General features: G+C 66.1%; 49 protein-coding genes and 1 other RNA gene (2 of these 50 running past the window's edge). 27 read left to right on the forward strand and 23 right to left on the reverse strand.

The window, feature by feature from the left end:
• Window positions 1–979: the 5' portion of a pilus assembly protein PilM gene (locus ACVOMC_RS14125; protein WP_054657067.1), read on the reverse strand. 80 nt of this gene lie to the left of the window's left edge; only the first 979 of its 1059 coding nucleotides appear in the window; the start codon lies at window positions 977–979; the stop codon falls past the left edge of the window.
• Window positions 980–1196: 217 nt separating this feature from the next.
• Here ACVOMC_RS14125 and ACVOMC_RS14130 point away from each other — a divergent pair, with 217 nt between their 5' ends.
• Both ACVOMC_RS14130 and ACVOMC_RS14135 read left to right on the forward strand, forming a co-directional pair.
• Window positions 1197–3623: a penicillin-binding protein 1A gene (locus ACVOMC_RS14130; RefSeq protein WP_481524455.1), complete on the forward strand. Its 2427-nt coding sequence runs from the start codon at window positions 1197–1199 to the stop codon at window positions 3621–3623.
• Window positions 3624–3704: 81 nt separating this feature from the next.
• Entirely contained in the window at window positions 3705–4325 is a 621-nt protein-coding gene (locus tag ACVOMC_RS14135) for a hypothetical protein (RefSeq protein ID WP_481524456.1), read from the forward strand.
• A gap of 238 nt (window positions 4326–4563) precedes the next feature.
• On the opposite strand, the gene ACVOMC_RS14140 is transcribed toward ACVOMC_RS14135, so the two are convergent.
• The 9 genes from ACVOMC_RS14140 to ACVOMC_RS14180 all read right to left on the reverse strand — a co-directional run bounded on the left by ACVOMC_RS14140 (window position 4564) and on the right by ACVOMC_RS14180 (window position 14890).
• Window positions 4564–5838, reverse strand: coding sequence for a citrate synthase (locus ACVOMC_RS14140; protein WP_054657061.1), 1275 nt, complete (start codon window positions 5836–5838; stop codon window positions 4564–4566).
• Between the two features lie 274 nt (window positions 5839–6112).
• Window positions 6113–6355 (reverse strand): type B 50S ribosomal protein L31, encoded by a 243-nt coding sequence (locus ACVOMC_RS14145; RefSeq protein ID WP_054657059.1) that lies wholly within the window; start codon window positions 6353–6355, stop codon window positions 6113–6115.
• Window positions 6356–6443: 88 nt separating this feature from the next.
• Window positions 6444–7379: a nucleoside hydrolase gene (locus ACVOMC_RS14150; RefSeq protein ID WP_054657076.1), complete on the reverse strand. Its 936-nt coding sequence runs from the start codon at window positions 7377–7379 to the stop codon at window positions 6444–6446.
• Between the two features lie 65 nt (window positions 7380–7444).
• Window positions 7445–9577: an ATP-dependent DNA helicase RecG gene (recG, locus tag ACVOMC_RS14155; protein ID WP_481524457.1), complete on the reverse strand. Its 2133-nt coding sequence runs from the start codon at window positions 9575–9577 to the stop codon at window positions 7445–7447.
• Between the two features lie 435 nt (window positions 9578–10012).
• Window positions 10013–10396, reverse strand: a complete 384-nt coding sequence (locus ACVOMC_RS14160; protein WP_054657055.1) for a RidA family protein — start codon at window positions 10394–10396, stop codon at window positions 10013–10015.
• A 196-nt stretch (window positions 10397–10592) separates the two neighbouring features.
• The gene (locus ACVOMC_RS14165) at window positions 10593–12752 is read right to left on the reverse strand and encodes a RelA/SpoT family protein (RefSeq protein ID WP_054657053.1); all 2160 of its coding nucleotides are present in this window, start codon (window positions 12750–12752) and stop codon (window positions 10593–10595) included.
• Window positions 12753–12859: 107 nt separating this feature from the next.
• Complete coding sequence (gene rpoZ, locus ACVOMC_RS14170; RefSeq protein ID WP_054657051.1) at window positions 12860–13159, reverse strand: DNA-directed RNA polymerase subunit omega; 300 nt, start codon at window positions 13157–13159, stop codon at window positions 12860–12862.
• A 129-nt stretch (window positions 13160–13288) separates the two neighbouring features.
• Window positions 13289–13915, reverse strand: a complete 627-nt coding sequence (gmk, locus tag ACVOMC_RS14175; protein WP_054657049.1) for a guanylate kinase — start codon at window positions 13913–13915, stop codon at window positions 13289–13291.
• 114 nt (window positions 13916–14029) lie between these two features.
• On the reverse strand, window positions 14030–14890 hold the full coding sequence (locus tag ACVOMC_RS14180; RefSeq protein ID WP_054657047.1) for a YicC/YloC family endoribonuclease: 861 nt from the start codon (window positions 14888–14890) through the stop codon (window positions 14030–14032).
• Between the two features lie 108 nt (window positions 14891–14998).
• Between ACVOMC_RS14180 and rph the strand changes: the two genes are divergently transcribed.
• The 7 genes from rph (at window position 14999) to pepQ (ending at window position 22229) form a co-directional block, all read left to right on the forward strand.
• Window positions 14999–15727: a ribonuclease PH gene (gene rph / locus ACVOMC_RS14185; protein ID WP_057505615.1), complete on the forward strand. Its 729-nt coding sequence runs from the start codon at window positions 14999–15001 to the stop codon at window positions 15725–15727.
• Window positions 15724–16110, forward strand: a complete 387-nt coding sequence (locus tag ACVOMC_RS14190; RefSeq protein ID WP_054657045.1) for a VOC family protein — start codon at window positions 15724–15726, stop codon at window positions 16108–16110. The genes rph and ACVOMC_RS14190 overlap by 4 nt, the downstream gene beginning before the upstream one ends.
• Window positions 16107–16709 carry an RdgB/HAM1 family non-canonical purine NTP pyrophosphatase gene (gene rdgB, locus ACVOMC_RS14195; protein ID WP_481524458.1) on the forward strand — a complete coding sequence of 201 codons (603 nt, stop codon included), beginning with the start codon at window positions 16107–16109 and terminating at the stop codon, window positions 16707–16709. The genes ACVOMC_RS14190 and rdgB overlap by 4 nt, the downstream gene beginning before the upstream one ends.
• Before the next feature lie 13 nt (window positions 16710–16722).
• Window positions 16723–17928, forward strand: coding sequence for a radical SAM family heme chaperone HemW (gene hemW, locus ACVOMC_RS14200; protein WP_481524490.1), 1206 nt, complete (start codon window positions 16723–16725; stop codon window positions 17926–17928).
• A 79-nt stretch (window positions 17929–18007) separates the two neighbouring features.
• Window positions 18008–20467, forward strand: coding sequence for a DUF1631 domain-containing protein (locus ACVOMC_RS14205; RefSeq protein WP_481524459.1), 2460 nt, complete (start codon window positions 18008–18010; stop codon window positions 20465–20467).
• A complete protein-coding gene (locus tag ACVOMC_RS14210) occupies window positions 20464–20811 on the forward strand; it encodes a PilZ domain-containing protein (protein ID WP_481524460.1) in 348 nt (115 codons plus the stop codon). Before ACVOMC_RS14205 ends, ACVOMC_RS14210 begins: the two co-directional genes overlap by 4 nt.
• Before the next feature lie 83 nt (window positions 20812–20894).
• Complete coding sequence (pepQ, locus tag ACVOMC_RS14215) at window positions 20895–22229, forward strand: Xaa-Pro dipeptidase (protein ID WP_481524461.1); 1335 nt, start codon at window positions 20895–20897, stop codon at window positions 22227–22229.
• A gap of 67 nt (window positions 22230–22296) precedes the next feature.
• Here pepQ and ACVOMC_RS14220 read toward each other — a convergent pair whose 3' ends face one another.
• On the reverse strand, window positions 22297–23622 hold the full coding sequence (locus ACVOMC_RS14220; protein ID WP_481524462.1) for an aminopeptidase P N-terminal domain-containing protein: 1326 nt from the start codon (window positions 23620–23622) through the stop codon (window positions 22297–22299).
• 8 nt (window positions 23623–23630) lie between these two features.
• Window positions 23631–24176 (reverse strand): YecA/YgfB family protein, encoded by a 546-nt coding sequence (locus tag ACVOMC_RS14225; protein WP_481524463.1) that lies wholly within the window; start codon window positions 24174–24176, stop codon window positions 23631–23633.
• 124 nt (window positions 24177–24300) lie between these two features.
• On the opposite strand from ACVOMC_RS14225, the gene ACVOMC_RS14230 reads away from it, so the two are divergent.
• The 8 genes from ACVOMC_RS14230 (at window position 24301) to ACVOMC_RS14265 (ending at window position 28451) form a co-directional block, all read left to right on the forward strand.
• Complete coding sequence (locus ACVOMC_RS14230; RefSeq protein ID WP_054658238.1) at window positions 24301–24522, forward strand: TIGR02449 family protein; 222 nt, start codon at window positions 24301–24303, stop codon at window positions 24520–24522.
• Window positions 24519–24818 carry a cell division protein ZapA gene (locus ACVOMC_RS14235; RefSeq protein ID WP_054658236.1) on the forward strand — a complete coding sequence of 100 codons (300 nt, stop codon included), beginning with the start codon at window positions 24519–24521 and terminating at the stop codon, window positions 24816–24818. Before ACVOMC_RS14230 ends, ACVOMC_RS14235 begins: the two co-directional genes overlap by 4 nt.
• Window positions 24819–24902: 84 nt before the next feature.
• Window positions 24903–25087: non-coding RNA, 6S RNA (gene ssrS / locus ACVOMC_RS14240), on the forward strand.
• 94 nt (window positions 25088–25181) lie between these two features.
• Entirely contained in the window at window positions 25182–25769 is a 588-nt protein-coding gene (locus ACVOMC_RS14245) for a 5-formyltetrahydrofolate cyclo-ligase (RefSeq protein ID WP_481524464.1), read from the forward strand.
• On the forward strand, window positions 25766–26248 hold the full coding sequence (locus ACVOMC_RS14250) for an EVE domain-containing protein (protein ID WP_481524465.1): 483 nt from the start codon (window positions 25766–25768) through the stop codon (window positions 26246–26248). The genes ACVOMC_RS14245 and ACVOMC_RS14250 overlap by 4 nt, the downstream gene beginning before the upstream one ends.
• A 111-nt stretch (window positions 26249–26359) precedes the next feature.
• Window positions 26360–27007 (forward strand): ribose-5-phosphate isomerase RpiA, encoded by a 648-nt coding sequence (rpiA, locus tag ACVOMC_RS14255; RefSeq protein WP_054658230.1) that lies wholly within the window; start codon window positions 26360–26362, stop codon window positions 27005–27007.
• Between the two features lie 76 nt (window positions 27008–27083).
• Window positions 27084–27536, forward strand: coding sequence for a DUF192 domain-containing protein (locus ACVOMC_RS14260; RefSeq protein WP_481524466.1), 453 nt, complete (start codon window positions 27084–27086; stop codon window positions 27534–27536).
• Between the two features lie 66 nt (window positions 27537–27602).
• Window positions 27603–28451 (forward strand): SirB1 family protein, encoded by an 849-nt coding sequence (locus ACVOMC_RS14265; RefSeq protein WP_481524467.1) that lies wholly within the window; start codon window positions 27603–27605, stop codon window positions 28449–28451.
• Window positions 28452–28553: 102 nt separating this feature from the next.
• Here the strand turns inward: ACVOMC_RS14265 and ACVOMC_RS14270 are convergent, their stop codons facing one another.
• The gene (locus ACVOMC_RS14270; RefSeq protein ID WP_054658224.1) at window positions 28554–28745 is read right to left on the reverse strand and encodes a rubredoxin; all 192 of its coding nucleotides are present in this window, start codon (window positions 28743–28745) and stop codon (window positions 28554–28556) included.
• 69 nt (window positions 28746–28814) lie between these two features.
• Between ACVOMC_RS14270 and thiE the strand changes: the two genes are divergently transcribed.
• Window positions 28815–29435, forward strand: a complete 621-nt coding sequence (thiE, locus tag ACVOMC_RS14275) for a thiamine phosphate synthase (protein WP_481524468.1) — start codon at window positions 28815–28817, stop codon at window positions 29433–29435.
• A 35-nt stretch (window positions 29436–29470) separates the two neighbouring features.
• A complete protein-coding gene (hemL, locus tag ACVOMC_RS14280) occupies window positions 29471–30763 on the forward strand; it encodes a glutamate-1-semialdehyde 2,1-aminomutase (protein ID WP_481524469.1) in 1293 nt (430 codons plus the stop codon).
• 107 nt (window positions 30764–30870) lie between these two features.
• On the opposite strand, the gene azu is transcribed toward hemL, so the two are convergent.
• Window positions 30871–31320 (reverse strand): azurin, encoded by a 450-nt coding sequence (gene azu / locus ACVOMC_RS14285; RefSeq protein ID WP_481524470.1) that lies wholly within the window; start codon window positions 31318–31320, stop codon window positions 30871–30873.
• A gap of 149 nt (window positions 31321–31469) precedes the next feature.
• Between azu and ACVOMC_RS14290 the strand changes: the two genes are divergently transcribed.
• Window positions 31470–32063: an HAD-IA family hydrolase gene (locus ACVOMC_RS14290; RefSeq protein WP_481524471.1), complete on the forward strand. Its 594-nt coding sequence runs from the start codon at window positions 31470–31472 to the stop codon at window positions 32061–32063.
• Between the two features lie 76 nt (window positions 32064–32139).
• Here the strand turns inward: ACVOMC_RS14290 and ACVOMC_RS14295 are convergent, their stop codons facing one another.
• Both ACVOMC_RS14295 and ACVOMC_RS14300 read right to left on the reverse strand, forming a co-directional pair.
• Window positions 32140–37848, reverse strand: a complete 5709-nt coding sequence (locus tag ACVOMC_RS14295; protein ID WP_481524472.1) for an autotransporter domain-containing protein — start codon at window positions 37846–37848, stop codon at window positions 32140–32142.
• 756 nt (window positions 37849–38604) lie between these two features.
• Entirely contained in the window at window positions 38605–39834 is a 1230-nt protein-coding gene (locus ACVOMC_RS14300; RefSeq protein ID WP_481524473.1) for an acetylornithine transaminase, read from the reverse strand.
• A gap of 75 nt (window positions 39835–39909) precedes the next feature.
• On the opposite strand from ACVOMC_RS14300, the gene ACVOMC_RS14305 reads away from it, so the two are divergent.
• Window positions 39910–40782, forward strand: a complete 873-nt coding sequence (locus ACVOMC_RS14305) for an ion transporter (RefSeq protein ID WP_057505639.1) — start codon at window positions 39910–39912, stop codon at window positions 40780–40782.
• Window positions 40783–40913: 131 nt separating this feature from the next.
• Here ACVOMC_RS14305 and ACVOMC_RS14310 read toward each other — a convergent pair whose 3' ends face one another.
• Together ACVOMC_RS14310 and ACVOMC_RS14315 are read right to left on the reverse strand one after the other, a co-directional pair.
• Complete coding sequence (locus ACVOMC_RS14310; protein WP_481524474.1) at window positions 40914–41732, reverse strand: SDR family oxidoreductase; 819 nt, start codon at window positions 41730–41732, stop codon at window positions 40914–40916.
• Between the two features lie 87 nt (window positions 41733–41819).
• Complete coding sequence (locus tag ACVOMC_RS14315) at window positions 41820–42482, reverse strand: protein kinase family protein (protein WP_481524475.1); 663 nt, start codon at window positions 42480–42482, stop codon at window positions 41820–41822.
• 121 nt (window positions 42483–42603) lie between these two features.
• Between ACVOMC_RS14315 and ACVOMC_RS14320 the strand changes: the two genes are divergently transcribed.
• Window positions 42604–44607: a bifunctional DedA family/phosphatase PAP2 family protein gene (locus ACVOMC_RS14320; RefSeq protein WP_481524476.1), complete on the forward strand. Its 2004-nt coding sequence runs from the start codon at window positions 42604–42606 to the stop codon at window positions 44605–44607.
• Window positions 44608–44685: 78 nt separating this feature from the next.
• On the opposite strand, the gene ACVOMC_RS14325 is transcribed toward ACVOMC_RS14320, so the two are convergent.
• The 3 genes from ACVOMC_RS14325 to ACVOMC_RS14335 all read right to left on the reverse strand — a co-directional run bounded on the left by ACVOMC_RS14325 (window position 44686) and on the right by ACVOMC_RS14335 (window position 47596).
• Window positions 44686–45291: an LON peptidase substrate-binding domain-containing protein gene (locus ACVOMC_RS14325; RefSeq protein WP_481524477.1), complete on the reverse strand. Its 606-nt coding sequence runs from the start codon at window positions 45289–45291 to the stop codon at window positions 44686–44688.
• A 79-nt stretch (window positions 45292–45370) separates the two neighbouring features.
• Entirely contained in the window at window positions 45371–46744 is a 1374-nt protein-coding gene (gene mpl / locus ACVOMC_RS14330; RefSeq protein WP_481524491.1) for a UDP-N-acetylmuramate:L-alanyl-gamma-D-glutamyl-meso-diaminopimelate ligase, read from the reverse strand.
• Window positions 46745–47032: 288 nt separating this feature from the next.
• Window positions 47033–47596, reverse strand: coding sequence for an adenylate kinase (locus ACVOMC_RS14335; RefSeq protein WP_054659115.1), 564 nt, complete (start codon window positions 47594–47596; stop codon window positions 47033–47035).
• Between the two features lie 149 nt (window positions 47597–47745).
• Between ACVOMC_RS14335 and ACVOMC_RS14340 the strand changes: the two genes are divergently transcribed.
• Both ACVOMC_RS14340 and ACVOMC_RS14345 read left to right on the forward strand, forming a co-directional pair.
• Entirely contained in the window at window positions 47746–49002 is a 1257-nt protein-coding gene (locus ACVOMC_RS14340; RefSeq protein ID WP_481524478.1) for a 6-phosphofructokinase, read from the forward strand.
• A gap of 5 nt (window positions 49003–49007) precedes the next feature.
• On the forward strand, window positions 49008–49613 hold the full coding sequence (locus ACVOMC_RS14345) for a YiiX family permuted papain-like enzyme (protein WP_481524479.1): 606 nt from the start codon (window positions 49008–49010) through the stop codon (window positions 49611–49613).
• Window positions 49614–49660: 47 nt separating this feature from the next.
• Here the strand turns inward: ACVOMC_RS14345 and ACVOMC_RS14350 are convergent, their stop codons facing one another.
• Window positions 49661–50170, reverse strand: coding sequence for a hypothetical protein (locus tag ACVOMC_RS14350; protein ID WP_481524480.1), 510 nt, complete (start codon window positions 50168–50170; stop codon window positions 49661–49663).
• Between the two features lie 249 nt (window positions 50171–50419).
• Here ACVOMC_RS14350 and ACVOMC_RS14355 point away from each other — a divergent pair, with 249 nt between their 5' ends.
• From ACVOMC_RS14355 to ACVOMC_RS14365, 3 genes are all read left to right on the forward strand, one after another.
• Complete coding sequence (locus ACVOMC_RS14355; protein ID WP_481524481.1) at window positions 50420–52447, forward strand: sodium-translocating pyrophosphatase; 2028 nt, start codon at window positions 50420–50422, stop codon at window positions 52445–52447.
• Between the two features lie 145 nt (window positions 52448–52592).
• Window positions 52593–53138 (forward strand): inorganic diphosphatase, encoded by a 546-nt coding sequence (ppa, locus tag ACVOMC_RS14360; protein ID WP_054660091.1) that lies wholly within the window; start codon window positions 52593–52595, stop codon window positions 53136–53138.
• A gap of 142 nt (window positions 53139–53280) precedes the next feature.
• Entirely contained in the window at window positions 53281–54399 is a 1119-nt protein-coding gene (locus ACVOMC_RS14365) for an HDOD domain-containing protein (protein WP_481524482.1), read from the forward strand.
• A 203-nt stretch (window positions 54400–54602) separates the two neighbouring features.
• On the opposite strand, the gene ACVOMC_RS14370 is transcribed toward ACVOMC_RS14365, so the two are convergent.
• Window positions 54603–57318: the 3' portion of a TonB-dependent receptor plug domain-containing protein gene (locus ACVOMC_RS14370; protein ID WP_481524483.1), read on the reverse strand. It continues 125 nt past the right edge of the window; 2716 of the gene's 2841 nt are visible here — the last part of the coding sequence; its start codon lies beyond the right edge, outside the window — the gene reads right to left on this strand; the stop codon is at window positions 54603–54605.

Consider the following 57318-nt stretch of genomic DNA (forward strand, 5'->3'; position numbering starts at 1 on the left):
TCGGCCCCAGCGTCATCTGCGACAACGGATTGGCAACCGAGGTGGCCACGCCCAGCTGCTCTTCCACCAGCGCCGGCAACCCGGCAAGCGCGGCGCAGCCGCCTGCAAGCACGATGTGATCGACGCGGTTGAATTCGCTGCCGGCGTAGAAGAACTGCAACAGACGACTGATCTGCTGCACTGTCGCTTCCTTGAACGGCTCCAGCACTTCAATTTCGTAGCTGTCCGGGAGCCCCCCCTGACGCTTGGCCAGGCCCGCTTCTTCATAGCTGAGACCATAGCGGCGCATGACTTCGTCGGTGAGCTGTTTGCCGCCGAACACCTGCTCGCGGCTGTAGAGGCTGCGACCGCCGCGAAGCACGTTCAGGGTCGTCATCGTGGCACCGATATCCACCAGCGCCACAACCCCGTCACTGGCCACCGGCAACTCGCTGGCGACAAGCGCGAAGGCGTTCTCGATGGCGAATGCTTCCACGTCCATGACCTTGGCCGTCAATCCGCCCAGCTCCAGCGCGGACTGACGCAGCTCCACGTTCTCGGATCGGGAAGCGGCCAGCAGCACCTGGACCATTTCGGGGTTGTTCGGCACGGGACCCAGCACTTCGAAATCGAGGTTCACTTCCTCGATCGGGTACGGAATATAGTTGACCGCTTCCAGCTCCACCTGGGCTTCCATATCCGACTCGTCCAGATCGGACGGCATCGGGATCACCTTGGTGATCACGGCGGAGCCGGCAACCGCTGCGGCCGCGTTCTTCGCCTTGCTTCCGGAGCGGGCTACAGCGCGCCGGATGGCTTCGCCCACCGCCTCGACCTCGACGATGTTCTTTTCCACGACCGCGTTCGGCGGAAGTGGTTCCACGGCGTAATGTTCCACACGAAAACGGTTACCGCTGCGGACAAGCTGAAGCAGCTTTACCGCAGTCGAACTGATGTCAACGCCGATAAGCGGCGGCTGACTTTTTGGGATAAGCCCCACGGTTTCTCCCCTGCCGACGGGCACTTGGACGCAAGTGTTGCGCCCGCGCATTAATAATGAATTTTTCGCAATTGGCAACCGCAGTGATCCGAAAGGCGACGTGCCCCACAGATCGGCCAACAGATCCCCAACCACTTCTCCCCGGAGGCGGCCCCAGCCGTCCCCCTGCATAATCTATACTCTGCGGCCACGAAATCCGCAATCGGGACTCCCCTAGATGCCACGTTTTCGCCGCTGGCTACGCTGGCTGCTGGCCCTTTTTGTCGCCCTCGCCCTGGTGGGAGCGATTGCCGCAGGCGCCTTGTATTACGTCGTTTCCTCGAAATTGCCCGATGTACAGGCACTGCGCGATGTCGAGCTGCAGGAGCCGATGTACGTATACGCCAGCGATGGTCGTTTGATGGCGGTCTTTGGCGAAACGCGCCGCTATCCCGTACAGATGAAGGACGTGCCCGAGCGCCTGAAGCAGGCCTTTCTGGCCACTGAGGATGCGCGTTTCTACCAGCACGACGGCGTGGACTACAAAGGCGTGGGCCGTGCGGTGTGGCTGCTGGCCACGACCGACGCCAAACGCGTCCCGGGCGGCTCCACGATCACCCAGCAGGTGGCGCGGCAGTTCTTCCTGAGCTCCGAGTACAGCTATACGCGCAAGCTGGCCGAGATTCTGCTGGCACGGAAGATCGAGAACGAGCTGAGCAAGGACGAGATCTTCGAGCTGTATCTGAACAAGAGCTTCTTCGGCAACCGCGCCTACGGCATTGGCGCGGCCGCCGAGTATTACTACGGCAAGAAGCTCGACCAGCTGAGCCTGGACGAGATGGCCTCGCTGGCCGGCATTCCGAAATTCCCCTCAAGCGGCAATCCGATCAGCAATCCCGAACGGGCCCGCCAGCGCCGCGACAACTACGTGCTGCAGCGCATGGCCGAACTGGGCTTCATCACCCAGGCCGAGGCCGATGCCGCCAAGGCCGTGCCGATGCATGCCGCGCCGCACGAGCCGCCAGTGCAGGTCTACGCGCCCTATGTGGCCGAGCTCGTCCGTCAGGAGATGATCGCCCGATACGGCGGCGACGTGCTCAACAAGGGCTACCACGTCACCACCACCATCAATGGCGAGTTGCAGGAAGCCGCCAACCAGGCGGTGGCCACTGGCCTTCGCGTCTACGACCATCGCCATGGCTGGCACGGCGTGGAACAGCATTTCGATGTCGCCGCCAGCGACGATGCCGCTGCGCTGGCCCGCCATATCAGTGCGATTCCGGCGCAATCGGGCTTGCTGCCGGCTATCGTCTCGGCCACCCATGCAGATGGCGGGGTGAGCGTAGTGCTGGCCGACCGTACCGAGCTGACGCTCCCGGCCTCGGCCACGCGCTGGGCCAACAAGACACCCGCCAAACTGACCACCCGCGGCGACCTGATCCGCGTGCGTGCAGGCGAGAAGGAAGGCGAATGGGTGATCGACCAGATTCCGCGCGGCCAGGCGGCGCTGGTTTCACTGGATGCCGACTCCGGGGCGCTACGCGCGCTTGTCGGCGGTTTCAGCTTCGCCGGCAACAAGTTCAATCGCGCCACCCAGGCCCGCCGCCAGCCGGGCTCCAGCTTCAAGCCGTTCATCTATGCGGCCGCGTTCGACAAGGGCTTCAACCCGGCCTCGATCGTGCTCGATGCGCCCGTGGTGTTCCGTGATCGCCGCGGCAAAACGTGGCAGCCCCAGAACGATGGCGGCGGTTTCCGCGGCCCGATGCGCCTGCGCGAAGCACTCGTGCAGTCGCGCAACCTGGTTTCGGTGCGCCTGCTGGACAGCATCGGCGTGGACTTCGCGCGCAAGTACATCAGCGAATTCGGCTTCCAGGAAGCCGAACTGCCGCCGAACCTGTCGATGTCACTGGGTACCGCGTCATTGACGCCATTGTCGGTGGCGCGCGGCTATGCGGCATTCGCCAATGGCGGCTCGCGCATCGACACCTGGATCATCGACGAGGTGAAAGATCGCGACGGCACGGTGATCTTCAAGGAAAATCCCGCATTGGCCTGTCGCGGCTGCGGCGGCGCGGGCCCCAGCACGACACCTGCAAGCCAAGTGGTCGATGGCTTCAACTTCGGTGCTGAAGCCGCGCCAGTCGCTGCCACGTCCGATCCGGCCAAGCAGGAATCGACCACGCCTGCCGCGCCGGCCAACCCCGATGCCCGCATCGCACCGCGCGCCATTGATGAGCGCACCGCCTATCAACTCAACTCGATGATGCGCGATGTGGTCCAGCGCGGCACCGGTACCGCGGCCAAGGTCCTGGGTCGCGAGGACGTCGGCGGCAAGACCGGCTCCACCAACGACCATCGCGACGCGTGGTTCTCCGGTTTTGGCGGGCCGCTGGCCACTACCGTGTGGGTGGGCCGTGACGACTTCCGCTCACTGGGCTATCGCGAGTACGGCGGTCGCGCGGCCTTGCCGATCTGGATCGACTACATGCGCGTGGCACTGAAAGACGCCCCGATCGCAAAGAACGACCCGCCATCGGGCATGGTCGAAGCCACGCTCAATGGCGCCACCGAATGGATCAAGGTCGAGGATCTGGATCGCATGCAGGAATTCGACTTTGACCAGCAGGAACAGCAGGCCGACGACGCCGCGTTCGACATCTTCTGATCCCTGTCCGGGGCGGTAGAGCTCTCCGCCGTCCCGAGCGCCTACAATCAGGCAGTCCGTCGCCCATGGGACTGTCCGTTGATGAAGAACCGGCCGCAGCGCAGGCCCCTGCACACCGTCCGCAACCGTGTGCGGATCGCCCAGGAGGCCGCTCGCCTGATCACTGAAAGCGGCATCCATGACTTCGAGCAGGCCCGGCGCAAGGCCGCCGAGCGGCTTGGCATCCACGACGAGACGCTGCTGCCACGTCTGGCCGATGTCGAGCAGGCAGTACGCGAGCATCAGCGGCTGTTTGGCAGCACCACGCAGCCCGGCGCGTTACGCCAGCGCAGGGAATCGGCATTGCAGGCGATGCAGTTTCTCCACGCCTTCCGGCCACGCCTGAGCGGCGCGGTGCTGACCGGCGTGGCCGGCGACAACAGCCCCGTCATCCTGCACCTGCACAGCGACGACACCGAAGCCGTCCAGCATTTCCTGCACGATCAACACATTCCCGCCGAGGCCAGAACCTGGTCACTGCAGCTGGCCGGACAGACTGGACGACGACACTATCCCGGCTGGGAATTCACCGCCGATGGCATCGCCTTCGAGCTGGTGGTGCTGCCCGAGGAAGCGCTGCGCCACCCCCCGGCCTCCGCCGACGATGGCAAACCATTGCCACGGGCCACGCTGGCCCAGCTGCGGCAGCTGCTCGCGGAATAGGCCGGATCACCGCAACGCCTCCAGGCAGGCTCCTCGTGCGGGTAACCGGCAGATCCGGCACTGGTCAAATTTTCATCGCGCCTGGCAGAACCTTGCACCACACGGCCTGCGCAGCCTTATCCACAACTTGCACAATCACCCTCGCACAGCCTGTGTGGATATCCCGGGCAACGAAAAAGCCCCGCCGGAGCGGGGCTTTTCGCGATGATGATGGCGGCGCATCGCTGCGCCGTCAGCATTATTCGTAGTCGCGCACGGCGTGACCGGTGTAGACCTGGCGCGGACGGCCGATCTTCATTTCCGGATCGACCTGCTGTTCCAGCCAATGCGAGACCCAACCTGCGGTGCGGCCCAGGGCGAACATCACAGTGAACATCTCGGTCGGAATCTGCAGCGCCTTGTAGATGATGCCGCTGTAGAAATCGACGTTCGGGTACAGCTTGCGGGCGACGAAATAGTCGTCCTGCAGCGCGGCCTGCTCCAGCTTGACGGCCACGTCCAGCAGCGGATCCTGCACGCCCAGCTGGCCCAGCACCTGCTTGGTCATCTCACCGATGACCTTGGCGCGCGGGTCGAAGTTCTTGTAAACGCGATGACCGAAGCCCATCAGGCGGAAGCCCGAGGTCTTGTCCTTGGCCTTGAGCACGGCGGACTCGACGTTGTCGGCCGAACCGATCTCTTCCAGCATCTTCAGCACCGCTTCGTTGGCGCCGCCGTGTGCCGGACCCCACAGCGCGGTGACGCCAGCGGCGACCGAGGCGTACGGGTTGGCGCCGGTGGAACCGACCAGACGCACGGTCGAGGTCGAGGCGTTCTGCTCATGGTCGGCATGCAGGATGAACAGCAGGTCCAGCGCCTTGACCACGTCCTTGTTCAGGTCGTACTTGCCATCCGCCGACTCGAAGGTCTGCTTCAGGAAGCGGCTGACGTAATCCAGCGAGGTGTCCGGCGTATTGGCCGGCAGGCCGTTGCCATGACGATAGATCAGCGCCGACAGCGTCGGCACCTTGGCGATCAGGCGCACCGCGGCCTGACGGCGCTGCTCGGCATCGGACAGGTCCAGCGAGTCGTGGTAGATCGCCGACAGCTGCGCGATCGAGGCAGCCAGGATCGCCATCGGATGGGCGTCCTTGGCAAAGCTGCCGATCAGCGTGTTGATCGAAGCATCAACGCCGGCTTCCGCACTCAGCTCGGCCTCGAAGGCCTTTAGCTGCTCGGCATTCGGACGCTCGCCGTTGATCAGCAGGTAGGCGACTTCAACAAAGCTGGACTTCTCGGCCAGCTGTTCAATCGGATAACCGCGATACAGCAGCACGCCATTATCACCATCGATATACGTGATGGCCGACTTGCAGCTGGCGGTGGCGGTGTAACCGGAGTCGTAGGTGAAGAGACCGGTTTCTTTGGTCAGCTTCGAGATATCGACACAGTCATTGCCCAGAACGGGTTTGACTACAGGCAGAACAACCGACTTGTCGCCGGCGTTGAGCGTGACCTGATCAAGATCGGACACAGTGTGCGCTCCTCAAGTGGAAGGCGCCTGTCCTGACAGAGAGGGAGCGGGCAGACGCGTGAATGAAGTCCGCGGTTTTCCACCGCGGTTCACGTCATTATCGCACAGCAACATTTGCGGGTTGCGATGACGAAAGTCTTATAGAAAGACCATGGCTGCGACACAGCGTCGCAGTGACGGCCAATCCGACCTCATCGCAATTCAGCCGTACGACAGACAACACAAAACAACGGCCACGCAGAGCGCAGCCGTTGTTTTGGCAACAACAACCAGATTAGCGCGCGTAACGCTTCTGGAACTTGTCGATGCGGCCGCTGGTATCGATGACCTTGTGCTTGCCCGTGTAGAACGGATGCGAAGCAGAGGAAATTTCAACCTTGACCAGCGGATACTCTTCGCCGTCTTCCCACTTGACCGTTTCCTTGGAGGACATGGTCGAACGGGTCAGGAATTTGAAATCGGAAGTTACGTCGTGGAAAACGACGTTGTGGTAATCAGGATGGATATCGGCCTTCATGGGCTCACACCGTGCGGGCTGGTGGTCAAGAGCGGCATTATAGGCTTGGCTTGCGACGATAGGCAAGCCAAGTCCATACAGCCTGGGTTTACAGGCCCAGTGCGGCGCGCACCTGGGCCTCGAAACGCCCCTGCTCGTAGCCGATCAGCAGCGCGGTATTGTCCGGCGCTCCGGTCTGCCGATTCCAGTCCACCACGGTGGCGCCGCGGCTGCGGTTGCCAGTGAGCTCGACCGCCAGCGGACGCTGCTCCACCCGCGTCGCCCCTTCAGGCTGCAAAGCCCACGCCATCGCCAAGGCGTCGGCCGCGTACCAGTACTCACCACGACTGTCCTCGGACCACAACCGCGTCTGCCGCGAGATCAGTTCGTAGAAGCGTGCCTTGTCGGTATCGGCGGCCAACCACTGTTCGACATCACGATGCAGCAGGCCATGGGCGATGGTGGCTTCCCAGTCGGCGACGTCCGTATGCGGGAACATCGAAAACACGATGTGCGCGGCTTCCGGATCAAACGCGATGTTGAACTCAGCCACCGGGGTGATATTGCCATGGCCGTTGATTGCCCCGCCCATCACCACAAAGCGCTTGACGCGCTTTGGCAAGCTCGGATCAAGCTTGAGTGCCAGCGCGATGTTGGTCAGCGGCCCAAGTGCGACCAGCAGCAGCTCGCCGGCATATTCGTGCGACAGACGCAGGATCGCCAATGCCGCGTGTTCGGCCTGCACCTTGCGTGCGGTCAACGGCAGATCCACATCACCGAACCCATCACGCCCATGCACGTGGGCGGCATCTTCTGCCGGATACACGAGCGGATCGGCCGCGCCGGCAAATACCGGCACATCCTCGCGATCGGCCACTTCGCACAGCTTCAATGCATTGCGCACGGTGTAGTCCAGACCGACGTTGCCGGCCGCCACCGTCAGACCGACGACGTCGTGGCGGTCGTCGGCAAACGCCATCAGCAAGGCCAGCGCATCGTCCACGCCGGGATCGGTATCAATCAGCAACGGAATCTTCTTGCTCATCTTGTGCTTCACATCGGATCGATCTTTGAGCATGGCAGTTTGGCCATGACAGGGGAAGCCTGGGTTCAGGCCGCCGCATATCGCGCCGCGCCACCAATCCAGCGCTGCACGACGCGTTCGGCCAGCGCCGGCGACTCGGCCAGCAGGCGATCGGCAAGGTCATGCACGACAGGCAACAGACCCGCATCGCGGGCCAGGTCAGCGACGCGGAATGCGGCAAGACCGGTCTGACGCGTGCCAAGCAGTTCACCGGGGCCGCGCAGCTCCAGGTCCTTCTCCGCGATCAGGAAGCCATCGGCCGTGTGCCGCATGGTTTCCAGTCGCTCCCGCGCCATCGCCGACAACGGGGCCTGGTACATCAACACACAACTGGATGCGGTCGCGCCGCGACCCACCCGCCCCCGCAGCTGGTGCAGCTGCGCCAGCCCCAGCCGCTCGGCATTCTCGATGATCATCAGCGATGCGTTGGGCACATCGACACCGACTTCGATGACGGTGGTGGCCACCAGAAGGTCGACCTCGGCCGATTTGAAAGCGCGCATCGCCGCCTGCTTTTCGGCCGCCTTCATCCGCCCGTGCACCAGCCCGATGCGCAGCTCGGGCAGCTGCGCGGACAATGTCTCGAACGTGGTCTGCGCGGCGGTCGCATCCAGCCGCGCCTGGCCCGGACCACTCCCCTCTTCTTCACTTTCCTCGATCAGCGTGCAGACCCAGTACACCTGGCGCCCCTGCCGACAGGCCACGCGGATACGCTCGACCAGCGCCGGACGGCGTTCGGCGCTGATGACGATCGTTTGCACCGGGGTGCGCCCCGGCGGCAGTTCGTCGATGGCCGAAACATCCAGGTCCGCATACGCGGCCATCGCCAGCGTGCGCGGAATCGGCGTGGCGGTCATCACCAGCTGATGCGGCACCACGCCGGCAGCCGCGCCCTTGTCGCGCAACGCCAGGCGCTGATGCACGCCGAAGCGGTGCTGCTCATCGACGATGGCCAGCGCCAGATCGTTGAACACCACCGCATCCTGCATCAACGCGTGCGTGCCAACCACCACCTGCGCGTGCCCGCTGGCAACGTCTTCGAGCACCTTGCTGCGGGCCTTGCCGGTCACCTTGCCGGCCAGCCAGGCCACGCGAACGCCCAGCGGTTCCAGCCAGCTGCGCAGATTGGTCAGATGCTGTTCGGCCAACAGCTCGGTCGGCGCCGCCAACGCGACCTGCTTGCGGCGCTCCACCGCCAGCATCGCCGCCAGCGCAGCCACAACGGTTTTGCCGGAGCCGACATCGCCCTGCACCAGCCGCAGCATCGGGTGCGCACGCGCAAGATCACGACGGATCTCGTCGAACACCCGTTGCTGCGCGCCGGTAAGACGGAACGGCAATGACGCGAGCAGCGCCTTTACCAGCCCGTCGCCTCCACGCAACGCGGGCGCGCGATGGGCCTGCAGCGCGATCCGCTGGCGGCGCAGACTCAGGTGATGGGCCAGCAGCTCCTCCATCGCCAGTCGCCGCTGTGCCGGGTGGACGCCCGCACCCAGCGCTGCAACATCCGCGTCGACCGGGGGGCGGTGCATGGTCAGCAGCGCCTCCCGCAAGGACGGCAGCCCCAGCCCGGACAGCAGTGCGGGCGGCAGCAGTTCCAGCGTGGCAGCATCGGGCAGCCGGTCGATGGATTGGCCGATCAACTTTCGCAGGCTGGCCGGACCGATGCCCTCGACCACCGGATAGACCGGATCCAGCGCCTGCTCGAGCGCGGCCTGCTCGTCATCGGCGAGCAGCTGGTAGCTGGGATGCACGATCTCCAGCCCCTGCTGACCGGCACGCGGCGTGCCATAGGCACGCAACCGCCGGCCTAGCGCGAACTGGGCCACCTGCGCGGCGCGAAAGTGGAAGAATCGCAGCACCAGCAGGGCGCCGGACCCGTCACTGATCGCCACGCGCAGTACCGGGCGGTAGCGGAAACCGCGCTCCACCGCCTCGACCCTGCCCTCCACCTGGGCCGCCACCCCGGCCTTCAGCGCGCGGATCGGCAGCAGCGTGGTGCGATCCTCGTAGCGCAGCGGCAGGTGCAGCCACAGATCCTGAAGGGTGGTCAGCCCACGCGCCTCCAGCTTGGCCGCCACCCGGGGTCCGACCCCGGCAAGGCGGTCCAGCGGTTCGGTGGACAGATCAAGGGTGGCAAGGTCACGACGCGCAGACATTGCACAAGGATGCCGTCATGCGTCACAAACAGAAACCCCGGCATCCGAAGACGCCGGGGTTTCCCTACGCCCCGCCCCACCGGAACGCCGGGTTGCCCGGGCTCAGCGCCCGCCTGTCGAGCACACCGGCAGCTGCCTTCTTCCCCCACGACACGAGGTGGCCCATCCGCACGCCGGCGGCGCGGCGGGCAATCCCGCTTCAGCCAGGTGCAACACCCGAGCCGCACCAAGCCTGCAGCGGCAGTGGTGCAGGCCCGCGAACCGGCTATCGCCATGACCGGCGATCCACCCGGCCTCAACGATACGTCCCCACTCGGCCGCGCCTTCAAGCGACGGACCAGGCGTATACCCTCCGACATCAGGCTTCCTGCGTCCTGACAGACGAATGCCCGGCAGAACCGGGCATTCGCACATGGACAGGTTGCCGATGACGGATCAGTCGAGAAACATCACCGCGTCGACCTCGAACGCGGCGCCCTTGGGCAGGCCGGACACTTCAATGGTCGAGCGTGCCGGGAACGGCGCCTGGAAATACTCCTGCATCACCGCATTGACCTTGGCGAACTCACCCAGATCGGTCAGATACAGGCCCAGCCGCACCATCTTGTCCAGCGACCCACCCGCTTCTTCGGCCACCGCCTTGAGGTTGTCGAACGCGCGACGGGCCTGCGCGGTCACATCGCCGGCGACGATCTCACCGGTCGCCGGGTCCAGCGGAATCTGGCCGGAAAAATACACGGTGTTGCCGGCACGCACGGCCTGCGAATAAGGGCCGATGGCGGCCGGGGCGTTGGCGGTATTGATGATCTGGCGGGACATGGACAGCTCCACTCTGATAGTAGGTGCCCCATTGTAGCGCCGGCCCTGTCGCCACCCGCACCCCATCGGAATGCGGCAACGAAAGTCTGGTCAAATTTTGACCAGCCCATGGAAACACCTGCCCCATAAGGCCCTGAAGACCTTATCCACAACTTGTCATCGCCGTGTTGCACACCCTCTGTGGAGAACTGCGCAACTACTGCCGACGCACCGCCTGCACCACCGACAGACGCCGCAGGCGCCGCATCACTTCGGCCAGGTGGGTGCGATCGCGCACCTGGATGTTGAAGCACAGCACCGCGGCATTGGGATCGCGATCCAGATAGTCCACGCGCTCGATGTTGGAATGACTCTGCGCGATCGCCGCGGCCAACTGGGCCAGCACGCCGGTGCCATTCTCCACTTCCACGACCAGCGCCGTGTCGTAGTCCCCGACCACACTGGTGTCCCAGCCGATCGGCACCCAGCGCTCGGGCGACTTGCGCAGTTCAGCCAGATTCGGGCAATCCATGCGGTGCACCACGATGCCCTTGCCGGCAGTGTGGTAACCCATGATGTCGTCGCCCGGAATCGGCTGGCAGCAATTGGCGAAGCTGACCACGCCGCGCTCACTGCCATTGATCAGGATCTTCTCCTGCGGCCGCTGCGCCGAATCACCGGCACGAAGCTCGCCATAGGCCATCAACGCCTGTGCCGCCTGGGTCGGCATCCAGTTGCCCAGCGCGACATCGGCCAGGAACGCCTCCAAGCGCGGGAACCGGTACTCGGCCAGGAACGCATCCAGGCGCCCCTTCGGCAGCCGCTCGATCGAACTGTCCATCGCCTCCAGCGCGCGGTCGAGCATGCGATGGCCCAGCTGCACCGCATCCTCGTGTTCCAGCTGTTTGAGCTGGTGGCGGATGGCGGTGCGGGCCTTGGAGCTGACCACGAATTCCAGCCACTGCGGCTTTGGCGTGGCCGACCGTGCGGTGATGATTTCCACGGTCTGGCCGCTGACCAGCCTGGTGCGCAGCGGCACCAGCTTCTTGTCCACCCGCGAGGCCACCGCCCGGTTGCCCACATCGGTGTGCACGGCATAGGCGAAATCCAGCGTGGTGGAGTTGCGCGGCAGCGACAGGATCTTGCCCTTGGGCGTGAACAGATAGACCTCGTCCGGGAACAGGTCGACCTTGACGTTGTCGAGGAACTCGAGCGAAGAGCCGGCCGCCCGCTGCGAATCGATCAGATCGACGATCCACGCGTGGGCACGGCTCTGCGCACTGTTGGGCGAATCACCACCGAACTTGTAGGTCCAGTGCGCAGCCACACCGCGCTCGGCGATCAGGTCCATTTCCTCGGTGCGGATCTGCACTTCGATCGGCGAACCGTATGGCCCGAACAGCACCGTGTGCAGCGACTGGTAGCCGTTGGCCTTGGGGATGGCGATGAAATCGCGGAAGCGGCCATCCAGCGGCTTGAATGTGGCATGCACGGCGCCCAGCGCGTGATAGCAGTTCGGCACGCTGCGCATGACCAGGCGGAAGCCGAACACGTCCATGACCTGGTCGAAGCTTTTGTTCTCGTCGCGCATCTTGTTGTAGATGCTCCACGGCGTCTTGATGCGGCTGATCAGGCGGTGTTCGAGCCCTTCGCGTGCCAGACGCTGCGACAGCTGCACCTCCACCTGCGCCATCGACTCGCGACGGACCACCGGCTGGCTGCGGATGTGCTTTTCGATGATCGCGTGACGCCACGGATACAGCGCGCGGAAGCCCAGATTCTGCAGCTCGGACTTGATCAGACTCATGCCCAGGCGCTGCGCGATCGGCGCGTAGATATCCAGTGTTTCCAGGGCGATGCGGCGGCGTGCCTCGCTGCTCTGCGCGCCCAGCGTGCGCATGTTGTGCAGGCGGTCGGCCAGCTTGATCATGATCACGCGCAGGTCGCGCGACATCGCCAGCAGCATCTTACGGAAGCTCTCCGCGGCCGCTTCCTGGCGGTCACGGAACTTGAGCTTGTCCAGCTTGGTGACCCCGTCGACCAATTCGGCCACGGTCTCGCCGAACTCGGCGGCCAGCTGCTGCCGGGTCAGCGGCGTGTCTTCGATCGTATCGTGCAGGATCGCGGCGATCAGCGCCTCCACGTCCAGTCCCAGCTCCGCGAGAATGCGCGCCACCGCGACCGGATGGGTGATGTAGGGCTCGCCTGATTTGCGCGTCTGGCCCGCGTGCGCGGCCGCGCCCACTTCCCATGCACGCCGCAGCAACGGCACTTGTCCAGCAGGAAGATAGCCGGCAGCACGTTCGAGTTGGAGTACGTAGTCAGGTACCGCCCCGCCCGCTGGCGTGGCGACCTGGGCAGTAGGGCCTGGGTTCATGTCAGAAGACTATGTCAGCAGCGTAATAACGGCAAACCCCACAACGCGAACAGCCCGCATAGAGCGGGCTGTCGGTGCCATCTCACGCGATGATCCGGGCAGCCGGATCAATCGTCGTTCTTGGACATGTCTTCGTCGGCAACCACTTCGGCGGCAGCCCATTCCAGCGCCTCACGCTCGATGCGCTCGCGCTCGGCCTTCTCGACTTCCTCGATCAGGTTGAGGTCGATCTTGCGGGCCGCGATTTCGCGCAATGCCAGCACGGTCGGCTTGTCCTCGGTCTCGCTGTTATCGATCGTCGCCTGGACACCATTTGCCAACTGGCGGGCGCGCTTGGACGCCATCATGACCAGCTCAAAACGGTTGTTAACGACTTCCAGGCAATCTTCTACGGTAATGCGGGCCATGCGGGCTCCCGGCGACCTGCAACGGCCGCTCGATCGAATGTGGGAAAGGGGGGCGATTGTAGGGGCGAGCCATGGCAAAAATCAAGCCAGCCCCTGAACAGACCCTTGTGAATCAATCGCTTGCTGTTTTTACGGGGTCGATTCCGGGGCCAGCAACGAGTCTATCAGTCCGGCGTGGCGCCGCTGCTGGGCCGCCAGTCGCAGGCGGCTGGCGGCGAAGATGGAGCACATTTCACCCACGGCGATGTCAAAGTCCTCATTGACGATCACATAGTCGAATTCGTCGTAGTGCAGCATTTCCTCGCGGGCGGCGGCCAGCCGCTGGGCGATCACCGCCTCGCTGTCCTGGCCGCGCTTGCGCATGCGCTCGTCCAGCGCCTGGCGCGACGGCGGCAGGATGAACACACTGACCGCACCGGGCACCTTCTCGCGCACCTGGCGCGCACCCTGCCAGTCGATTTCCAGCAGCACGTCCTGGCCGGCGGCCAGCTGCGGCTCCACCGATTGGCGGGCGGTACCCTTCCAGTCGCCGTGCACCAGGGCGTGCTCGAAGAAATCGCCGTCACCGATCATCCGCTCGAACTCGGCCGCGCTGACGAAATGGTAGTGCTTGCCGTTCTCCTCGCCCGGACGCATGGCCCGCGAGGTGAAGGAGATCGAGAGTGAAATCTGCGGATCGCGCGCCAGGGTGGCGTTGACGATGCTGCTTTTGCCTGCGCCGGAAGGGGCGGCAACGATGTAGAGAGTTCCGCGCATGGAACTGGGGCGCCACTTGCAAGGCAGCGCAGAATATCACGCACCGGCCGGCAACCCGAATCCACCGGCCACCAGATCGGTGGTGGCCGGTTCACAGCAACGCCAGGGACGCGGTTATTCGATGTTCTGGACCTGCTCGCGGATCTGGTCGATCAGCACCTTCAGCTCCACCGCGGCATTGGAAGTGCGGCTGTCCACCGACTTGGACCCGGTGGTGTTGGCTTCGCGATTGAATTCCTGCAGCAGGAAGTCCAGGCGACGCCCCACCGGCTCGCGCTGCTTGAGCACCCGGCGGATCTCGGCGATGTGGCTGGACAGACGATCCAGCTCCTCGTCCACGTCAAGCTTCTGCAGCCACAGCACCAGTTCCTGTTCGGCGCGCCCCGGATCCATCGGATGGGGAAGATCGGCCAGTCGTGCGGCCAGCTTGGCGCGCTGCCCTTCGCGGATGGCTGGAATCAGCTCACGCACTTCCGCGGCGATACGCTCGACCCCGTCCACACGCTCGCTGATGGCTTCGGCCAGCTTCTGGCCCTCGCGCTCACGCGCCTGCACGAAGCTGTCGATGGTTTGATCCAGCAGCGCCAGCGCTTCGGCCTGCAGGGCGGCCGCGTCGGTGGATTCGGCGCGCAGCACCCCCGGGTATTGCAGCAATTCGGTGAAACCCACCTGCATGGAGGGAAAACTTGCCTGCAGACGTGCCGCCAGATCGCCCAGCTGTTCCACCAGCACTTCATTGACCGCCAGCGAGGTGGTCGCCTCGGGCGCACGCAGGCGCATCACCAGATCCAGCTTGCCGCGACTGACCCGTGCGGACACGCGCTCCCGCAGCTGTGGCTCCAGCGAACGCAGGTCTTCCGGCAGCCGCACCCCTACTTCGAGAAAGCGGTGATTGACCGAGCGCAGTTCGCAGCCCAAGGTGCCCCAGGGCGTCACGCGCTCACCACCGGCGTAGGCGGTCATGCTCCGAATCATGTGTTTTCCGATGAATTTCAAAGGGCGAATGGTACCCTAGCAAGCCCCGGACGCCGGTGTATTGACCGCCCGGACGCCCCATCGAAGCCTTCGCAATCCGGACTTTTCATGACCTTTTCCCGTCCCAGCGGCCGCCAGGCCGATCAGCTGCGCACCGTTACCCTTGAACGCGCCTTCACCTGCCACGCCGAAGGCTCGGTTCTGGTGAGCTTTGGCAATACCCGCGTGCTGTGCACGGCCAGTGTCGAGAACCGCGTTCCCGGCTTCCTGCGCGGCAAGGGCGAAGGCTGGGTGACAGCTGAATACGGCATGCTGCCGCGCGCCACCCATACCCGTTCCGACCGCGAAGCCGCGCGTGGCAAGCAGGGCGGCCGCACCCTGGAAATCCAGCGCCTGATCGGCCGCACGCTGCGCGCCTGCATCGACCGCAATGCGCTGGGCGAGCGCACCATCACCCTGGATTGCGACGTGCTGCAGGCCGACGGCGGCACCCGCACCGCCGCCATCACCGGCGCCTACGTGGCACTGGTCGACGCGGTGAACGTGCTGCTCAAGCGCGGCGACATCAAGCGCAATCCGGTCTTCGGCGCCGTCGCCGCGGTGTCGGTCGGCGTCTACAAAGGCGTACCGGTGCTGGATCTGGACTACGTCGAGGACAGCGACTGCGACACCGACATGAACGTGGTGATGAACGACGGCGGCGGCTTCATCGAGCTGCAGGGCACCGCTGAAGGCCACGCCTTCCGTCGTGACGAGCTGGACGCGCTGCTGGTGCTGGCTGAAAAGGGTATCCGCGAGCTGTTCGACGCGCAGCAGGCGGCACTGGCGCAGGCATGAGCCGGTATCTGGCCCTGGTGACGGTGGTCGTCGCCGATTACGACGAGGCCATCGCCTGGTACACCGGCGCGCTGGGCTTCCGCCTGCTGGAGGACCTGGATCAGGGCCACAAGCGCTGGGTCGTGGTCGGCCCGGCCAATGGCAACGCCGCATCGCTGTTGCTGGCGCGCGCCAGTGACCAAGCGCAGCGCGCGCATATCGGCAACCAGACCGGCGGCCGTGTCGGCTTCTTCCTGTACACCGACGACTTCTGGCGCGACTACGAGGCCATGCAGGCCTTCGGTGTGGAATTCACCGAAGCGCCCCGCAACGAGAGCTATGCCACCGTCGTGGTGTTCCGCGACCTGTATGGCAACACCTGGGATCTGCTGGAGCCCAAATGATGAAACTGGTACTGGCCAGCGGCAACGCCGGCAAACTGGAAGAGCTGCAGACCCTGCTGGGCGGGTTGCCGCTGCAGATCGTGCCGCAGCGCGAGCTGGGCGTGGGCGATGTGCCGGAAACCGGCCTGACCTTCGTCGAGAACGCGCTGATCAAGGCGCGCCACGCCTGCGAAGTCACCGGCCTGCCGGCGCTGGCCGATGACTCCGGCCTGATCGTCGATGCACTGGACGGTGCGCCCGGCCTGTACAGCGCGCGCTACGCCGGCAGCCCCACCGACGATGCCGCCAACAACGCCAAGCTGCTCGAAGCGCTGCGCGATGTGCCCGCCCAGCGCCGCACTGCGCGTTTCTACGCGGTGATCGTGCTGCTGCGCCACGCCAATGATCCGCAGCCGCTGATCTGCGAAGGCAGCTGGGAAGGCCGCATCATCGATGAACTGCGCGGCAGCAACGGCTTCGGCTACAACCCGGTATTCCTGGATGAAGAACTTGGCCTGACCGCCGCGCAGATGGAGCCGGCGCAGAAGAATGGCCGCAGCCATCGCGCCAAGGCGCTGCAGTTGCTGGTACAGCAGCTGTCCACCCAGCTGGCGCGCTGAGGTCGGCATGCATATGGACCTCCACACCCATGACGACGCCTGCGGCTGTGATGCCCCGGGCCCGGTGCAACTGGTACCACCGCCGTTGTCGCTGTATGTGCACCTGCCATGGTGCGTGCGCAAATGCCCGTACTGCGATTTCAACTCGCACGCGGGCAAGGGTGCGCTGCCGTTCGATGCGTATATCGATGCGCTCATCCGCGATCTGGACCAGGATCTGCCACTGGCCTGGGGCCGGGTGGTGAACAGCGTGTTCTTCGGCGGCGGCACTCCCAGCCTGTTCCCGCCCGAGGCGATCGACCGCTTCCTGCAGGCAGCCAGCGCGCGCCTGCGCTTTGCGCCGAATCTGGAAGTGACGCTGGAGACCAACCCGGGCACCGCCGAACACGGCCGCTTCGACCGCTACCGGGCGGCGGGCGTGAACCGCATCAGCTTCGGCATCCAGACCTTCAACGATGAAGCATTGCAGCGCCTGGGCCGTATCCACGACAGCCGCGAGGCCGAACGCGCGGTCAAGCTGGCGCAGGACGCCGGCTACAACAACTTCAATATCGATCTGATGTACGCGCTGCCGCAGCAGACGCTTGCCCAGGCAGAGCATGATCTTGAGCGGGCCTTCGCACTCGATCCCACGCATATCTCGCACTACCAGCTGACGCTGGAGCCGAACACGGTGTTCTTCGCCAAGCCGCCGCAGGGCATTCCCGACGAGGACAGCGCCTGGGACATCCAGGAGCATTGCCAGGCCCTGCTCGCCGAGCACGGCTATGGCCAGTACGAGGTCAGCGCCTATGCCCGCGAGGGCTGGCAATGCCAGCACAACCTCAACTACTGGCGCTTCGGCGACTACCTGGGGATCGGTGCCGGCGCCCACGGCAAGATCAGCTCCGGCGCCGAGCAGCAGGTGCTGCGCCGCTGGAAGCACAAGCACCCGCAGACCTTCATGGACACCGCAGGCACGCCCGCCGCCATCGGCGGCGATGACGTGGTCGGCGCAGAACGCCTGCCGTTCGAGTACATGCTCAATCTGCTGCGCCTGCACGAAGGCTTCCCGCTGGCCGATTTCGAGGCCCGCACCGGACTGGAGCGCAGCGTGCTGCGACCGGCACTGGATACCGCACAGGCGCGCGGCTGGCTGATCTGTGACGGTGCCAGAGCCACGCCCACCGAGCTGGGCCGGCGCTTCACCAATGACGTGGTGGAGCTGTTCCTGCGCTGAGCGCACGCGACGGAAGTGGCTACTCCGTCACCAAAATGGTAGAAAACGTCCCATACAAGGGGCGCGGAACGTACATCGGATGTCAGGGAACGCATCAACCACCGCCAGCCATGCGCCGGCTCGAATCGCTGGCGCCGCGCTGCCACCCCGTGTGCGGATGTTGCTGGAGCAGATCCACGCGCTGGCCGTGGAAGTGCTGGAGCAGCCACTGAAGCTGACCATGCTCGGACTGGACCGCGAGCTGTTCCAGCATGCGGAAAAAGCCCGCAGCAGCCAGCTCCAATCGGACATCTACGCGCAGATGCGCCAGCTGCGCGAGTGCAGCGACCAGTTCCCGGCACGCTTTTTCGACGCGCTGGAGCAGCAACTGGTCCAGTTCAAGGATGCCCGCCATACCGCGGCCGCGCGGACAAGGGACGCCTCGCTCAAGACCATGACGCTGGTCGAAGACACCGACATCGACCGCGACATCGTGCTGCATGAAATGGCACGGCGCGAAAGCAACCGCTCGCCCAGTCCGTTGCAACTGCTGGGACAGCGTTTTGGCGTGCTCGCCGCGCAACCGGCCATCGAGATCGAACGGCTGCCGATCGGCCCCTATGCGCTGTGCCGCGCGTTGCGCGACTGCGGCGAGCAGCTGCAGCTGAGCCTGGAAACGCAGCTGTTGCTGTATCAGGTGTTCGAGCGCCAGGCGATGGAACGCCACAGCGAGTTGATCGACCGCGCCAACATCCTGCTGGCCCGCGAAGGCGTGCTGCCCGGGCTGGTCTACCGCCCCTACCTGGTGCGCCCTTCCGCCCCGCGCGGCGGCGGCCAGAACGGGCCTTCGACCGCCAACACCAACGCCGCAAATGGCGAGCGCACGGCGGCCAACCGGCCCCTGACCGGCTGGCAGGGACAGGCGCCCGCGGCGTCATGGGCGGTTCTGCCTGATGACGGCGCCACGGCTGGATTCCCTGCCGCCGTTGCCGGTGCAGGATCAGCAGCCCCCTCCGCCCCCTCCCTCTCGGCAGGCGCGGGCAGCACTGGCACTGTCCCCGGCGCCATGCCCGCCGGCAGCGAAAGCGGTATCTCCGCCCCCGGCATGTCCGCCCTGCACAGCCTGCTGGACGCCGCCCGCCATCCCCAGCCACGTGGCAACGTGGCAGCCAGTGCCGCCACAGCCACCACCGACGACCCGCACACCACTGCAGCGCCGCCGGCAGGCGACGCCCCCCGACCGGTTCCCAGCCAGGCCGTGATGGAGGTGCTCGGCCGCCTGCAGGCGCAGGCCGCCTCGCCGGGTACGCGGCGCAGCATTGGCGACATCCGCAATGCGCTGCTCGGTCAAATCAAGGCCGATCACGGACCTGGGGCCTCACTCGCCCCACAGGATGCCGACACCCTCGACCTGCTGGGGATGCTGTACACGCAGATCCAGCGCGAAGTCCGCACCGAAGGCGCGGCCGCGGACCTGCTGACCCAGCTGCAGGTACCGGTGGCGCGGGCGGCGATCCACGACGAGGCGTTCTTCGTCCGTGACCAGCACCCGGCGCGCGAGCTGCTCAACGCGGTGGCCGAATCCGGCGCGACCTGGCTCGGCGACGACGACGGCGACCCGGTGCTACTGCAGAAGCTCGGCGAAGCGGTCAACAAGGTCGTCACCGACTACGACGGCAACGAAGCGGTCTTCACCGAGGCCAACCAGCAGATCCAGAACCACCTGCGAACGGCCGCCCGCAAGGCTGAAGTCACCGAGCGCCGGCATGTGGAAGCGGCACGCGGCAAGGAGCGGCTGGAGGCTGCCAAGCAGCTGGCCACGCGTACCATCGACCAGCAATGTCGCAACGGCGCGGCGCCCAAATTCGTGCAGACCCTGCTGCGCCAGGCCTGGGCCGACGTATTGACCCTGACCCTGCTGCGCCAGGGCGACAACTCCGAGGAATGGCAACAGCGCCAGGTCGCCACCGCCCGCATCAGCGAAGTCACCGCCAGTCCCGCTGGCGGCGAGCCGGACGTGGGGCTGGGCAACCAGATCGAAGAATCACTGCTGCAGGTCGGCTACCACCGCGACGAGGCCGGCGCGATCGCCCGGCGCCTGTCCACCCCGGGCGGGGAAGACGACACCACCTCCAAGACCGAGCTCAGCGCCAAACTCAAAGCCCGCGCCCGTCTGGGTGAGGGCAGCGAGCGCGACGAAGAGGAAGAGCTGCGCCGCAAGCCGGTAGCCAACCGCAGCCCGGAAGAGGAAACGCATTACCGGCAGTTGCGCACGATGCCGTTCGGCACGTGGTTCGAATTCACCGTCAACCAGCAGGGCGATTCGCAGCGCCAGCGCCTGTCCTGGTACAGCCTGATCACCGACAACGCACTGTTCGTCAACCAGCGCGGGCAGAAGGTGGCCGAGCATTCGCTCGACGCCCTCGCCCGGCTGATGGCCAAGGGCCAGGTGCAGGTGGTCACCGAAGACCGCGGCCGCCTGATCGACCGCGCCTGGCAGGCAACCCTGCGCACGTTGCGCTCACTTGCCGGCGGCAGTTCCGCTGCGGAGTCCGCATGATCACCAACACCCGGCGGGCGCCGCGCCTGCAGATTCCAGCACTGATCCCGGTCCGGGACCGGATGATCGACAGCGTGATCGGCCGCCTGAGCAACGTGTCCGAAACCGGCATGCTGGTCATCGCCTCCGAACCCCTGCAGGAAGATGCCCTGTACCAGCTGCAGTTCCCCATTCCCGACGGCCGGGGCGGCGAGATCGACATCGACGTCGGCGTGCATCTGCTGTGGCGTACCCCGGCCCACACCCCGGACCACTGCTGGGCCGGCTTCCGTTTCCTGACCCTGGACAGGCCACATCGCGAACAGCTAGCGCGGTGGATCGAGGGCAATCTTCCTGCGGACTGACTGCCGAAAACGGCACAGCAGCTCGCGCGTGATTGCGGCAGAATCGTAGGCCTGTATTCCGCACCGTCGAGCGAGCCACCGCGATGAAACAGCAAGATCCAGGCGTCCTGTATTCCCACCATCTGGGCGAGCTCTCCCGCCGCGCCGATGCGGCGCTGGCACGCGGCGGTTTCGATCACCTGGTCATTCCCAGCGGTACCCTGCACTACCAGGCCTTCGACGACCGCGATTACCCGTACGCGGTCAACCCGCAGTTCAAGGCCTGGCTGCCGCTGACCCGGCTACCCAACAGCTGGCTGATCCACACCCCCGGAAAACGCCCGACGCTGGTGTTCTATCAGCCGTTCGACTATTGGCACGCGGTCCCGGCCGCACCCAGTGGCTGGTGGGTGGAGCATTTCGATATTCACATCATCCGCAAGCCGGACCAGGCGCTGGCCTTGCTGCCCGGGGACCCGGCGCGCTGCGCGATTGTCGGTGAGCCGCAGAGCGCGCTGGGCAACTTCGTACCGAACAATCCGGAAGCGGTGATCAACCATCTGGACTGGCACCGCGGCTACAAGACCCCCTATGAAATCGCACTGATGCGCCAGGCGCAGGTGCTGGGCGTGCGTGGCCATCGTGCCGCCGAGGCCGCGTTCCGGGCCGGCGCCAGCGAGTTCGAGATCCACATGGCCTACTGCCAAGCGGTCGGCCAGGACGCCAACGACCTGCCCTACGGCAACATCATCGCGCTCAACGAACATGCCGCGGTGCTGCACTACACCGACCTGGGCCGCAGCGCACCGCAGCCGCTGCGCAGCTTCCTGATCGACGCCGGCGCTTCGGCCTGCGGCTATGCCAGTGATATCACCCGTACCTACGCGGCCGCCGGCCACGGTGAATTCCAGGCGCTGGTCGATGCGGTGGACGCGGCGCAGATCAAGATGTGCGAAGCGGTCCGCGCCGGCTTCGACTACAAGCAGCTGCATATCGATGCCCACCTGTCGCTGATGGGCATCCTCAAGGACTTCGGTGTCATCACCGTATCGCCGGAGGCTGCGCTGGCCACCGGGGTGAGCGCGGCATTCTTCCCGCACGGCATCGGCCACCTGATCGGTGCGCAGGTGCACGATGTGGCCGGCTTCGCCGCCGGCGAGCATGGCGGCCGGATCGAACGCCCGGCAGGACATCCCTACCTGCGTCTGACCCGCGTGCTGGAACCGGGCATGGTGGTGACCATCGAGCCGGGCCTGTACTTCATCGACATGCTGCTGGACGAAGTGAAGAAAGCCGGCAACGCCGCCAGCATCAACTGGGAGCGCGTGGATTTCTTCCGCCCCTACGGCGGCGTCCGTATCGAAGACGAAGTGCTGTGTACCGAAGGCCAGGCCGACAACCTCACCCGTCCGGCATTTGCCGCCGCAGCCACGGACTGACCGGCCCGGGCCATGCAACAGAAAAGGGCGCCGATCGGCGCCCTTTTCCATTTTCCGGCACTCGGACTCAGCGCGCCGCCATGAACGCCTCGATATCCTCGGCACTGCGCTCCAGCGCGCCGGTGAGCACACGATGGCCTTCACCGGTGATCAGCACATCGTCCTCGATGCGGATACCGATTCCGCGCCAGCGCGCCTCCACGCTGCGATCGTCGCTGGCAATGTAGAGCCCGGGCTCGATGGTGAACACCATGCCCGGCTCCAGCAGGCGCGACTCGCCAGCCACCCGGTAATCGCCCACGTCGTGCACATCCAGCCCCAGCCAGTGCCCGGTCTTGTGCCGGTAGAAGCGCTGGTAGTGGCGTTCGATGAGGTTCTCTTCCAGATCCCCTTTCAGCAGCCCCAGCCGCAGCAGGCCCTCGGTCAATACCTCAACCGCGGCCAGGTGCCCCTCCTCGTAGGCGATACCCGGCTGCGCCTGCTCCAGCGCGGCGGTCTGCGCCGCCAGTACCAGATCATGCAGCGCGCGCTGCTCGGGGCTGAAGCGGCCATTGACCGGGAAAGTGCGGGTGATGTCGCTGGCATAGCCGTGGTATTCGGCGCCGGCATCGATCAGCACCAGGTCGCCGTCACGACTGCCGCTGCTGTTGTCACGGTAATGCAGCACACAGGCGTTGCCGCCGGCGCCGACGATGCTGCTGTAGGCCGGACAGGCGCCATGCGCGCGGAACTCGCGCTCCAGCTCGGCCTGCAGCTCGTACTCGTGGATACCCGCGCGCGCCGCCCGCATGGCCGCGCGATGGCCACGCACGCTGATGTCCGCCGCCATCTGCATCAACGCGATTTCATCGGCCGACTTGTACAGCCGCTGCTCGTGCAGCAGGTGACCCAGCTCCAGGAACTCGTGCGGCGGCTGCGCACCGTGCCGGACCTGCGAGCGCACCCGGTTGACCCAGCCGATCAGCTTCAGATCGAAGTCCGCATCACGGCCGAAGTGGTAGTACACCCGCGAACGGCCCTCCAGCAGGCCAGGCAGGATCTCATCCAGGTCATCGATCGGATACGCGTCATCCATGCCGTAGCGCGCCACTGCGCCCTCCTGGCCCTCGCGCGGACCATCCCAGGCCTCGCGGTCCGGGTCGCGCTCGCGGCAGAACAGGATCGTCTCGCCGTGGCGCCTGCCCGGAATCAGCACCAGCACCGACTCCGGCTCCTGGAAACCGCACAGGTACCAGAAATCCGAATCCTGACGGTACGGATGGAACGTGTCGTGGCTGCGCACCCGTTCCGGTGCGGCCGGCAATACCAGAATGGCGTCATCGCCGGCCGCCTCCATCAACTGGCGACGGCGGCTGGCGTACTCGGCGGGGGTGATCCCGGAAAGTCGCTTCATGCCGCGGCTCAGTTCAGACGCTGGCGGTGACGCGACCCCATCACACAGTCGCCATGCAGCAGCAGCGCGGCCACGCGCACGAACTCCTCGATTTCCGCCAGCGCGTCCTCGTCTTCCTCACCGGCATCGAATTCGTCACTGGACGCCTGGGCCAGTTTGGCCAGATCCTGCAGCGCCTCTTCCCCCTCCTCGCTCAGCGCCGGGCGCTTGCCCGAGGCCAGACCGAAACCGCCCAGGAAGGCGCGGCACCACTCGAACAGCGCATCGGTACGCGCCTGCAGCGGCGCAGCGGTATCGGCCAGCACCAGTTCGAAGGCGAAATCCCGGTCTTCCAGCTGCGCCACCGTCGCCAACCGCAGCTGATCGAGCACGCTGCCCGGCTCGGGCACCGGCAAGCTGGCATCGGCCAGCACCTGACCTGGCCACGCCGGCAAATCGGCCCCGCCGGCGGCCAGCCAGCCGCACAGCCCTCCGTGCAGTTCGGCAGGAGAGGCGCCCAGACCCAGACTCTGGCTGGCTTTGAGGATGTCGTTGACGGCAGGAAGTTCGGTCATGTCACAGGTCTGAAAAACGGATGGGGCCACGTCGCGGCAAACAACGACAGCGGCCGCACAGTGTACCAACCGCACCCCATCACCACCTTGACCGCCCCTCACCGGCATGCCTATCGTGCACGCCATGGATTCCTTCGACCCCGCTGCCCAGTTGCAGGCCCTTGCCGTCCGCATCGAACTGCTGTTCGAGCGCAACCAGCGGCTGGCCGATGAGAATCGCAGCCTGCGCCAGCAGCAGGAACAGCTGATGACCGAACGCTCGCAGCTGTTGGCCAAGAACGAACAGGCGCGCTCGCGCGTGGAAGCGATGATCACCCGCCTCAAGTCGCTGGAGCAGCACACGTGAGCCAGAACGAACCGGTCAGTGTCCGTATTCTCGATCGCGACTACACCGTCGGCGTGGAACCGGGCGAGCGCGATAGTCTCACCGCCGCCGCGCATATGCTCGATGCGCGGATGCGCGAGATCCGCGGCAGCAACCGCATGGCCGCGGTGGATCGCGTGGCCGTGCTGGCCGCATTGAATCTGGCGCATGAAATGCAGCTGATGCGCGACGAACTGGCCAAACAGCAGCAGCGTTTCCAGAGCACGTTGAATGATCTGAACCGTCGTCTGGACACCGCCATCGACAACGCGCGTTGATCCAGCTGAGCGGCTCAGGCAGCTGAATCCGCGGCGGCTGGAAAAGGCTGCATTTGCGCCCGCAACCTCGCTATACTGGCCCTGCGTTCTCTGCCGTGAACGACGGCGTGTGCAAACATTCGCCTTGTCCCTTAATTACGACCACGGGGGCGCGACGGCGCCGGGTGTGCAAGTCCGCCTTGTAGCGGGAAGCCCGATGGTTCCCCAGCGTTCCCACTTGAACCCCGGGTTCAAGGTCGTTTCGCACGCATCGTCATGGCGGAGAATGCAATATTCCGCGGGAGCGGCATCTTCGGGTGCCGTTCCCGCTTTTCGTTGTGCTGCCCGCAACACATTTCCACTCCGCAACGGTCCCCGCCTGTCATGACAGAGCTTCGCCAGGAGCTGCGCCAGCAACTGCGCCAGCATCGCCGCGATATTCCAGCCGCCATGCGCATCGCCGCCGCCGAACGTCTGGCCGCGCGCCTGCTGTCCCTTCCATTCGCCGATGTCAGCGGCCCGGTGGCCGGCTACTGGGCAATGGATGGCGAGATCGCGCTGCACCGCTGGCAGATGCAGCTGCCAGCCCAACAGACCTATTGCCTGCCGGTGCTGCATGGCAAGCTGCTGCGCTTCGCGCCGTGGCGGCCGGGGCAGCCGCTGGTCAGCAACCGCTACGGCATTCCCGAGCCGGATGTAGACCCGGCGCAGGCGCTGCGGCCGGAAGAGATGGCGCTGGTGGTGGCGCCGCTGGTCGGCTTCGACGACACGGGCCGGCGGCTGGGCATGGGGGGCGGCTGGTATGATCGCAGCTTCGCATTCCGGCAGCGCCAGGCCGCGCCGCCGTGGCTGGTGGGTGTGGGGTTTTCCGCCCAGCAGGTGCCGTCATTGCCGGTCGAGGACTGGGATGTGGCGGTGGATGCCATCTGTACCGAGCAGGCCACTCTCTACCCGGAACCGTTGAACGCATGACCGCCCGCAAGCGCTACTGGCTGATGAAGTCCGAACCGGACGCCTTTTCCATCGACGACCTGCAGCGCGTGGGCACCGAGCCGTGGAATGGCGTGCGCAACTACCAGGCGCGCAACTTCATGCGCGATGGCATGAAGGTCGGCGACGGCATCCTGTTCTACCACTCCAACACCAAGGTACCGGGCATCGTCGGCATCGCCACGGTGGCCAGCGAGGCCTACCCCGATGACACCCAGTTCGATCCGACATCCGACTACTACGACCCCAAGAGCACGCGCGAGCAACCGCGCTGGATGCTGGTCGATGTCGCGTTCGAGCGCAAACTGATGCAGGTGATCGCGCTGGACGAGATCAAGCTGCATGCCGAGGAACTGGGCGAAGGTTTTCCGCTGACCGCCAAGGGCAATCGCCTGTCGGTGTTCCCGGTCACAGCCGCACAGTGGAAGCTGCTGCTGTCGCTGGAAAAGAAGCCCGCCTGACATCCCATTGCCCGTAGGAGCGACGTCAGTCGCGATGGGACTTTCCCGGCAAAGCGCCGGTCGCGACTGCCATCGCTCCTACACTCCCCTTCCCCATCCACCGAGCCCACCATGTCCGAAGCCAAGCGCCTGGCCGCCGAAAAAGCCATTGAATACGTCGAAAAGGGAATGATCGTCGGAGTCGGCACCGGCTCCACCGTCGCCTATTTCATCGAGGCGCTGGCCCGTATCAAGGACCAGATCGAAGGTGCGGTCTCCAGCTCCGAGCAGAGCACCGCGCTGCTCAAGGGCCACGGCATCGAGGTGCTGGACCTGAACCACACCGGCGGCCTGTCGCTGTACGTGGACGGCGCCGACGAGTGCGACGGTAACAAGAACCTGATCAAGGGCGGTGGCGCCGCGCTGACCCGCGAGAAGATCATCGCCGAGGCCAGCAAGCAGTTCGTCTGCATCATCGACCCGAGCAAGCAGGTCAAGGTGCTGGGCAAGTTCCCGCTGCCGGTGGAAGTCATTCCGATGGCGCGCAGCCTGGTCGCCCGCGAGATCCTGGCGCTGACCGGCGGCCAGCCGGTGTGGCGCGATGGCGTGGTCACCGACAATGGCAACCTGATCCTGGACGTGCACAACCTGTCCATCACCGATCCGGTGAAACTGGAACAGCAGCTCAACCAGATTCCCGGCGTGGTCACCGTCGGCCTGTTCGCACGGCGTCCGGCCGATGTGGTGATCATCGGCGGCGAACCGCCCCAGGTGCTGTAAACCAGCTCACTGCCTCTGACGGCATGCAGCCGCGTGCCGTCCCGCCGCCTCCTCATCCCCTTCCCGGTCCCTGCCCATGTCCCTGCTACGTCTATTGCTCGCCAACTCCCTGCTCGCTCTTGCCGGTTGCGCCAGCGCCGGAGGCACGCACTGGGTGGAGCTGGCCGGGGCCCGCTACCAGGTGGAAGTGGCCCAGGACGATGAAAGCCGCGCACGCGGGCTGATGTTCCGTGACCAGATGGATGCCGATCACGGCATGCTGTTCATCCATGACCGCGAGGAACCACAGGCGTACTGGATGAAGAACACCAAGCTGGCGCTGGACATCCTGTACTTCGACAGCGCGCGCCGGCTGGTCAGCCAGCAGCGCGATGTGCCGCCGTGCTCGGCCGGCAACGCCTGCCCGCCGTATCCAAGCTTCAAGCCGGCCCGCTACGTGCTCGAACTCAACGCCGGGCAGGCGGCCAGGCTGAAACTGGAAGACGGTGCCGAGCTGACCTTCGGTCCCGGCATCGTCCAGCCCGATTGAACCACCGCTGCATGGAAGACGGTCCCACGCTTGAACCGGCGGCGCTTTGTCGCCAGTCTTGCAGCCATGTCTGAACCCTGTATCACCCTGCCGCAGTGGGACGAGCTTGCCAATCTGGGCGATGAGCTACTGCCCCTGCTGCCGACCGCGCTGCTGATCGCGCTCGACGAATATCCGCAGCTCGATGCCGCCCGGTACGACCGCATGTTGCAGGCCCATGCAGACCATCTGCAGACGGAAGTGGGCGCAATCAGCGAGTGGCCGCTGAAAGTGGCGGCGATCAACCACCACCTGTTCAACGAGCTGGGCTACAGCGGCAACCACGACGAGTACTACGACCCGCGCAATAGCTATCTCAACGAGGTGGTCGCGCGCCGGCTGGGCAATCCGATCTCGCTGGCGCTGGTGCAGATCGACGTCTCGCGGCGGCTGGGCCTGCCCCTGCAAGGCATTTCCTTCCCCGGGCACTTCCTGGTGCGGCTGCCGGTGGAAGAAGGTGTGCTGATCATGGATCCCTTCAATGGCGGCCGGCCATTGAGCGTGGAGGAGCTGCGTGAGCGCGCCCGCGCCAACCTGGGCGGGGAAGTCCCGGACGATCAGGTGCTGGCGCAGATTCTGGACCCGGCACCGCACCGCGCCATATTGATGCGGATGCTGCGCAACCTGCATGGCGTGTATGTGGAGCGCCAAGAGTGGGACCGCGCCGCGCGCAGTGCCGACCGCATCCTGAAACTGGCGCCGCAACAGGCCGATGCGGTCCGCGACCGCGGCCTCGCCTACCTGCAGCTGGAACACCTGGCCGGCGCCCGCACCGATCTGGCGCGCTATCTGAAGATGGAACCCGAGGCCGGCGATGCGGCCGCGATCCGCGAACGCCTGATCGATATCGGCGGCGAACGTCCGCGGCTGCACTGAAACCACGCCGGCGGCAAGATGCAGCGGCAGAAGCGCCACGCCAGGCAAGGGGGTGGCGATCAGGCCTGGCGCATACTGCCGCCTACCGCACGTGCCGGCCGTTCAGTCCAGCTCGACCATCTCGAAGTCGTCCTTGGTCACGCCACAATCCGGACAGGTCCAGGTATCGGGCACCTCGTCCCAGCGCGTGCCCGGCGCGATGCCCTCTTCCGGCAAGCCGTCCGCCTCGCGGTAGATGAAACCGCAGACGATACACATCCAGTCGCGCAGGGTGGAGGCCGTGGCATCAGACATCGGGGATAATCGCCGCAGAGAGAAACGGCGTTGATTGTCACATTCCCTTCGCCGTACCGGTAGCCATCCATGACCCAGCTTGCCGACGCCCGTGGCGTCTACCTGATCACCCCCGACGAAACCGACAGCACGCGTCTGCTGGAGCGGGTCCGCCCGCTGCTGGCCGGCATCACCTGGCTGCAGTACCGCAACAAGGCCGTCGATGCCCCTTCCCGCCTGGCCCAGGCCACTGCGCTGCAGGCGCTGTGCGCGGCCGCCGGCGTACCGCTGATCATCAACGACGATGCCGCATTGGCCGCCCGGGTAGGCGCCGCCGGCGTGCATCTGGGCGAGGACGACGGTGACATCGCCGCCGCCCGGACGATGCTTGGCCCGCAGGCGATCATCGGCGCCTCCTGCTATGACGAACTGGCACGGGCCGAGCGCGCGGTGGCGGCCGGTGCCAGCTACGTCGCCTTCGGCGCGTTTTTTCCCAGCCGCAGCAAGCTGACCCCGCGCCGGGCAACGCCGGAACTGCTGCGACAAAGCGCCGCACTGGGCGTACCGCGGGTGGCCATTGGCGGTTTGACGCCGGACAATGCACCGCCCGTGGTGGACGCCGGCGCCGACCTGATCGCGGTCATCAGCGGCGTGTTCGCCGAACCCGATCCGCTGGACGCACTGCAGGCCTACCGCCGCTGCTTTGCCTGATGGCAACCGCTTTTACCGTTCCCAGGAGTTCCCAGATGAACCACGCCCAATCCCACGCCCTGTTCGCGCGCGCGCAGACGCTGCTGCCCGGCGGCGTCAACTCGCCGGTGCGCGCGTTCAAGTCGGTCGGTGGCGAGCCGTTCTTCGTGCAGCGCGCCGATGGCCCGTACCTGTACGACGTCGACAACAACCGCTACATCGACTACGTCGGCTCCTGGGGCCCGATGATCGTCGGCCACAACCATCCGGCGGTGCGTGAAGCGGTGCAGCAGGCGATCGGCAACGGCCTGTCGTTCGGTGCCCCGTGCGCGGCCGAGGTGACCATGGCCGAAACCATCACCGCGCTGGTGCCGTCCTGCGAGATGGTGCGCATGGTCAACTCCGGCACCGAGGCCACGCTATCGGCGATCCGTCTGGCGCGCGGCGCCACCGGCCGTAACAAGATCGTCAAGTTCGAAGGCTGCTACCACGGCCACGGCGACTCGTTCCTGGTCAAGGCCGGCAGCGGCATGCTGACCCTGGGCGTGCCGACCTCGCCGGGCGTGCCGGCCGGCTTGAGCGAACTGACCCTGACCCTGCCCTACAACGACTTCGATGCCGCCACGGCGCTGTTCGAGCAGCAGGGCAGCGAGATTGCCGGGCTGATCATCGAGCCGGTGGTCGGCAACGCCAACTGCATCCCGCCGCGCGAAGGCTACCTGCAGCACCTGCGGGCGCTGTGCACGCAGTACGGCGCGCTGCTGATCTTCGACGAGGTGATGACCGGCTTCCGCGTCGCCCTGGGCGGTGCGCAGGCGCATTACGGCATCACCCCGGACCTGACCACCTTCGGAAAGATCATCGGTGGCGGCATGCCGGTGGGCGCCTACGGCGGCCGCGCCGAGCTGATGAACCAGATCGCCCCGGCCGGCCCGATCTACCAGGCCGGCACGCTCAGCGGCAACCCGGTGGCGATGGCCGCCGGTCTGGCAATGCTGCAGCTGATCCAGCAGCCGGGTTTCCACGAGCGCCTGACCGCCGCCACCGACAAGCTCTGCGATGGCCTGGAAGCGGCCGCGCGCGAGGCAGGTGTCGCCGTCACCACCAATCGCGTCGGTGCGATGTTCGGCCTGTTCTTCACCGACCAGAAAGTGGAGACCTACGCGCAGGCCACCGCCTGTGACATCAAGGCTTTCAACGTGTTCTTCCACGCGATGCTCGAGCGCGGCGTGTTCCTGGCCCCGTCGGCGTACGAGGCCGGCTTCCTGTCCAGCGCTCACGACGATGCGGTGATCGAGGCCACAATCGCTGCCGCCCGCGAGGCGTTCAAGGTCGTCACCGCAGGCTGACTCAGCACACACGGTGAAATGAAAAGGCCGGCATTGCGCCAGCCTTTTTGTAGCAGGATCCGTAGCCCGGGCAAGCGCAGCGCACCCGGGACCTCAAAACGCATCCATCAGCCGAACACCAGCTTGCCCTTCATCATTCCCCAGTGGCCGGGGAAGGAACAGAAAAAGGTGTAGTCGCCGCCACGGGTCAGCTTGTTGGTGGCAAAGCGCACCCGGGTGGTCTGGCCGCCACCGATCACCGGGGTGAACGCGATCACCCGCACATCGCCCTTGGGCAGGTAGCTGTCGGCCAGCGTCGAGCGCATTCCCAGGGTGGCGACCGGCTGGAAATCGGCCGTGCGCGTGAGCACCCAGTTGTGGCCCATCACGTTGGCGGCCATCTTGCCGGTGTGCTTGAGCGTGAGGTCGACCTGCGTGCAGTCGGCCGCCACCGTGATCTGCGGCAACGAAAACTGCATGCGGTCATTGCTTTCGATGGTGACCGCGCAGGTGCGGGCCAGCACCGGAGCGGCGGGCAACAGGCCGGCAAGGGCCAACAGCAACACAGGAATGCGCATCGAACAGGACTCCAGACTTCCAGGGAAAACAATGCAACCGCCCTATTCTAGGAACAACGCCCCGCTCCGCCCCGCGACGCAATGTCGCAGGGCTGCGCTGTTTCGCCGCAGGCACGATACTGCCGGTCACGCCTTGAACCTGCCGCCCGATGCCTGACCTGCACGCCCTGCTGCTCGACTTCGATGGCCTGCTGGCCGACTACGACCACCGCATCCATCTGCACCAGCTGGCCGAGGCCGCGCAGTGTTCCTCCGTACAGGTGGATATGGCACTGCGCGAGGAAGGGCTGGAGCTGGCGCATGCGCGCGGCGAACTTGATGGCCTGCAACTACTTGCCGCCCTCAACCAGCGCCTGGACAGCCGCTTGCGGGCGCAGCACTGGCACGCGGCCCGACATGCCGCCACCCGCGTGCGACGTGACAGCGTGGCGCTGCTCAGGCAGCTGCGGCCCGGCGTGCAGGTGGCCGTCCTCACCAACAACGGCCCGCTCACCCGACCGGTGATCGAACAGCTGCTGCCCGGCAACGCCGTGCTGTGCAGCGCGGCACTGGGCGTGCGCAAACCCGATCCAGCCGCCTATATCGCCGCCTGTACGACCCTGCGCTGTGCCCCGGCTTGCACCCTGTTCGTCGATCATCTGTTCCGCAACGTGCAAGGTGCACGCGCCGCCGGCCTGCTGGCCGATACCGCCCACCACACCCAGTCGCTGCGCAAGCTGCTGAAGCGCTACCAGCTGCTGTAGGCAAATCAACGCCCTGGCACTGCATTGTGGGCTGCGATGAAACAACAACGCCGGCTTTCGCCGGCGTTGTTGTCGATCACTTGGGCTGAGCACCCGGTGGGGCGTTACAGCGCATGGAAGAACCGACACAGGAACGCGCAGAACCGCCGACCGGTTGCACGCCAGGCGCATCGCTGTACATCAGCGCGTTAGCCCCCTGCTGCCCGTAGCGCACCTGCAAGCCGATGCTGTTGCTGCGCATCGCATTGCGCCCCTGCTCATGCCCCAGCAGCAGCGAGAACATCCAGCCGCTGTCCAGCTGCAGGTCCATGCCGGCCCCCAGCGAGAGCAGGTCGTCGTTGTAGCTGCGCAGGTCCAGCACGTAGTCGCTGGCCGCCGGCCGCATCACGTAATTAATCGTGGCCTGGCCGCGGTTGTCCAGCGCGCTGCGGTATTCCACGGTCCAGTGCGGACGCAGGCTGCCCCAGTCACGGGTGAACACGAAGCTGCCCTGCACGCCCAGCGCCAGTGCGTTGTTGACCACGCGCTGGCGGCCGTAGGCCAGGTCGAATGCCCCCAGCCCGCTTTCGCTGTAGCCATCCAGGGTGGCGCGGTGCCAGTCGTAACGGCCGTAGCTGGTCAGTGCCATGCCAGCCGGGTTGTGGCGTTCATGGCCGAAGGTCAACGAACCGAACCACTGCTCGCCACTGCGCTGGCCCTGTGCACTGCCCTGGGCCAGGTCGTTCCAGCGCACGCTGTCAAAGTCCAGCCAGCCATTGGCCAGCATGCCGTCAACGAACAGGTTGCCGCCGACACGCCACAGGCCATACACCGCCAGCGAGCGCTGGTCGGCATCCAACCGCGAGGAGCTGCTGTCCAGGTCGGTGTCCTGGCGCGCCCAGCTGCCGGCCATGCCCAGCAGCACCTGCTCGTCCACGGCATGGTCAATGCCCACGGTGAGGCCACGGCTGGTGAAGTCTGCGCCGCCAGCCAGGCCTGTGCGTCCGCTCTTGCCGAAGCTGGCGCTGCCGGCCACCCACATACCCCAGCCCTCGGGCAGACGCGGCATCACCGAATCGGCCGCTGCCTTGGGCAGGGTCAGTCCGGGCACGCCCTGGCCACCGGCCTGGGTGAGCGCAAAGCGGAAGTCGTTGCTGACAGAACCGCCACGCACCTGACGCAGGCGATCACGGATGTTGCCCGACTGGATCTGGGCAAACTGCACGCTGGCGTCGACCTGCGCCTGCAGGCCACTGGCCACGCGCGGATCAGCGGCCGGGTTCGGGCGGGCACTGACCAGCAGCCGCACCTGGATCGAGGCAGCGGTGTAATTGGCCGTCGCCGCCTGGGTCGCCGTCAGCACGCTGACACCTTCGCCGACCAGGGTGACGGTGCGGCCACTGACCGTGGCCACCGCCGGATCGGAACTGCTGAAGCTGAAAATCCCCGGGCTGCTGCTCTGCGGCTCGGGCAGCTCGAAGGCATCCTCGCCGTAGACCTTGCTGATGTCATCGATCCAGCCCAGTTCCGGGGTTGCCAGCGCGATGGCGACATCCAGCCGCACCTGGGCAGCGGCCTGGTAAGTGGCATTGCCGGCCTGGTCGGCGCTCAGGCTGCATTGCCCGGCCGTGAGCATCGTCACCGTGCTGCCCTGCACCTGGCAGACCGTCGGGGTGAGGCTGGCAAACACCACCGGATTGCCCGAGGCACCACCGCTGGCGCTGAGGGCGAAGGTGCCGCCCGGTGCGAACACCGGTGCCTCCGGGGTGGCCACGAACGCCTGGATCAGCTGGCTGCCGGCATCGACCACCTGGGTGAACGCCTGGGTCGTGGTGAAGCCATTGGCATCGGCGACCTGCAGCGAGAACCCGTAGCTGCCGGCGGCGGTCGGAATGCCGCTGACTTCGCCGCTGGCCGACAGCAGCAGACCCGGTGGCAGCGTGCCGGCGCCAACGCTGAAGGCGTAGGGGGCGGCGCCGCCCTGCGCATTGAGCTGCACCCGATACGCCTGCCCGCCGGTGGCAACGGGCAAAGGATCCACGCTCAGCACCGGGGCACCCACCACCAGCACGTAACCCTGGGTGGCAGTGAACGGCCCGGTTCCGGTACTGCTGTCGGTGACGCTGATCGCAAAGGCAAAACTGCCGGCCTGGGTCGGCGTACCGCCGAGCGAGCCATCACTGGCCAGTACCAGCCCCGGCGGCAAGGCACCACTGCTGACGGCATAGCGGTACGGCGCACTGCCACCACTGGCCGCCAGCGTCTGCGCATAGGCCGCACTGCCGGTTGCGGCCGGCAAGGTGGACGTGGTCAACGACAGCGACGGCGCACTGACGGTGATGCTCACCGTCGCCGCGGCGGTGGTGGTGTAGGCATCACTGGCGGTGTAGCTGAAGCTGTCCGGGCCGGCATAGCCGGGCGCCGGGGTGTAGGTGATGGTGGTGCCGCTGGCCACCGCACTGCCATGGGCCGGTGCCGAGACCACCGTCACCGAGGACGCGGTGCCGGTGATGGCCAGGCTGACCGGGCTGGGGCCTGCACCGTAACCGATGGTGGCGCTCACCGGCGCCACCGCCAGCAGCGGCGCATCCACCTGCAGGCTGTAGCTGCGGGTCGCCGAGAACGGCCCGGTACCGGTGCTGCTGTCGGTGCTGGTGACATCGAAGGCGAAGGTGCCGGTGGCCGTCGGCGTACCCGACAGCGTGCCGCTGGCCGACAGGCTCAGGCCCGCCGGCAGGACGCCGCTGCTGAGCGCATAGCGGTAAGGCGAGGCACCGCCACTGCTGCTCAGGGTCTGCGTATACGCACTGTCTGCCGTGGCCACGGCCAGGCTGGCGGTATCGATCACCACGGTCGGTGCACTGACGATGATGCTCACCGTCGCCGCGGCGGTGGTGGTGTAGGCATCACTGGCGGTGTAGCTGAAGCTGTCGCTGCCGGCATAGCCGGGCGCCGGGGTGTAGGTGATGGTGGTGCCGCTGGCCACCGCACTGCCATGGGCCGGCGCCGTGGCCACCGCCACCGAGGAGGCCACGCCAGTGATGGCCAGGCTGATCGGGCTGGCCGTCCCATAGGCCACGGTGGCGCTCACCGGCGCCACCGCCAGTGGCGGCACCGGCGTGACCGCATTGGACGGGGCCGAGGCCGCACCGGTGCCGTTGGCATTGGTGGCGGTGACCACAAAGGTATAGCTCGTCCCCGGGGTCAGCCCGGTCACGGTGATCGGCGAGCCAGCGCCGGTGGCGGTGAGGCCACCCGGGCTGGAAATGACGGTGTAACCACTGATGGCCGCGCCACCATCAAACAGCGGAGCGCTGAAACCCACGCTCACCTCGCTGGCACCGGCGACCGTGGCCGTACCGATGGTCGGCGCGCCGGGAACCACCCCGTTGATGCTGAAGGTCCGGCTGACCCGGACGGCCGGCAGATAGCTGGCATTGCCCGGCTGGTCGGCATGGATGGTGCAGCTGCCGGTACTGGCGAAGCCGAGCAGGCCGCCACTGGTGATGGTGCACACCGCGGGGGTGGCCGAGCTGAAGCTCACCGGCAGGCTGGAGGAGGCGCTGGCGCTCAACGTCGGCGTGGTGCCGAAGTTCTGCGCACCGGGGTTGGTGAAGGTGATGGTCTGCGCCGCGGCCGGCGTCACCGCGCTGGAAGCGGCCGAGGCCGGACCGGTACCGGCCACATTGCTGGCAGTCACCGTGAAGGTGTAGGCCTGACCGTTGCTCAGCCCGCTGACCACCAGCGGCGAAGCGGCACCACTGGCAGTGGCACCGCCGGGATTGGCGGTAACGGTATAACCGGTGATGCTGCTGCCACCGGTATTGACCGGCGCGCTGAAACCCACGCTGGCCTGGGTATTGCCCGCTGTAGCGGTGCCGATCACGGGTGCCCCCGGCACAACCGGATTGACCACGAACGATTGGCTGATGGTCGTGGCGGCATTGGTCGCGGCATTGCCGGCCTGGTCGGCGTTGATGGTGCAGGTGCCGGCGGTGATGAAGGTCAGGCTGCCGCCGCTGGTGATGGTGCATACCCCGGTGGTGGCCGAGCTGAAGCTCACCGGCAGGCTGGAGGAGGCGCTGGCCGTCAGGGTCGGGGTGGTGCCGAAGTTCTGCGCGCCGGGGTTGGTGAAGGTGATGGTCTGGTTGGCTTTCGGCGTCACGCTGTTGCTCGCAGCCGACGGCGTGCTGGTACCAACGGCGTTGGTCGCGGTCACCGTGAAGGTATAAGCGGTGCCATTGCTCAGGCCGCTCAGGGTGATGGGCGAGGTGGTGAAACCGTTGCCGCCAGCGGTGATGCCCCCCGGATTGGAGGTGACCGTATAACCAGTGATCGCCGAGCCGCCATTGCTGGCCGGAGCGCTGAAGCTCACCGAGGCCTGCGCATCACCGGCCGTGGCCGTGCCGATGGTCGGAGCGCCTGGCGCCGTTGCAATGGCTACGGTATGTGGGGTGCCGGCGGTGAAAGCGGCCAGGCCGCTGTTGCCAGCGGTATCGCTGATATTGGTGGACCCGTTGAGGTTGAGCTTGAGCGTACCGCTGCCGGTGATGCCATTGACGGTGACGGTGTAGCTGCTGCCGCTGCCGGAAACACTGGCGATGCTACCCGCTGCGCTGCCGGTCGCGACCAGGGTGAAATCGTCGGTGGAAACACCGGCCACCGTCTCGCTGAAGCTGGCCGTGAAATTCACTGTGGTATTGCTGGCCGAGGCCCCGCTCGCCGGCGCGATGCTGACGACGGTGGGCACAGCACTGTCCACCGTGGCGTTGCTGGTGTCGGCCCGGGTGGTACTGCCAATGCTGTTGGTAGCGGTGATGCTGACATTGCGGTTGCTGGCGGTGATGCCGGCGGCGACCGCCGAGGTGGCGGTCCAGGTGCCGGCATTGTTTTCTGCCGCCACTGCCGCATCGCCACCGAACTGGCTGAAATCCACGCTCACCGCGGTAACGCCGCTGTTGTTGTCGCCGCTGGCGGTGTTGTTCCAGCTGGCCGTGACGCTATCCCCGCGCCGAAAGACACCGCCGTTGCCGGTGGCACCGGCAATGCTGATCCTGGCGTCGGTGACATTCGGCGGCAGGCCACCGGTCACGTTGTTGGTCACAGACCGCCCGCTGAAGTTGGCCGGCGGATTGCCCGCATAGTCGTACAGGTTGCCGTCATCGACATAGTCCAGGGTCACCGTGGTGCCGGCATTGATCGCCGGGCTCACCGTCAGCGACAACTGCGAACCGGCATAGCTGGCGGCAGTGATCGTGCGCAGGGTGCCACTCTGGTAAACGCGGAAGTCCTCGCCGTTGCCGTAATAATCAATAGCCTCTGACCAGTTAAGGATGACCTGGCTGCCATTGGTCGAGGTCGCCGCGCTGGCCAGCGTCGGCGGCGTGTTGTCGGGCATCGTGCAGGTGATGGTGACGTCGATGGTCTGGCCATCGGCCAGATATTGCGAAGTGAAAAAATTGATCGGCGTGATGGCACAACCAGATGCAGAACTCGAACCCGCATGATTGAAGTTGGCGGTAAAGTGGCCTGGCGTCGAACCGAGGTTGACCACAGCATTGGTCACATTGCCACTGAGTACCAGTCGCGCGGTGTTGCCATTGGCCACCCCTCCGTTGTCGTTACCCGCATTGGGGATGTCCGAGCGCATGAACATGATCTCGCCTGGCGCCGGGTTGCCGTTGGCCAGGTAAGCCGCATGGCTCTGGTAGGTAACGCGCGCGGTGATCGCCGCCTGCGCCGAGGCCACCACCAGCAGCGGGAACAGGGCAAACGCGAGGATCAGGAACCTGCGGACGAACTGCATGCATGCATCTCCAGAACACGACAACAGGAATAGAAGAAAACGGATCACCACCCGGTCAAAAGGCGACCCCAAGGCGGAGAAACAACCTGCAACAGCGCAGTTGCACAGCACGCGGAGATGCAGGCGAGGTGGGTCCACGCGGGCAGCACCTGATAGACCGGTGCCCTGTTACGGGCGCATGGCTGGACCGGCAGAGCCAGACGAACAGCCAGCCAGTTCTTCAGGCGCGCAGGAGCGCCTGACGCAACTGCCTGCCATGCCAGTGAATGGCGCGAGAAACCCCAAGCAACACGCCAATGGCAAGCAGATAACGCCATAACGGCGCAACCGGTAGTCATTGGAAATGTGACCCCGCACGGATTCTAATCGTATTTATCAAAGCCACGCCAGTACCGACGGAGGCATTCCCTGTTGCCACGACAGCGGCACCCTGCCCGAGGTTTCCACCCTGCCCAGCTACGGCGGTGAGGCGGTGAGGCGGTGAGGCGGCGAGGCGGCGAGTGTCTCGGCCAAGCCTACGAGATGGGTGTCGCGCACGGTCCTGCGTTCCTCCCAGCGCCCTATCTTCGATAGGTAGGCATGGCATCACTCATCCCGACTGATGGCTGGAAATACCTCGCACCCGCGCCACCAAACCGGTGGCAGGCGCTGCTCACCGCCCCCGGTTACTGCGCGGGGTGCCGTAGTACCGGGCACACACAGAAAAGGCCGCCTGCATACAGCGGCGGCCTTTTCCTTGGACGGCAATGACCGCGATCAGCGCGCGGCCATGTAGGCCGCAATCGCCTCGCGTACGCGCTTGAGGCCTTCAGCCACTTCCTCGTCGGTGATGTTCAACGCCGGTACGAAGCGCAGCACGCTGGTGCCGGCCTGCAGGATCAGCACCTGCTTCTCGGCGGCCAGGTCCAGCAGCGCGCCGATGTCGGCCACGTAGTCCGGCTTGAGCACCGCGCCCAGCATCAGGCCCATGCCGCGCACCTGCTCGAACACGCCGAACTCCTCGCCGATGGCTTCCAGTCCGGCCTTCAACGCAGCCGACTGGCGCAGCACGTTGGCCTTGATCTCGTCCGATGCCAGCTTGCGCAGCGCCACGCGGGCGACGGCGGCGGCCAGCGGGTTGCCGCCGAAGGTGCTGCCGTGCGCGCCCACACCCATGATGTCGGCCACCTTCGGCCCGGCCAGCATCGCGCCGATCGGGAAACCGCAACCCAAGGCCTTGGCCAGGGTGACGATGTCCGGGGTCACCCCCCAATGCCAGTGTGCGAACAGCTCGCCGCTGCGGCCCATGCCGACCTGGATCTCGTCCAGCACCAGCAGTGCGTCGTGCTGGTCGCACAGTTCGCGGGCGCGGCGCATGAACTCGGCGCTGGCCGGCATCACCCCGCCCTCGCCCTGCACCGGCTCGAACATCACCGCGGCCACGTCGCCAGCGGCCATCGCCTCCTCCAGCTGGGCGACGTCGTTGAAGTCCACATAACGGAAGCCACCGGGCAGTGGCTCGTAGCCTTCCTGGTACTTGGGCTGGGCGGTGGCGGTGACCGTGGCCAGGGTGCGGCCGTGGAAGCTGCCGCGGAAGGTGACGATGTAGCGTTTGGCTGCGTCGCGGCCCTGGGCGCTGGCCCACTTGCGCACCAGCTTGATCGCCACTTCGTTGGCCTCGGCGCCGGAATTGCACAGGAACACCCGCTTGGCGAAGCGCGAGGCCTCCACCAGCTCCTGCGCCAGGTGCAGCGGCGGCTCGCTGTAGAACATGTTGCTGGTGTGCCACAGCTTGTCGGCCTGCGCGAACAGCGCGGCCTTCAGCTCGGTGTTGTTGTGGCCCAGGCTGCACACGGCGATGCCGGCGGCCAGATCGATGAACTCACGGCCCTGCGTGTCCCACAGACGCGCCCCCTGGCCTCGCTCCAGCACCAGCTGGCGCGGCTTGTAGACCGGCAGGTAGTAGTTGGACAGGGACAACAGCGCATCGGCATTGGCAGCGGTCATGACGGTATCGGGGTATCGGCGGCGGATTGGTCGCCCATTCTCCCCCATTCCAACAGCTGCGGCACAATGCAGGGCATGCGCCCGTTCTCCGCTCCCCAGCTCAATCCCGCCACCGAATCGGGCTGGCGTCGCCACTGGTTCGACATCATCTACCGGCACGACACCCGCCCCTCGCGCAACTTCGACCTGCTGCTGGTCTACGCCATCATCGCCAGCGTGCTGGTGGTGATGTTCGACAGCGTGCAACGCTTCCACGCCGCCCATGCCAGCTGGCTGTATGTGGTCGAGTGGGGCTTCACCCTGTTGTTCACCGCCGAGTATCTCCTGCGGCTGGCGGTGGTGCGGCGGCCACTGCGCTACGCGGTCAGCATCTGGGGCATCATCGACCTGGCCGCGATCCTGCCCACCTACCTGTCGCTGTTCATTCCCGGCGCGCAGAGCCTGCTGGTGGTGCGGGCGCTGCGGATCCTGCGCGTGTTCCGCATCCTCAAGCTGACCCGCTACGTCGAGGAGAGCGGCATCCTGATGCTGTCGCTGTGGCGCAGCCGGCGCAAGGTACTGCTGTTCCTGTTCACCGTGGTCACCATCACCATCATCGCCGGCGCGCTGATGTACGTGATCGAAGGACCCAACCACGGCTTCACCAGCATCCCCAGCAGCATGTACTGGGCGGTGGTGACGATGACGACCGTCGGCTTCGGCGACATCGTGCCGCAGACCGTGCTGGGCCGCTTCGTCACGTCGGTGCTGATCCTGATCGGCTACAGCATCATCGCCGTGCCCACCGGCATCTATACCGCCGAGCTGGCCAGCACCATGCGCGAGGCCGACGCGGCCGCGCGCCGCGACGCCCGCGGCTGCCCGCACTGCGGGCTGGAGGGGCACGAAGCCGATGCCCGCCACTGCCGCCGTTGCGGCAGCGTCCTGCCGGAGCCATTCAACCAGTGACGTGAGATCGCAGCGCCGCGATCCGATCGACAACGCCGGCACGTTGCCCGGTGAGGTTCCGGGGGGGGGGGAAAGCACATCCCACCTCGCCGCCCGACGTTGGGAGCGACGAGGGCGACCTGCCGGGTGACTCAGTCCAGGAACAGGTCGGGCAGCAGCGGCTGCGACGGGTCCACCGCATAGCCGGAAAGGTCACTGATGCCGGCCTGCGCCAGCACCTCGTCATCGATCAGGAACTGGCCGCTGAAACCGGCCGCCGGCCGGGTCAGCACCGCGTGCGCGGCGTCGGCCATGATCTGCGGCGTGCGGCAGCCGGCCACATCCACGCCGGGAATCATGTTGATCGCATCGGTGGCGATCACCGTGCGCGGCCACAGCGCATTGACCGCCACGCCCTGCGGGCCGAACTCGGCCGCCAGCCCCAGGGTGACAAAGCTCATGCCCATCTTGGCCAGGGTGTAACCGGTATGCGGGGCCCACCACTTCGGGTCCAGGCTCGGCGGCGGCGCCAGCGTCAGGATGTGCGGGTTGGGCGCGGCCAGCAGGTGCGGCAGGCAGGCCTGCGCGCACAGGAAGCTGCCCCGCGCGTTGACCTGCTGCATCAGGTCGAAGCGCTTCATCGGCGTGTCCAGGGTGCCGCGCAACCAGATCGCCGAGGCGTTGTTGACAAGGATGTCGATCCCGCCAAAGGTGTCCATCGTGGCCGCCACCGCCGCCCGTACCTGGTCTTCCTCGCGGATGTCGCACTTCAGCGCCAGCCCCTGGCCGCCAGCGGCGTTGACCGCCTCGGCGGCACTGTGGATCGTGCCCGGCAGCTTGGGATTGGGCACCGCCGACTTGGCCGCGATGGCCACATTGGCGCCATCGCGCGCGGCGCGCAGCGCGATGGCCAGGCCGATGCCGCGCGAGGCGCCGGTGATGAACAGGGTTTTGCCTTGCAACGATGACATGCGGACTCCGGAAACACGCTGACGGGAACCGCGATTATGCCCCGCACCGGCCATTCCATACGCCCACGCACTGATGCCGCCGCAAACTCAGGGCTTGGGGCCCTGTCCTTCGTTGTCTTCCCAGTGCAGGATGCGGCGGGTGATGAAACGGTAGACCGGCTTGCCGGTGACAAACCACAGCTCGCGGATCCACGAGCGGCGCTTGAGCAGGCGCCGTTCCACCGGGGTCAGCGCGTGTCGGCAGTACATCCGCTTGTGCTTGAGCAGGTGGCGCAGGTCTTCGCGCGCCAGCAACCGCATCCAGCGCGAGCGCGGGTTGCCGCGCACCGCCAGCTGGAAGTCGATCAGCGCCGGCGAGCCATCCTCCCGCACCAGCCAGTTGGCCTCCTTGGCCAAATCGTTGTGGGCGATGCCATGACGGTGCACCCGCTGCAGCAGCCGGCGGGCGGCACGGAAGTAGGCCAGATCACCGTGCGGTGGGCGCTGGTACATCGCCGCGCCCTCCATATAGCTGCGATCCAGCCAGTGGCCGTTCCAGCCCAGCAACCGCGGCGTGGCCTCCATGCCGTCAAGCGCGGCCAGCGCACGGGCCTCGCGCCGGGCCAGCCACCAGGCCGGCAACCGCAGCCACAGCGGCGTGGCGCCCAGGTCCCGGCGCACGAAACGGCCCTCGGGACCTTCCACCAGCAGAATCCTGCCGAAGCTGTCTGATTTGAGCGCCTGCACGCGCGCGTCGGGAAGTTCTGCCATCGCGACATTCTAGTCGGCGGCGTCCGTTGCGGGCCCGGACAGGTGAACCACAGGCAGGCGCACGGCGGGAACCCCGCGCCAGAACGCCGGTCTGACGGGGTCCGCCCCCTATAATCGGCCGATGAATTCTTCCTGGATCGACGCCACGCTCGCGTGGATCGCCGCCCACCCGGTGCTGGCCGGCGCTGCGATATTTGCCATTGCCTTCTGCGACGCGGTGATCATCCTCGGTGCGATCGTGCCGGCGCTTCCGCTGATGATCGCCGTGGGCGTGCTGATCGGCATGGGCGAGCTGTCCGGTCCGTACGCTGTGACCTGCGCGACGCTGGGTGCCTTTGCCGGCGACGGCATCAGCTACTGGGTCGGCCGCCGCTGGGGCGACCGCCTGCGCGGGGTTTGGCCGTTCAGCCGTTATCCACAGCTGCTGGACCGCGGCGAAGTGCTGTTCCGGCGCAACGCCTTCAAGAGCCTTCTGATCGCCCGCTACGTCGGCGCCATCCGGCCGTTCGTACCGGCAATCGCCGGCATGGCCAGCATGCCGTTTAGCCGCTACCTCAAGGCCAGCGGTATCGCCTGCGTGTCCTGGGCGATCCTGTTCCTGCTGCCTGGCTGGGCGCTGGGCCAGGCCTACGACGCGGTGGCCGCCGTGGCCGGGCGCCTGTTCGTGGTGCTGGCCCTGCTCGGGGCGATGCTCGGGCTGGTGTGGGCGATCGTGCTGTACAGCTACCGCTGGTCGGCCACCCGCATGGACGGCTGGCTGGCACGGCTGCTGCACTGGTCGCAGCGCCACCCGCAGCTGCTGGGACGCTCGCTGACCGATCTGTTCGACCCGCACCGGCGCGAATCGGTGCCGCTGGCGATGCTGGCGCTGATGCTGCTGCTGCTGGGCTGGGGCTGGTTCGTACTGCTGATGGTGGTGGTCGGCCACGGCGAACCGCTGGCGCTGGACCTGGCCGTACACCGGCTGATGCTGGCGCTGCGCAACCCGCTGGCCGATTACCCGATGGCCGCGCTGGCCTCGCTCGGCGACTGGCAGGTGCTGCTGCCGGCCATCGCCGTGGGCATGGGCTATCTGGCCTGGCGCCGGCGCTGGATGGCCGCCGCCCACTGGCTGGCGGCACTGGCCTTCGGCCTGGCGCTGACCAAGCTGCTGGGCGCCACCGTCGATGTGGTGCGTCCGCCGGCAGCCAGCAGCGGCTTCGGTTTCCCGTCGGTGGCGGTGACGATGGCGACCATCACCTTCGGCTTCTTCGCGGTGCTGATCGGCCGCGAACTGCCGGGGCGCGCGCGCGTGTGGCCCTATCTGGTCTCGGGCATCGTCGTCACCGTGATCGGCTTTGCGCGCATCTACCTCGGCGCGCACTGGCTCAGTGACGTGATCGGCGGAATGCTGTTCGGCATGTTCTGGCTGCTGGTGCTGGGCGTGGCCTACCGGCGCCGGTTCAACCGCTCGTTCTGGGTCAAACCGGTGGGCTGGCTGTTCTATGGCACGTTCATCCTGGCCGGGCTGTGGTACGCGCCGCGCAATGTGCCGGCCAAGCTGGCCAAGTTCGAGCCGGTCGCCGAGGCGCCCCGGCTGATCGCCGCCGGCCACTGGTGGCAGGACGGCTGGCGCGAACTGCCCGCCCGTCGCAACGAGTTCGATGACGACCAGCGCTGGCCGCTGGATGTGCAGGTCGCCGGTCCGCTGGCGCCGCTGCAGCGGCAGCTCGAGCGTAACGGCTGGACCCTGCAGCCGCAGGCCGGCTGGCAACAGGCGCTGCTGATGCTGGACCAGAAGGCCAGCCCGCACGAGGTGCCGGTGCTGCCGGCGACGCTGGACACCAATGTCGAGGCGCTGCTGATGCTGCGCCCGGGCACGCGGCCGGACGAGATCTACGCGTTGCGGCTGTGGCCGTCCCATGTGCGGCTGCAGCCCGGCAGCACGCCGGTGTGGCTGGGCAGCGCACAGACCCTGCGTTTCCAGCGCCACCTGAAGCTGTTCGGGATGTGGCGGCCGCTGCGCGGGGTGGACCCGGCGCTGGACGCGCTCAAGCAGTCGCTGGACGGACTGGAAAGCCGGCAGCAGACCCAGGACGACAGCGACCTGCCGTTGCTGATGATCCGCAGCGAACCGGCGCCGTAGGCCTCGTCACGCGCGATGGTGTCGCCTCACCCAACGCGGGGGGTGGCGGCGCTTTCCCGGCGACGGCCTGGATTGCGGTTACAACGGCTCCTCGATCGGCACGTCGAATCCCGGTATCCATTCCAGTAGGCGGTCCAGGCGCTGGTGCGGATCGTGCTCCTGCAGCAGCTGCAGCCGCTGCTCCTCGGCCAGCGGCAACAGTTCGGCCAGCCGCCAGCCGACCCAGGCGGCCTGGTCCAGCTGCGCCGGACCGATCCCGGCGAACTGCCCGCCGGCCTGTTCGAGTATATGTTCCAGCAAGGTGCCCAGCAGCCCGTGCTCGGGCCGCAGTTCATCGTCACTGTCGCGCTCGCACCACTGCACTTGGGCCACGACCAGGCCGTTGTCGCGCACCCGCGTGCCGGTCGCATGGAAACGGCGGCCGCCGCGCAGGCGCAACACCAGCACGCCATCAGCACCGACGTCGAAATCCTCGATCAGCGCTTCCACCCCCCATGCCGCAGGCACGGCCGGCGCACCGACTTCCTTGCCCTGCAGAATCAGACAGATACCGAAGCTGCCGCCGCTGCGGCCGCATTCGCGCACCAGATCCAGATAGCGTGCCTCGAACACGCGCAGGCCCAGCGCGGCGCCGGGCAGCAGCACCGCGTGCAGGGGAAACAGGGGGAGCGTCTGCGGTGACATCATCGATCAGCGGGAAAAGTCGTATTGCACCGGAATAGTACGCCCTGGCGTTGGCCTGACCATCGTCCGGGCAGCATTCTCAGCCGCCCGGCAGCTGTTTCAGGAAGCGGCGCGGCGCGCCATCAAAGCCGCCGTTGGACATGAACACCACATGGTCACCGGCGCGCGCGAGCTCATCCAGACGCTGCAGCAGCGTATCGGTATCGGCCACGGCCTGGGCATCGCCGCGCACGTCATCGATCACTTTTGCCGCATCCCACGGCAGTTCCGGACGCGCCAGGAACACCACCGCATCGGCCAGCTCCAGCGACGGCGCCAGCGCCTGGGCATGGGCACCGAGCCGCATCGAATTGCTGCGCGGCTCCATCGCCACGACGATGCGCGCTTCACCCACCTTGGCCCGCAGGCCTTGCAGCGTGGTGTGGATGGCGGTGGGGTGATGGGCGAAATCGTCGTAGACGGTGATGTCATTGGCGGTGCCGATGACCTCCATCCGTCGCTTGACGCTATGGAAGCGGGCCAGGGCCGGCGCCACGGCCGCCACATCCACGCCCACCGCCTGCGCGGCGGCCAGCGCGGCCAGGCCGTTGAGCACGTTGTGCCGGCCGAGCAACGGCCACTGCACGGTCGTGATCTCGACCCCGCGGTGCAGTACTGCGAACGCACTGCCATCGTCGTGGATCAGCCGCGCACTCCATTCCAGCGACGGCGCGAAGCCGAAGCGTTCCACCGGCGTCCAGCAACCCATCGCCAGCACCCGCGCCAGGTGCGCATCCTCGCCATTGACGATCAGCCGGCCGCGCGCCGGCACCGTGCGCACCAGATGGTGGAACTGGCGCTCGATCGCTTCCACATCCGGGAAGATGTCGGCGTGGTCGTATTCCAGATTGTTGAGGATCGCCACCAGTGGCCGGTAATGGACGAACTTGCTGCGCTTGTCGAAGAACGCGGTGTCGTACTCATCGGCCTCGACCACGAATTCGCGGCCCTGCCCGATCCGCGCCGAGACGCCGAAGTCCTCGGCCACGCCGCCGATCAGGAACCCGGGCTCGCGGCCGGCAGCCTGCAGCAGGTAGGCCAGGATCGTGGTGGTGGTGGTCTTGCCGTGGGTCCCGGCCACGGCCAGGGTGTCGCGCCCGGGCAGCACCTGCTCGGACAGCCACTGCGCGCCGGAGGTGTAGCGACGGCCGTCATCGAGCACCGCTTCCACCGCCGGATTGCCGCGCGAGAGCGCGTTGCCGACCACCACCTCATCGCAATCAGCGCTGATATTGCTGGGCAGATAGCCTTGCGACAGCGTGATCCCCAGTGTTTCCAGCTGGGTGGACATCGGCGGATACACCGCCTGGTCGCTGCCTTCGACCTGGTGACCGAGCTCGCGGGCCAAGGCGGCCACACCGCCCATGAAAGTACCGGCAATGCCGAGGATATGGATCTTGCTCATGCCGGCGATTGTCGCCGATGCGTTCACGCCCGGGTACCGCCCTTCCGGAATACCTACCCGTATGTAGGGGATTACCTGATACCGCGTTCAGCCAATCGGACCCAGAATGCGCCACGCCAGCCGCAGTATCCCTCAGGTCCTACTCCCCAAGAGGCCATCCCCAGGGAGCTCATGCTGCGGGGCTCTGAGCAAGCCCATCTGCTGGCCTCTACAAATGCAAACGCCCGGATCCATCACTGGATCCGGGCGTTTGCGTCTGGGCGGTCGTGGCCGTTGCCCGCCACAGCCGCCAGCGGATCAGCGCTTGATCGCGGCCAGGATGCGGGCCAGCACTTCGTCCAGCGCACCGACGCCATCGACGCGGGCCAGGGTGCCCTTGGCGGCGTAGAAATCGATCACCGGTGCGGTCGAATCGTTGTAGACCTGCAGACGCTGGCGCACCGATTCCGGGTTGTCATCGGCGCGGCCCTGCTCCTGGGCGCGGCCGGCGATGCGCTCGACCAGCAGCTCGGTCGGCACATCCAGCTGCACGATCGCATCCAGCGGCTGGCCCAGCTTGGCCAGCAGTTCGCCCAGCGCGTTGGCCTGGGCCACGTTGCGCGGGTAACCGTCGAGGATGAAACCCTTGGCGGTGTCGGCCTGCGACAGGCGCGATTCGAGCATGCCCAGCAGGATGTCGTCGGACACCAGGTTGCCGGCGTCCATCACCGCCTTGGCCTGCTTGCCCAGCTCGGTGCCGGCGGCCACTTCGGCGCGCAGCAGATCACCGGTGGAGATGTGCGGAACCTGCAGTTGTTCCTTCAGGCTCGTCGCCTGCGTGCCCTTGCCCGAACCGGGCGGTCCCAACAGAACCAATCGCATTCCTGACTCCCATATGTTTGAGGATGATGTCTTTCAGGGACGGACAGCGGCGTTAGACTCAGGGGCCGATTCACGCTGCACCGCAATATGCGCAGCTTACCGCATCCGGCCAATGTCCCGGAATGTCCCCCGCCCGGAGAGTTTTACCCATGTCCCAAGGCACCCTGCTGTACGCCCAGTCCGGTGGCGTGACCGCCGTCATCAACGCTACCGCCTCGGCCGTCATCACTGAAGCAAGGTCTAAGAAAATCAAGGTATTGGCCGCGCGGAACGGCATCCTGGGTGCGCTGCGCGAGGAACTGATCGACACCTCGAAGGAGTCGGCCGCCAGTATTGCCGCGCTCGCCCACACGCCGGGCGGCGCCTTCGGCTCGTGCCGCTACAAGCTCAAATCGCTGGATGCGGACCGGGCCAAATACGAGCGCCTGCTGGAGGTGTTCAAGGCCCATGACGTGCGCTGGTTCCTCTACAACGGCGGCAACGATTCGGCCGACACCGCGCTGAAGGTCTCGCAGCTGGCCAAGGAGTACGGCTACCCGCTGACCTGCGTGGGCGTGCCCAAGACCATCGACAACGACCTGGCGGTGACCGACACCTGCCCCGGCTTCGGCTCGGCCGCCAAGTACACCGCCATCTCGGTGCGTGAGGCCGCGCTGGATGTGGCCGCAATGGCCGAAACCTCCACCCGCGTGTTCATCTACGAGGCGATGGGCCGCCATGCCGGTTGGCTGGCCGCAGCCGCCGGTCTGGCTGGCGAAAACCCCGACGACGCACCGCAGATCATCCTGCTGCCGGAGCGTGCCTATGACGAAGCAAAATTCCTGGCCAAGGTGAAGCAGGTGGTGGCCAAGGTCGGTTTCTGCGTGGTGGTGGCCAGCGAGGGCATCCAGACCGCCGACGGCCAGTTCGTCGCCGATGCCGGGGGCGCCACCGATTCGTTCGGCCACACCCAGCTCGGCGGCGTCGCCTCGTACCTGGCCGGCAAGGTCAAGGCCGAACTCGGCTACAAGGTGCACTGGACCCTGCCCGACTACCTGCAGCGCTCGGCCCGCCATATCGCGTCCAAGACCGACTGGGAACAGGCGCAGGCCGTGGGCAAGGCGGCCGTGCAGTTCGCACTGAAGGGACACAGCGCGGTGATGCCGGTGATCGTGCGCAGCTCGGATGCGCCTTACCGCTGGAAGATCGAAGCAGCGCCGTTGTCGAAGATCGCCAATCACGAAAAGAAGATGCCGGCCGGCTTCATCCGCAAGGACGGTTTCGGCATCACCGAGAAGGCACGCCGCTACCTGCAGCCGCTGATCCGCGGCGAGGCGCCACTGCCATATGGGCGCGATGGCCTGCCCAAGTACGTGACGCTGAAGAATGTGGCGGTGACCAAGAAGCTGCCGGCGTGGGAAGGCTGAGCACGATGTATCCGCGCGTTGGCCTTTGGGCGTTGCTGATGCTGCTGGTGTGCTGGACGCTACCGGCATCGGCTTACACGCCACAGGACGGCGACATCGTGTTCCACACCTCGACCTCCAGCCAGAGCGTGGCGGTGCAGGCCGCCACGCATTCGCCCTACAGCCACATGGGCATCGTGCTGCTGCGCGGCGGTGTCCCCCACGTGCTGGAAGCCGTGCAACCGGTGCGCTACACGCCACTGCAGGCCTGGCTCGACCGTGGCAGGCAAGGCCGCTATGTGATCAAACGGCCCGCAACGCCGCTGGATGCCAACGCCAAGGCACGCCTGCAGCGCGCGGCCACGCCCTACCTCGGCAAACCCTACGACCTGACCTTCGAGTGGTCCGACCAGCGCATCTACTGCTCCGAACTGGTGTGGAAGCTGTACCGCGATGCCACCGGCATCCGCCTGGCACCGCTGGCGCGGCTGGACAGCTTCGACCTGCAGGCACCGGCCGTGCGGGCCAAACTGCGCGAGCGCTATGGCGCGAACATCCCACGGGACGAACCGGTGATTTCGCCGGCGGCCATCTTCGCCTCACCCATGCTGGTCACCGTGGACCAGCGCTGAGGCCCGAGTGTCCGGCCCGTTGAAACGGGCGGACACCTTTCACGCGTTCAACGGGTGCAGGCGGCGCCTTCCACCGACAACCGGGCCGAGTACGCCGGCAGCGCTGCCAGCTTGCCGGCGGCAGCCTGCGTCTTGGCATCGCCCAGATAGACCCGGTTCTGGCCCTGACCATCCAGCGCGACCTGCTGTCCAGCCGGCTTGCGCCACACCTCCACCTGCGCCTGTCGTGAGCGGCAGGCGGCCGATGGAATACGCACGACTTCATTGAGCTTCCAGCCGGCCGCATCGCTGGGCGTGACCCTGGCGAAATCCAGAAACACCGCACGCGGCTGGCATTGCGCACTGGTGCGTACCAGCTGCATGTCATAGGGACTGGCCGCGTCTCCGGTAAAACGCCCTTCGATACGGGTGCAGGCCTCGGGAATCTGCCGCACGGTGTGCACCGCACCATCGGCTTGCGCACTGCCCGCGGGGCGTTCGATCTCCGGTTTGGCGCTGGCGGCAAGCACCGGCAACGGCAGCGCGGTGAACAGGATCAGGACAGCGGCGGCTTTCATCATTGTCGGTTCCGTATCGGAAAGGGGCCGACGCTGCCAGCGTGGTGCTGAACCCCAGGGCAAGGACGGGGCCGGCTGGCGGTGCAGACAGCTGCCAGTCATACTCGGACCGCTCCAGGATTGTTTGAACACCGCGACACGTACCACAGCCGCCTGCGGCCCCGGGTCTGTTCCAGTGCTTCGTTCTGCCCGGCGTGTCCCCGCTTCATCCACTGCTGGATGGCATCCATCAACGTTGTTGGAGGGGTCATGCTCGAACAGTACGGTCTTGTGCTTTCGCTGGTCTGCGCCGCGGTCGCCATCGTCTACGGCATCATTTCGGCCCAATGGGTCCTACGCCAACCTGCCGGCAACGCCCGCATGCAGGAAATCGCCGCCGCCATCCAGGAAGGCGCGCGGGCCTATCTCAACCGACAGTACCTGACCATCGCCATCGCCGGCGTGGTGCTGTTCGTGCTGGTCGGTTTGTTCCTCAGCTGGTACACCGCGATTGGTTTTGCGATCGGCGCGGTGCTGTCCGGTGCGGCCGGCTACATCGGCATGAACGTGTCGGTGCGGGCCAACGTGCGCACCGCCGAGGCCGCCCGCAACGGCCTGCGCGCGGCGATGGATGTGGCGTTCCGCGGTGGCGCGATCACCGGCATGCTGGTGGTCGGGCTGGGCCTGCTGGGCGTGGCCGGCTACTACCTGGTGTTGCAGAAGCTGGGCCTGAGTCAGGCCGACAACCTGCACGCGCTGGTCGGGCTGGCCTTCGGCAGCTCGCTGATCTCGATCTTCGCGCGGCTGGGCGGCGGCATCTTCACCAAGGGGGCGGATGTGGGCGCGGACCTGGTCGGCAAGGTCGAGGCCGGCATTCCCGAGGACGACCCGCGCAACCCGGCGGTGATCGCCGACAATGTGGGGGACAACGTCGGCGATTGCGCCGGCATGGCCGCCGATCTGTTCGAGACCTATGCGGTGACGGTGATCGCCACCATGCTGCTGGGCGGCATGATGATGGCCGAGGTCGGCCGCAACGCGGTGCTGTTTCCGCTGGTGCTGGGCGGGGTGTCGATCATCGCCTCGATCATCGGCGCCTTCTTCGTCAAGGTGAAGCCGGGCGGCTCGATCATGGGCGCGCTGTACAAGGGCGTGATCGTCTCGGCGGTGCTGGCCGCGATCGCGTTCTGGCCGGTCACCACCCAGCTGATGGCCGATTCACCCTATGGCGCGATGAATCTGTACATCTGCGCGTTGATCGGACTGGTGCTCACCGGTCTGATCGTGTGGATCACCGAGTACTACACCGGCACCCAGTACAAGCCGGTGCAGCACGTGGCGCAGGCCTCGACCACCGGCCATGGCACCAACATCATCGCCGGGCTCGGGGTGTCGATGAAGTCCACCGCGCTGCCGGTGGTGGCCGTGTGCGCCGCAATCTGGTTTTCCCACCTGCATGGCGGCCTGTACGGCATCGCCATCGCCGCCACCGCGATGCTGTCGATGGCCGGCATGATCGTGGCGCTGGACGCTTACGGCCCGATCACCGACAACGCCGGCGGTATCGCCGAGATGGCCGAACTGCCGCCCGAAATCCGCGAGATCACCGATCCGCTCGATGCGGTCGGCAACACCACCAAGGCGGTGACCAAGGGCTATGCGATCGGCTCGGCGGCGCTGGCCGCGCTGGTGCTGTTTGCCGATTACACGCACAACCTGCAGCTGGCCAACCCGGGCGCGGTCTTCGCCTTCGACCTGTCCGACCACACCGTGATCATCGGCCTGCTGATCGGCGGCCTGATCCCGTACCTGTTCGGGGCGATGGCGATGGAAGCGGTGGGCCGCGCCGCCGGCGCGGTGGTGGAGGAAGTGCGTCGCCAGTTCCGCGACATCCCCGGCATCATGCAGGGCACTGGCAAACCGGACTACTCCCGTGCAGTGGACATGCTGACCCGCTCGGCGATCCGGGAAATGATCGTGCCCTCGCTGCTGCCGGTGGCGGTGCCGGTGGTGGTCGGCCTGCTCCTGGGACCGAAAGCCCTGGGCGGCCTGCTGATCGGCACCATCGTCACCGGCCTGTTCGTGGCGATCTCGATGACCACCGGTGGCGGTGCCTGGGACAACGCCAAGAAGTACATCGAGGACGGCCACTTCGGCGGCAAGGGCAGCGACGCCCACAAGGCGGCGGTGACCGGCGATACGGTGGGCGACCCGTACAAGGACACCGCCGGCCCGGCGATCAACCCCTTGATCAAGATCATCAACATCGTCGCGCTGCTGCTGGTGCCGTTGCTGTAGAGACTCCGCAAGCCATTGTTTATGAAGGACAGGACACCCCGCTCCGGCGGGGTGTCCTGTTTCCAGGGGCGGGCGTGATGCAGTGCAATAGGCGCCAGCGTAGAATGGGCGTTTTCCCCAAACATCACGATTCGGAGTCAGCGCAATGAGCCTGAAACTTGTCTCGCCGGGCAAGAACCCGCCGGAAGAAATCAACGTCATCGTCGAGATTCCGAAGGATTCGGAGCCGGTAAAGTACGAAATGGACAAGGAAAGCGGCGCGATCTTCGTTGACCGCATCCTCTCCACGCCGATGCGCTACCCCTGCAACTACGGTTTCGTGCCGCAGACCCTGTGTGGCGACGGCGACCCGGCCGACGTGCTGGTGGTGCTGCCGCTGCCGCTGGTACCGGGCTCGGTCGTGCGCTGCCGTCCGGTGGGCGTGCTGAAAATGAGTGATGAAGCCGGCAGCGATGAGAAAATCCTGGCCGTGCCGGTGGCCAAGATCTTCAACGGCTATGCCCATGTGGAAGACATCCAACAGGTCTCCAGCCACTGGCTGGAGCGCATCGGTCACTTCTTCGAGCACTACAAGGATCTGGAGAAGGGCAAGTGGGTCAAGATCGAAGGCTGGGGCGACGCCGCCGAAGCCAAGAAGATCCTGGTGGAAGCCCACCAGACCTTCCTGGCCCAGCAGGAACAGCAAGGCTGATCCTGCCGCCTGCAGCGACAGTGATCACGTTTCATATCTGTAGCGCATGACCCTGTTACGGGGTTCGGCTACATTGACAGGCCGGTTTTCCCGGCCTGTTTCCGTTGTGGCCAAGTAACTGTATTTTTCTGGGGAAAGTGTCTTGCGTATCCTGCTTGTCGGCGATGAAGCCAGTCTGTCGAACGAACTTTTCGAGTACGTCAGCGATCTTGGAGAGGATTGGCAGCTGCAGACCGCCCCGGATGGCAATGCCGCCATCGCCGCAGTGGCGACCTCGGCCGTGGATGCCGTCATCGTAGCCCCGGTGCTGGCCGATCTCACCCCGGCCACCTTGCTGGGCCAGATCCGCACGCTGCGCCCGGAAACCATCCGCATCGCGCTGATCGATACCGACAGCAGCCAGCGCTCCCCCTCGGCCCGCATCATCGGCGTGGCCCATCGCTTTCTGCCATTGCCGTTGGCGCCGGAAGTGCTGCTGGAGGCCCTCACCAGCCTGGAAGAGCTGCGCGAACTGCTCGACAGCCCGCGTCTGCGCACTTCCATCGGCCGCATCGAGAAGCTGCCCTCCCCGCCCCATCTGTACCTGAGCCTGATGCAGGCGCTGGAAGAGAACGAAGACAGTGATGCCAGCGAGATCGCCAAGCTGGTGGCGGCCGATCCGGCCATCGCCGCCAAGGTGCTGCAGCTGTCCAATTCGGCCTTCTTCAACAATGGCCGCGCCATCTCCGACCTGCGTGGCGCGGTGACCCGGCTGGGGCTGTCGACGCTGCGCGACCTGGTGCTGGCCAGTGAGGTTTTCTCGCTGGCCGCCATTTCAGCCGCCGAACGCAACGCCCTGCAGTCCCGCGCGCTGCTGGCCTCACGGCTGGCCGCAAAGATGCTGCCCGCCTCCAGTGCCGAGCTGGGCGCCACCGCCGCACTGCTGGCCGACATCGGCCTGCTGCTGCCCGGTGTACGCAACGAGCGCAGCGAGGCTCTGGCCGACGGTGACGACCGCCCGGGCCATGCCGAAGCCGGCGCCTATCTGCTTGGGCTGTGGGGCCTGCCGATGCCGATCATCGAAGCCGTCGCCTTCCACCTTCAACCCCAGCGGTCGACCGTGCGCAGTTTCTGGGTGAGCGGCGCGGTGCATGTGGCCACCGCACTGGCCGGCGGCACGGCGGTCGACGAGCAGTACCTGACCCGTACCGGGGTGATTTCCAAGCTTGAAGGCTGGCGCGAGCTGGCGGCCGATCTGGCCGGACTCAGCGTCGAGGCCTGACCCCCCGCCGGGCAGCACAGCGAAACGGCCGCCCCTGGGCGGCCTTTTTGGTATCTGCCTGCGGCCCCTCCAGCCACCGGGATAGCCGTTCAAGTCCGGACGGGAGGCGGCACGCAGGCGCTGTTGCATCCGGGACAGGTCCATAGAAAAGGGGTGGGCCTTGCGGCCCACCCCTTGGTCTTGCGTCACAGAAATCCGATGGATCAGAACTTCTGGGTGTACTTCAGGTACAGGAAGCGACCGATGTCGAAGCCGCCGTAGTACGCGAAGGCGCTGTTCGGCGCCGAGTACTGCAGCGCGCCACGGTGGTTGAACAGGTTGTTCGCACCGATGGCAACGGTGGCATTCCACGGCGCCTTGTAGCTGACCTGCAGGTCGTGGAAGGTGTTCGAACCGGTGGTACGCAGCGGAGCCTTCTCACCGTTTTCATAACGGTTCGGCAGGTCACACCAGCCCTCGGCGGTGGTGATGCAGGTTTCCTTCATGCCCGAGAAGTAGCGCGCGGTGTAGTTCACACCGAAATCGCCGTACTCCCAGTTCACGCCCACGTTCGAACGCACGCGGAAGATACCCGGCGAACCGACGTTGCCGATGATGATCTTGTCACCGGCCTTGTTCTGGCCGACTTCGTCGTACTTGGCGGTGTAGGTGGTCTGCCAATCCAGCGAGATCTGGCCGATAGCCAGTTCCGGCAGACGGTACTTCACACCCAGGTCGTAGCCTTCGGTTTCCATCTGACCCAGGTTGGCCAGTCCGTAGAACATCTCGGTGATGTGACCATCGGCGGCGCGCACGATACCGGCACAACGGCTGCTGTCACCCAGCACATAGCAATCGCGCAGGATGCGGGTGACGCTGTCGGAGATGATCATGTCCTTGATCTGGTAGTTGTACCAGTCAAGCGAGATGTCCAGACCCTGCACCCAGCGCGGGCTCCACACCAGACCCACGGTCTTGCTGGTGGAGGTTTCCGGCTTCAGGTTCGGGTTGGAACCGGAAATGAACTGGTCCGGGGTAGCGCACGGCCAGGTGGTGCAGGGCTCCGAGCCCTGGCCCAACTGCACGTAGTCCGGAGCCACGCCAGCCGCGGTGCAGGCGGCATTGCCGGCAACACTGCCGGCCACGCCGACCGAGCACGGATCGGTGTAACGCTCGAAGCTGGCACTGATGCCACCGTACATGTTGTCGATCGACGGAGCGCGGAAGCCCTCGGCGTAGGTGCCACGGACCAGCAGTTCATCCAGCGGACGCCAGGTGACACCGAACTTGCCGTTCACGGTGTCGCCGAAGTTGCTGTAGTCCGAGTAACGGCCGGCAACGTTGATGGTCAGTTCCTTGGCGAAAGCCATGTCGGCCAGCACCGGGATGTTCAGCTCGAGGTAGACCTCGTCCAGGTCGTACTTGCCGTTGGTGGTGCTCTGCGCCAGACCGGTGTACTGGCCCGACTGCATGAACGCATCCGGCACGTAGCGTGCGTCTTCTTCGCGGTGCTCGATACCGACGGCGAAGCCCAGGTCACCGGCCGGCAGGGTCATGATCGAACCAGCCAGGTCAGCGGTGAACGCGGTGGTCTTGGAGACACCGGTGGTGGTGAAGGTCGGGAACAGGAATTCCTGCAGATCCTTGTCCGCCAGCGAACCCGGGCCAGCCACGCCGATCGGCAGCAGCGGATTCCAGGCCAGGCAGCCGTCGATCGGCTTGGCGGCGGTGCCGCAACGGGCAACGCCATTGGCGTCGATGAACGACGGACCCAGCGCCTGACGTGCAGCGATCAGGCTCATGTCACCGTGGTTGCTCTTGACCGACTCGTTGCGGTTGAACAGCGCACCGACATTCCAGTCGAACGACTTGCCGGCGAAATCGAAGAAGCCGCTGACCGACGGCGCGAAGCGCAGGGTCTTGAGCTGGCTGTCGGTGGTACGCGGCACTTCCGAAAGACGGCGACGGAACTGAATCTGCTCACCAGTCGGGTTGAACACCGAGTCGGCGGACATCGGGGTGTTGATAGCAGCCTGCGCCGACTGGTACGGGTAACCGGCGATCTGCTGGTCGGTATTACGCTCGTTGTACAGGATGTCCGCGTTGAACGAGATGTTGTCGGTGAAGTCGTAGGTGCCGTTGACATAGACCGACTTGCGCTCGATACCGGTCTGCAGGCTCATCTCGGTATTGGCGTTGGTGTACTCACCTTGGGTGATCGGGTGGTAATCCGCAACGTTGTTCGGATTGCCGCCTTCGTTCAGGGTGCACCATGCATCGGCGCCGCCCGGGCCGCACGGGCCGAACCAGCTGCCCTTGTTGGTCACAGCACTCCAGTCAGCCGGAGTCGAATTCGGACCCTTGCCGCCGTCACGCGAGTACCAGCGGTCACCGGCCATCACCGGATCCTGCTTGCTGTACTCGGCCGACAGGGTCAGGCTGCCACGCTCGCCGGTGGCACCCATGGTGAAGGAGTACTGCTCCAGGTCACCGTCGCCTTCGCCGTACTGGCCGATATGGACGTTTGCTTCGGCGCCGTCGAAGTTCTTGCGGGTGATCACGTTGACCACGCCGGCGATGGCGTCCGAACCGTAGATGGCCGAGGCACCGTCCTTCAGGACTTCAATGCGCTCGATGGCCGACATCGGGATCTGGCTCAGATCCTGGTAGCCACCAGAGGTGGCGCCCAGGCGCTTGCCGTTCATCAGTACCAGGGTGCGGTTGGCGCCCAGGTTGCGGATGTCGATGTAGTAGCCACCCACATTCTCGCCCGAAGCCAGCGATTCCGAACGCGAGATGGCCGGGGAGCCGGCCGAGGTCATGTTCTGCAGCACGTCGGCAACCGAAGTGAAGCCCTGCTTTTCCAGGTTTTCACGGCTCAGCGTCAGGATCGGCTGCTGGGTCTCCATGTTGGCACCGCGGATGCGCGAGCCGGTGACT

This window comes from Stenotrophomonas sp. STEN014 (assembly GCF_056760315.1).

Coding starts and splice junctions, on each gene's coding strand:
- ACVOMC_RS14130 (WP_481524455.1), top strand. CDS start 1,197: ATGCCACGTTTTCGCCGCTGGCTACGCTGGCTGCTGGCCCTTTTTGTC.
- ACVOMC_RS14135 (WP_481524456.1), top strand. CDS start 3,705: ATGAAGAACCGGCCGCAGCGCAGGCCCCTGCACACCGTCCGCAACCGT.
- ACVOMC_RS14145 (WP_054657059.1), bottom strand. CDS start 6,355: ATGAAGGCCGATATCCATCCTGATTACCACAACGTCGTTTTCCACGAC.
- ACVOMC_RS14150 (WP_054657076.1), bottom strand. CDS start 7,379: ATGAGCAAGAAGATTCCGTTGCTGATTGATACCGATCCCGGCGTGGAC.
- recG (WP_481524457.1), bottom strand. CDS start 9,577: ATGTCTGCGCGTCGTGACCTTGCCACCCTTGATCTGTCCACCGAACCG.
- ACVOMC_RS14160 (WP_054657055.1), bottom strand. CDS start 10,396: ATGTCCCGCCAGATCATCAATACCGCCAACGCCCCGGCCGCCATCGGC.
- ACVOMC_RS14165 (WP_054657053.1), bottom strand. CDS start 12,752: ATGAACCCAGGCCCTACTGCCCAGGTCGCCACGCCAGCGGGCGGGGCG.
- rpoZ (WP_054657051.1), bottom strand. CDS start 13,159: ATGGCCCGCATTACCGTAGAAGATTGCCTGGAAGTCGTTAACAACCGT.
- gmk (WP_054657049.1), bottom strand. CDS start 13,915: ATGCGCGGAACTCTCTACATCGTTGCCGCCCCTTCCGGCGCAGGCAAA.
- ACVOMC_RS14180 (WP_054657047.1), bottom strand. CDS start 14,890: ATGATTCGGAGCATGACCGCCTACGCCGGTGGTGAGCGCGTGACGCCC.
- rph (WP_057505615.1), top strand. CDS start 14,999: ATGACCTTTTCCCGTCCCAGCGGCCGCCAGGCCGATCAGCTGCGCACC.
- ACVOMC_RS14190 (WP_054657045.1), top strand. CDS start 15,724: ATGAGCCGGTATCTGGCCCTGGTGACGGTGGTCGTCGCCGATTACGAC.
- rdgB (WP_481524458.1), top strand. CDS start 16,107: ATGATGAAACTGGTACTGGCCAGCGGCAACGCCGGCAAACTGGAAGAG.
- hemW (WP_481524490.1), top strand. CDS start 16,723: ATGGACCTCCACACCCATGACGACGCCTGCGGCTGTGATGCCCCGGGC.
- ACVOMC_RS14205 (WP_481524459.1), top strand. CDS start 18,008: ATGTCAGGGAACGCATCAACCACCGCCAGCCATGCGCCGGCTCGAATC.
- ACVOMC_RS14210 (WP_481524460.1), top strand. CDS start 20,464: ATGATCACCAACACCCGGCGGGCGCCGCGCCTGCAGATTCCAGCACTG.
- pepQ (WP_481524461.1), top strand. CDS start 20,895: ATGAAACAGCAAGATCCAGGCGTCCTGTATTCCCACCATCTGGGCGAG.
- ACVOMC_RS14220 (WP_481524462.1), bottom strand. CDS start 23,622: ATGAAGCGACTTTCCGGGATCACCCCCGCCGAGTACGCCAGCCGCCGT.
- ACVOMC_RS14225 (WP_481524463.1), bottom strand. CDS start 24,176: ATGACCGAACTTCCTGCCGTCAACGACATCCTCAAAGCCAGCCAGAGT.
- ACVOMC_RS14230 (WP_054658238.1), top strand. CDS start 24,301: ATGGATTCCTTCGACCCCGCTGCCCAGTTGCAGGCCCTTGCCGTCCGC.
- ACVOMC_RS14245 (WP_481524464.1), top strand. CDS start 25,182: ATGACAGAGCTTCGCCAGGAGCTGCGCCAGCAACTGCGCCAGCATCGC.
- ACVOMC_RS14250 (WP_481524465.1), top strand. CDS start 25,766: ATGACCGCCCGCAAGCGCTACTGGCTGATGAAGTCCGAACCGGACGCC.
- rpiA (WP_054658230.1), top strand. CDS start 26,360: ATGTCCGAAGCCAAGCGCCTGGCCGCCGAAAAAGCCATTGAATACGTC.
- ACVOMC_RS14260 (WP_481524466.1), top strand. CDS start 27,084: ATGTCCCTGCTACGTCTATTGCTCGCCAACTCCCTGCTCGCTCTTGCC.
- ACVOMC_RS14265 (WP_481524467.1), top strand. CDS start 27,603: ATGTCTGAACCCTGTATCACCCTGCCGCAGTGGGACGAGCTTGCCAAT.
- ACVOMC_RS14270 (WP_054658224.1), bottom strand. CDS start 28,745: ATGTCTGATGCCACGGCCTCCACCCTGCGCGACTGGATGTGTATCGTC.
- thiE (WP_481524468.1), top strand. CDS start 28,815: ATGACCCAGCTTGCCGACGCCCGTGGCGTCTACCTGATCACCCCCGAC.
- hemL (WP_481524469.1), top strand. CDS start 29,471: ATGAACCACGCCCAATCCCACGCCCTGTTCGCGCGCGCGCAGACGCTG.
- azu (WP_481524470.1), bottom strand. CDS start 31,320: ATGCGCATTCCTGTGTTGCTGTTGGCCCTTGCCGGCCTGTTGCCCGCC.
- ACVOMC_RS14290 (WP_481524471.1), top strand. CDS start 31,470: ATGCCTGACCTGCACGCCCTGCTGCTCGACTTCGATGGCCTGCTGGCC.
- ACVOMC_RS14295 (WP_481524472.1), bottom strand. CDS start 37,848: ATGCAGTTCGTCCGCAGGTTCCTGATCCTCGCGTTTGCCCTGTTCCCG.
- ACVOMC_RS14300 (WP_481524473.1), bottom strand. CDS start 39,834: ATGACCGCTGCCAATGCCGATGCGCTGTTGTCCCTGTCCAACTACTAC.
- ACVOMC_RS14305 (WP_057505639.1), top strand. CDS start 39,910: ATGCGCCCGTTCTCCGCTCCCCAGCTCAATCCCGCCACCGAATCGGGC.
- ACVOMC_RS14310 (WP_481524474.1), bottom strand. CDS start 41,732: ATGTCATCGTTGCAAGGCAAAACCCTGTTCATCACCGGCGCCTCGCGC.
- ACVOMC_RS14315 (WP_481524475.1), bottom strand. CDS start 42,482: ATGGCAGAACTTCCCGACGCGCGCGTGCAGGCGCTCAAATCAGACAGC.
- ACVOMC_RS14320 (WP_481524476.1), top strand. CDS start 42,604: ATGAATTCTTCCTGGATCGACGCCACGCTCGCGTGGATCGCCGCCCAC.
- ACVOMC_RS14325 (WP_481524477.1), bottom strand. CDS start 45,291: ATGTCACCGCAGACGCTCCCCCTGTTTCCCCTGCACGCGGTGCTGCTG.
- ACVOMC_RS14335 (WP_054659115.1), bottom strand. CDS start 47,596: ATGCGATTGGTTCTGTTGGGACCGCCCGGTTCGGGCAAGGGCACGCAG.
- ACVOMC_RS14340 (WP_481524478.1), top strand. CDS start 47,746: ATGTCCCAAGGCACCCTGCTGTACGCCCAGTCCGGTGGCGTGACCGCC.
- ACVOMC_RS14345 (WP_481524479.1), top strand. CDS start 49,008: ATGTATCCGCGCGTTGGCCTTTGGGCGTTGCTGATGCTGCTGGTGTGC.
- ACVOMC_RS14350 (WP_481524480.1), bottom strand. CDS start 50,170: ATGAAAGCCGCCGCTGTCCTGATCCTGTTCACCGCGCTGCCGTTGCCG.
- ACVOMC_RS14355 (WP_481524481.1), top strand. CDS start 50,420: ATGCTCGAACAGTACGGTCTTGTGCTTTCGCTGGTCTGCGCCGCGGTC.
- ppa (WP_054660091.1), top strand. CDS start 52,593: ATGAGCCTGAAACTTGTCTCGCCGGGCAAGAACCCGCCGGAAGAAATC.